This window comes from Deltaproteobacteria bacterium (genome assembly GCA_011375175.1).
GTDB lineage: Bacteria > Desulfobacterota > GWC2-55-46 > GWC2-55-46 > DRME01 > DRME01.
In genome coordinates this window covers 1-48,857 of record DRME01000078.1, presented here as the reverse complement: position 1 = coordinate 48,857, position 48,857 = coordinate 1, and the positions used below count along the sequence as shown (strand labels likewise).

At 64.6% G+C, this 48,857-nt stretch carries 33 protein-coding genes and 2 tRNA genes; 2 read left to right on the top strand and 33 right to left on the bottom strand.

Going from position 1 to position 48,857, the window contains the following annotated elements:
* Positions 1 to 138: 138 nt before the first annotated feature.
* The 30 genes from xerD to ENJ37_06825 all read right to left on the bottom strand — a co-directional run bounded on the left by xerD (position 139) and on the right by ENJ37_06825 (position 41,732).
* Positions 139 to 1,080 carry a site-specific tyrosine recombinase XerD gene (gene xerD / locus ENJ37_06970; protein ID HHL40229.1) on the bottom strand — a complete coding sequence of 314 codons (942 nt, stop codon included), beginning with the start codon at positions 1,078 to 1,080 and terminating at the stop codon, positions 139 to 141.
* On the bottom strand, positions 1,049 to 3,727 hold the full coding sequence (gene glnD, locus ENJ37_06965) for a [protein-PII] uridylyltransferase (protein HHL40228.1): 2,679 nt from the start codon (positions 3,725 to 3,727) through the stop codon (positions 1,049 to 1,051). Before glnD ends, xerD begins: the two co-directional genes overlap by 32 nt.
* Positions 3,708 to 4,919, bottom strand: coding sequence for an N-acetylmuramoyl-L-alanine amidase (locus ENJ37_06960; protein ID HHL40227.1), 1,212 nt, complete (start codon positions 4,917 to 4,919; stop codon positions 3,708 to 3,710). Before ENJ37_06960 ends, glnD begins: the two co-directional genes overlap by 20 nt.
* A 61-nt stretch (positions 4,920 to 4,980) precedes the next feature.
* Positions 4,981 to 7,797: a DNA mismatch repair protein MutS gene (gene mutS / locus ENJ37_06955; protein HHL40226.1), complete on the bottom strand. Its 2,817-nt coding sequence runs from the start codon at positions 7,795 to 7,797 to the stop codon at positions 4,981 to 4,983.
* On the bottom strand, positions 7,680 to 9,908 hold the full coding sequence (locus ENJ37_06950) for a glycoside hydrolase (protein ID HHL40225.1): 2,229 nt from the start codon (positions 9,906 to 9,908) through the stop codon (positions 7,680 to 7,682). Before ENJ37_06950 ends, mutS begins: the two co-directional genes overlap by 118 nt.
* A complete protein-coding gene (locus ENJ37_06945) occupies positions 9,905 to 11,131 on the bottom strand; it encodes a hypothetical protein (GenBank protein HHL40224.1) in 1,227 nt (408 codons plus the stop codon). The genes ENJ37_06950 and ENJ37_06945 overlap by 4 nt, the downstream gene beginning before the upstream one ends.
* Entirely contained in the window at positions 11,097 to 11,750 is a 654-nt protein-coding gene (locus ENJ37_06940) for a histidinol phosphate phosphatase domain-containing protein (protein ID HHL40223.1), read from the bottom strand. The genes ENJ37_06945 and ENJ37_06940 overlap by 35 nt, the downstream gene beginning before the upstream one ends.
* Positions 11,751 to 11,906: 156 nt before the next feature.
* Entirely contained in the window at positions 11,907 to 13,466 is a 1,560-nt protein-coding gene (locus ENJ37_06935; protein ID HHL40222.1) for a DUF4388 domain-containing protein, read from the bottom strand.
* Between the two features lies 1 nt (position 13,467).
* A complete protein-coding gene (locus ENJ37_06930; GenBank protein HHL40221.1) occupies positions 13,468 to 14,439 on the bottom strand; it encodes a hypothetical protein in 972 nt (323 codons plus the stop codon).
* 249 nt (positions 14,440 to 14,688) lie between these two features.
* Positions 14,689 to 15,198, bottom strand: a complete 510-nt coding sequence (locus tag ENJ37_06925; GenBank protein HHL40220.1) for a bifunctional nuclease family protein — start codon at positions 15,196 to 15,198, stop codon at positions 14,689 to 14,691.
* The gene (gene miaB, locus ENJ37_06920; GenBank protein ID HHL40219.1) at positions 15,189 to 16,547 is read right to left on the bottom strand and encodes a tRNA (N6-isopentenyl adenosine(37)-C2)-methylthiotransferase MiaB; all 1,359 of its coding nucleotides are present in this window, start codon (positions 16,545 to 16,547) and stop codon (positions 15,189 to 15,191) included. The genes ENJ37_06925 and miaB overlap by 10 nt, the downstream gene beginning before the upstream one ends.
* Positions 16,548 to 16,779: 232 nt before the next feature.
* On the bottom strand, positions 16,780 to 17,409 hold the full coding sequence (locus ENJ37_06915) for a hypothetical protein (protein ID HHL40218.1): 630 nt from the start codon (positions 17,407 to 17,409) through the stop codon (positions 16,780 to 16,782).
* A 209-nt stretch (positions 17,410 to 17,618) separates the two neighbouring features.
* Complete coding sequence (locus tag ENJ37_06910; GenBank protein ID HHL40217.1) at positions 17,619 to 20,330, bottom strand: CoA-binding protein; 2,712 nt, start codon at positions 20,328 to 20,330, stop codon at positions 17,619 to 17,621.
* A 101-nt stretch (positions 20,331 to 20,431) separates the two neighbouring features.
* Positions 20,432 to 21,703 (bottom strand): carboxylate--amine ligase, encoded by a 1,272-nt coding sequence (locus ENJ37_06905; GenBank protein HHL40216.1) that lies wholly within the window; start codon positions 21,701 to 21,703, stop codon positions 20,432 to 20,434.
* A gap of 107 nt (positions 21,704 to 21,810) precedes the next feature.
* Positions 21,811 to 24,030: an NADP-dependent isocitrate dehydrogenase gene (locus ENJ37_06900; protein ID HHL40215.1), complete on the bottom strand. Its 2,220-nt coding sequence runs from the start codon at positions 24,028 to 24,030 to the stop codon at positions 21,811 to 21,813.
* Positions 24,031 to 24,631: 601 nt separating this feature from the next.
* Complete coding sequence (locus ENJ37_06895; GenBank protein ID HHL40214.1) at positions 24,632 to 25,120, bottom strand: HIT domain-containing protein; 489 nt, start codon at positions 25,118 to 25,120, stop codon at positions 24,632 to 24,634.
* Between the two features lie 120 nt (positions 25,121 to 25,240).
* Positions 25,241 to 25,519 carry an integration host factor subunit beta gene (locus ENJ37_06890; protein HHL40213.1) on the bottom strand — a complete coding sequence of 93 codons (279 nt, stop codon included), beginning with the start codon at positions 25,517 to 25,519 and terminating at the stop codon, positions 25,241 to 25,243.
* Positions 25,520 to 25,751: 232 nt separating this feature from the next.
* Positions 25,752 to 26,657, bottom strand: coding sequence for a signal peptide peptidase SppA (sppA, locus tag ENJ37_06885; protein ID HHL40212.1), 906 nt, complete (start codon positions 26,655 to 26,657; stop codon positions 25,752 to 25,754).
* 51 nt (positions 26,658 to 26,708) lie between these two features.
* Positions 26,709 to 28,364 (bottom strand): 30S ribosomal protein S1, encoded by a 1,656-nt coding sequence (locus tag ENJ37_06880; GenBank protein HHL40211.1) that lies wholly within the window; start codon positions 28,362 to 28,364, stop codon positions 26,709 to 26,711.
* Positions 28,365 to 28,475: 111 nt separating this feature from the next.
* Entirely contained in the window at positions 28,476 to 29,324 is an 849-nt protein-coding gene (locus tag ENJ37_06875) for a 4-hydroxy-3-methylbut-2-enyl diphosphate reductase (protein ID HHL40210.1), read from the bottom strand.
* A complete protein-coding gene (locus ENJ37_06870) occupies positions 29,315 to 30,343 on the bottom strand; it encodes a (d)CMP kinase (GenBank protein HHL40209.1) in 1,029 nt (342 codons plus the stop codon). Before ENJ37_06870 ends, ENJ37_06875 begins: the two co-directional genes overlap by 10 nt.
* Positions 30,004 to 31,329, bottom strand: a complete 1,326-nt coding sequence (gene aroA, locus ENJ37_06865) for a 3-phosphoshikimate 1-carboxyvinyltransferase (protein ID HHL40208.1) — start codon at positions 31,327 to 31,329, stop codon at positions 30,004 to 30,006. Before aroA ends, ENJ37_06870 begins: the two co-directional genes overlap by 340 nt.
* Positions 31,326 to 32,222: a prephenate dehydrogenase/arogenate dehydrogenase family protein gene (locus tag ENJ37_06860; protein ID HHL40207.1), complete on the bottom strand. Its 897-nt coding sequence runs from the start codon at positions 32,220 to 32,222 to the stop codon at positions 31,326 to 31,328. The genes aroA and ENJ37_06860 overlap by 4 nt, the downstream gene beginning before the upstream one ends.
* Before the next feature lie 73 nt (positions 32,223 to 32,295).
* Positions 32,296 to 33,309, bottom strand: a complete 1,014-nt coding sequence (gene aroF, locus ENJ37_06855) for a 3-deoxy-7-phosphoheptulonate synthase (GenBank protein ID HHL40206.1) — start codon at positions 33,307 to 33,309, stop codon at positions 32,296 to 32,298.
* A 536-nt stretch (positions 33,310 to 33,845) separates the two neighbouring features.
* The gene (locus tag ENJ37_06850; protein ID HHL40205.1) at positions 33,846 to 34,949 is read right to left on the bottom strand and encodes a histidinol-phosphate transaminase; all 1,104 of its coding nucleotides are present in this window, start codon (positions 34,947 to 34,949) and stop codon (positions 33,846 to 33,848) included.
* A 183-nt stretch (positions 34,950 to 35,132) separates the two neighbouring features.
* The gene (pheA, locus tag ENJ37_06845; GenBank protein HHL40204.1) at positions 35,133 to 36,203 is read right to left on the bottom strand and encodes a prephenate dehydratase; all 1,071 of its coding nucleotides are present in this window, start codon (positions 36,201 to 36,203) and stop codon (positions 35,133 to 35,135) included.
* A gap of 96 nt (positions 36,204 to 36,299) precedes the next feature.
* On the bottom strand, positions 36,300 to 37,268 hold the full coding sequence (locus ENJ37_06840) for an acetyl-CoA carboxylase carboxyltransferase subunit alpha (GenBank protein HHL40203.1): 969 nt from the start codon (positions 37,266 to 37,268) through the stop codon (positions 36,300 to 36,302).
* A 16-nt stretch (positions 37,269 to 37,284) separates the two neighbouring features.
* A complete protein-coding gene (locus ENJ37_06835) occupies positions 37,285 to 40,770 on the bottom strand; it encodes a DNA polymerase III subunit alpha (GenBank protein ID HHL40202.1) in 3,486 nt (1,161 codons plus the stop codon).
* A gap of 369 nt (positions 40,771 to 41,139) precedes the next feature.
* A complete protein-coding gene (locus ENJ37_06830) occupies positions 41,140 to 41,562 on the bottom strand; it encodes a transcriptional repressor (GenBank protein HHL40201.1) in 423 nt (140 codons plus the stop codon).
* Between the two features lie 94 nt (positions 41,563 to 41,656).
* Positions 41,657 to 41,732, bottom strand: a tRNA-Gly gene (locus tag ENJ37_06825).
* Positions 41,733 to 42,156: 424 nt separating this feature from the next.
* On the opposite strand from ENJ37_06825, the gene ENJ37_06820 reads away from it, so the two are divergent.
* Together ENJ37_06820 and ENJ37_06815 are read left to right on the top strand one after the other, a co-directional pair.
* Positions 42,157 to 42,231: transfer RNA gene (locus tag ENJ37_06820), tRNA-His, on the top strand.
* Between the two features lie 722 nt (positions 42,232 to 42,953).
* Entirely contained in the window at positions 42,954 to 43,568 is a 615-nt protein-coding gene (locus tag ENJ37_06815) for a hypothetical protein (protein ID HHL40200.1), read from the top strand.
* Between the two features lie 6 nt (positions 43,569 to 43,574).
* Here ENJ37_06815 and ENJ37_06810 read toward each other — a convergent pair whose 3' ends face one another.
* From ENJ37_06810 to ENJ37_06800, 3 genes are all read right to left on the bottom strand, one after another.
* Positions 43,575 to 44,225 carry a DtxR family transcriptional regulator gene (locus tag ENJ37_06810; protein ID HHL40199.1) on the bottom strand — a complete coding sequence of 217 codons (651 nt, stop codon included), beginning with the start codon at positions 44,223 to 44,225 and terminating at the stop codon, positions 43,575 to 43,577.
* Positions 44,226 to 44,513: 288 nt separating this feature from the next.
* Positions 44,514 to 46,493 carry a ferrous iron transport protein B gene (gene feoB / locus ENJ37_06805; protein HHL40198.1) on the bottom strand — a complete coding sequence of 660 codons (1,980 nt, stop codon included), beginning with the start codon at positions 46,491 to 46,493 and terminating at the stop codon, positions 44,514 to 44,516.
* 136 nt (positions 46,494 to 46,629) lie between these two features.
* Positions 46,630 to 48,552 (bottom strand): tetratricopeptide repeat protein, encoded by a 1,923-nt coding sequence (locus ENJ37_06800; GenBank protein HHL40197.1) that lies wholly within the window; start codon positions 48,550 to 48,552, stop codon positions 46,630 to 46,632.
* Between the last annotated feature and the right edge of the window lie 305 nt (positions 48,553 to 48,857).

Genomic DNA, 48,857 nt, shown 5'->3' with positions numbered 1-48,857 from the left:
TTTTTCCATCTTTTTCTCGGAGAAATCTCGTTCCGCTTCAACCACAGAGACGAGGACATTTTCCCCTTGATTTACAGGCTGTTAAAGCGTACCGGCTATAACGAAATACAACAACTTTTGGTCCGGAATCGTTAGGTATTACCTTCTTTTTTTCAAAAAAAGAAAGTAGGAGCGGGGGTGATGGCGGCCGTGGATTGATTTGAGCCGCGAGGTTTCGACGTGGGTGTATATCTGGGTGGTGGAGATGTCGCTGTGGCCGAGGAGGGTCTGGACCATGCGCAGGTCGGCGCCGCGGCTTAGCATGTGGGTGGCTATGGAGTGGCGGAGGGCGTGGGGCTTGACCTTGGCGACGTCTATGCCGCAATGGAGGGCGCGGCGCTTGAGGCGCTGCCAGAAGTTCTGGCGCGTCATGGGAGCGGCCCGCCCGGTGACGAAGAGGTAGGGACTCTCCCCTCCCCGCAGAAGCTCCCGGCGGGGGCCCTTGATATAAGTGGTGACGGCGGCCATGGCCTGCTGGCCGATGGGGACGAGGCGCTCGCGGCCGCCCTTGCCGATGGTGCGGACAAGGCCGTTCTGGAGGTCGAGGTCGTTCAGCCGAAGTGAGACGAGCTCGGAGACGCGCAGGCCCGTGGCGTAGAGGAGCTCGACCATGGCGCGGTCGCGCCGGTCGAGCGCGCCGGTCCCTTCGGCCTCGATGAGGCGCTCGGTCTCCGCGAGGGTGAGGACGGCGGGAAGACCGGGCCTTATGCGCGGCATGTCGACGAGCTCACAGGGCGAGGAGTCGAGGCGGCCTTCGGTGACGAGGCGGCGGTAGAAGCCGCGAAGGGCCGAGAGGGTCCGGGCGTAGGAGCGGGGCTTTATGCCCTGCGAGGCCAGGGTCCGGAGGAAGTCTACGACATGGACGGGACGGGCCTTGAGCAGGGATAGCCCCGAGGCGGTGAGGTGGGAGGCGAAGGCTACGAGGTCGCGCCGGTAGGCGGCGGCCGTGTTGAGCGAGAGCCCCCGGCCCGCCACGAGCTCCTCGATGAATTCCTCCACGAGCGCCCGGTCAGCCGGCGACGGCGCTTGTCTCTTCACCATCGGCGCGCCTTTCTATCACGTCGCAGAGGGCGGTCTTGATCTTTTCGAGCCGTTCCTTGAAGTATATCTTCTGGCCGAATATGTCCTTGACGTAGAAGATGTCGGCCGCCTCGTCGCCGCTGGTCGTTATCTTGGCCACGTGGATGAATAGCCCCAGTGTCGTAAGGAGGCTCGTGATGTCGTGGAGGAGTCCGAGCCTGTCCTGTGTGCGGATGTCTATGACGGTGTAGACGTCGGAGACGTCGTTGTCTATGAGCACGCGCGTGGGGACCCTGGGTTTTGTCCTGAGGTCCAGGATGGAGGGCTTGCGCCGGGCCAGGAGCTCTTCCACCCTCGCCCGGCCGGTTATTACCTCCGTCAGCTCGCGTTCGATGCGTTCGAGTCTTGCGGCGTCCTCGATGAGGGTGTCGTAGCTGCTCTTGACCTGGAGGACGTCGATGACCACGCCGTTTCGCAGGGTGTTTATCTGTGCGCCGAGGATGTTGACCGAGTTGGCGGCGAGCACGCCGGCCATCTTGGCGAAGAGGCCGTGGGTGTCGTAGGTGCAGATGGTGAGTTCCGTGTAGGCCCGCTCCTTCACCTGCCGGACCTTCATGACGAGGGGGCGTCCGCCGAGGCTCCTTGCAAGCTCCATGTGGGCGGCCACGGCCTCGGGCGGGGTCGCCAGGAAGTAGCGTTTCGGGAGGAGTCCGAAATACTCTTCCACGTAGGCGGGGTCCACGGCCGTGGCGAGGGCGCGTATCTCGCTCTTGCGGGCGTCGAGCCTCTCCTGAGCGTCCTCGATCTCGAAGGTGCCGCGTTCGATGACGGCCCTGGCCTTGAAGTAGAGTTCCTGGAAGAGCGCCCCTTTCCAGCGGTTCCACACGTCGGGGCCCACGGCCCGCACGTCGGCGAAGGTGAGCAGGTAGAGGAGGTCGAGTCTTTCGGGGCTGCCCACCTTTCGGGCGAAGTCGAGGATGAGCTTGTCGTCGTGGAGGTCGCGGTACTGGGCCGTATCGGCCAGTATGAGGTGGTTTCCCACGAGGAACTTCACGTGGCGGGCCGCCTCTTTCGGCAGGCGGAGCCTGCGGCAGATCTCTACGGTCATCTCGGCGCCCCGCTCGGCGTGGCCCCTGCCTCCGGCCTTGGCGATGTCGTGGAGGAGGACGCCGAGGAAGACGACGGCCCGGTCGGTCACCTCGCCGTAGAGGCGGGCGAGGAGCGGAAAGCGCGAGGCGTACTCGTCCGTAGAGAGCCGTTCGAGCTCGCGCACGGCGAAGAGGGTATGGATGTCCACGGTGTAGATGTGGTAGCGGTCGTGCTGGACCTTGCAGTGGATTTCGCCGAACTCGGGGATGAGCTTGTCGAGCAGCCGGAGGTTGTGCATCTCCCGCAGCGTGTCGAAGACCCGCGGTCCCCGCAGTATGTCGAGGAAGTCGGCCGCCGCCTCGGGCTCTTCCCTCGCCGACTCCATGCGCCGCAGGTTCATGAGGATCACTTCCCTTGCCGGCTGGGAGAGGCCGACGCCGTGCTCCTGCATGCGGCGGAAGGCCCGTATCATGACGGCCGGTCTTTCGGCCACGGCCCTCTCCCTGATGAAGAGCTTGCCGTCGCCGATGGAGAAGTCGTCGTCGATGGGTCTTGGACGCCGTTCTCTCCAGAAGGACCTGCTCTTCTGAGCGTGGATGGTCCGCGAGATGACGAGCCCGGAGATGTGGCTTACCGTCATGGCGTGTCTGTAGTACTGCTCCATGAAGGCCTCGACGGCGAGGCAGTGGGGTTTGTCCCTGAAGCCGAGCAGCCGCGCTATGCGCTCCTGGTGGTCGAAGGTGAGCTGGTCGGTCTTGCGGCCCGTGTCGAAGTGGAGGTCGTTGCGCACCCAGAAGAGGAAGTCCACGGCGTCGCGTATGCGTCGAAGCTCGCTCTCGCTCAGAAGTCCGAGGGCGGCGGGCTCGACCAGCGGGTCCCCTCCCCTGGCCTTGGCTATCCAGCAGGCCGTGTGGAAGTCGCGCAGCCCCCCCTCCCCTTCCTTCACGTTGGGCTCGAGGATGTAGACCGAGCCGCCGTATTTTTCGTGGCGGCGGGCCTGTTCCTCGAGTTTTTCGTTGATGAAGGAGTCTATGCCGCCCCTCTTGAAGAGACGGGCCTTTACGGCCTTGTAGAAGTGGTCGTAGAGCGTGTTGTCGCCCGTTATGAGGCGCTGGTCGAAGAGCGAGGTCAGGGTCTTGAGGTCGGTTCTGGCAAGGGACAGGCACTCGTCTACGGAGCGGATGCTGAAGCCCATGTCCAGGCCCGTGTCCCAGAGGACGTAGAGCATCTTCTCGTTGAGCGCCTCGAGCTCCGGGGTGAGACGCTTTCTGTAGAGGAGCATGAGGTCCACGTCGGAGCGGACGTTGAGCTCGGCGCGGCCGTAGCCGCCGAGGGCCACGAGAGCCGGCTCGTCGCTCACGGGGTTTTCCTCGAGCAGCGAGCGCAGGAGCGCGCGAAGGAGCTCGTCGACGAGGGCCGTCCACGCTGCCGTCACCTCCCTGCCCGATGCTCCGCGGCCGTGGCTGTCGTGGAGGCGGTCCAGTCCCCGGCGCAGATGCCGCTTGAAGAGGGCGGCGCGGTCGGCCGTCTCTGTGAAGGACTCCATGAGGGTCCTGTGGTCAAACATCGTCGGCTTCATCGATATAGCGCAGCACGCCGGCAGCTATGCCCCTGGCGAGCCGTTCAAGGTAGTTTCGGCTGGCCAGGCGCTTTTCCTCGACGGGGTTGCTGATGTACGAGACCTCGACGAGTATGCTCGGCATGGGCGTGTGGGCGAGGACGTAGAAGGGCGCGCCCTTGACGCCGTTGCCCTTGATCCCCTTGTAGCGCGAGGCGAGGTTCCTTATCACCGAGTCCTGGACGAAGGAGGCCATCCGAATGGAGAGGTCCCGGCTCGCCGTCATCTGGAGGTCGAAGAGGATGTACTGGAGGTCGCTCATCTCCTTGACGGTCGTGTTGTTCTCGCGGGCGGCGATCTCCAGGGCCTTGCGGTCGCTCGTCTTGCTCGGAAAGTAGGTCTCTACGCCCGAGGCTCGCCGTCTCGGACTGGCGTTTGCGTGGATGGAGACGAAGAGGTCGGCGTCGTGCTTTATGGCCATGCCCGCCCTCTCCTCGAGGGGGATGAAGACGTCGGACGAGCGCGTGAGGATTACGCGCAGGTCCTTTCTCGTCCGGAGTTCGGCGGCCACGAGCTTTGCAAGCCTGAGCACCACGTCCTTTTCCTTGAGCCCGCGCCTTCCTATGGCGCCGGGGTCCTTGCCGCCGTGTCCCGGGTCGATGAGTACGACCTTGCGGCGGGCGGCCCCGGGGGCCTGGCGCCGTGGGGGAGCTGCCCGGCCGCGCACCTCGCCCTTGCCGCCCCCGCGGCCCGGCCCACCCCCGCCCTTCCCTCTCCTCACGCCCTCCACGTCTATGACGATCCTGTAGGGATTTTTGAGGGCGTAGACGCGGTAGGACTCGATGCTCTCGATGTCGAGCACCACGCGCACCGTGGTCTTCGTGTTCTGGCCGGAGCGCACGCGCAGCAGCAGGCCGTCGTTTATGTCGATTGAGCGGGGCAGGCCGCCGCCGAGCACGGCCGGCCTTATATCGACGTAGAGACGGCGCGGCTTGTTTATGGAGGGGTCCTTTTTGAGGAGGTGGTCCTTGAAGGACGCCTCGGCGTCGAGGCCGATGACGACGCGGGTGTGGCTGGGGTTGGACCAGTGACGTATCTCTTCGACCTTCACCGCCGCGCCGGCGGTCCCGGCGAAGGAGACCGCCGCCGTGAAGGATAGCGACGCCAAAAACAAGGCGGCCCGCCTCGAGGCCGCCTGAAGGAGATGAGTCATTGTACTGTACGCCCCTGTTCTCTTCCCTGTACGGCGCCTCTTCCGGCCGCGCCGGCTCGGCTCACGGCTCGATCAGTTTCTTGAGCCTTGCCAGGTGGTTCAGGGCCTCGATGGGAGTTGTGCGGTCGGGGTCTACGGCGCGAAGCGCCTCGCGCAGGGGGTCGCGGTGTCCGAAGAGCGTGGGCTGGACCGCGCGAACCTCGCCGCTCTCCGTGCCCCCCTCCCGCGCCGCCTCGCCGCCGCTCCCGCACACTGCAACCCTCCGGGCGTCAGCCCCGCTGGCTGCAACCCTGGGGGCGGCAACCCTGCGGGCGGCGACCCTCGGCATCCCCTCTTCGTCGAACTCGCCGCTTTCGAGGTTTCTCAGCAGTTCCCTGGCCCTCTCCACCACCGGACGGGGCAGTCCGGCAAGGCGCGCCACCTGTATGCCGTAGCTTCTGTTGCTGCCGCCGGGCACGACCTTGCGAAGGAAGATGACGCGGTCGTTCCATTCCCTCACCGCCATATTATAATTTTTTGCCCCTTCGTTTGTCAAGGTGATGTCCGTGAGCTCGTGGTAGTGGGTGGCGAAGAGGGTCTTGGCGCCGAGGGTCGAACGGTCGAGGACGTACTCGGCCACGGCCCAGGCGATGCTCAGGCCGTCGAAGGTCGAGGTGCCGCGCCCTATCTCGTCGAGGATGATGAAGCTGCGCGCCGTTGCGTTGTTGAGGATGTTGGCCGTCTCGTTCATCTCCACCATGAAGGTGCTCTGGCCCCTGGCCAGGTCGTCGGAGGCGCCGACCCTGGTGAATATCCTGTCCACCACGCCTATGGAGGCCTCGGCGGCGGGGACGAACGAGCCTGTCTGGGCCATGAGGACGATGAGGGCGTTCTGGCGCAGGTATGTGGACTTGCCCGCCATGTTAGGCCCCGTAAGTATCAGGAGGCGCCGGTCCTCGTCGAGTGTGAGGTCGTTGGGGACGAAGGGATCGGCCGAAGGGTCGTCGCGGAGCATGGCCTCCACCACGGGATGGCGGCCCTCGGTGATGGCGATGGAGTAGCCGTCGTGGACCCTGGGCCTGGTGTAGCCCATGGTCTCGGCCGTGTCGGCCAGCGAGACGAGGGCGTCGAGACTTGCGAGCCTGTCCGCCGTGGCCTGCACCCTGGGCGTGAAGCCCGCCACCGAGCTTCGCAGGGCGGTGAAGAGCTCGTGCTCCAGGGCCTTTATCCTCTCCTCGGCCCCGAGGATCCTCGACTCCCACTCCTTGAGCTCCGGCGTTATGAAGCGCTCGGCGTTGACGAGCGTCTGCTTTCTCGTGTAGTCGTCGGGCACGTTTGCGAGGTTGGCCCTGGTGACCTCTATGTAGTAGCCGAAGACCTTGTTGTAGCGCACCTTGAGGGATGCAATGCCCGTGCGCTCGCGCTCCTTTAGCTCCAGGCGCGCAAGCTCGTCCTTTCCGCCGCTTCCCACGGCCTTGAGCGAGTCGAGCTCGGCGTTGTAGCCCTCCCTGATGACGGGGCCGGAGCCGAGGGCAGGGGCGGGCTCGTCGACGAGGGCCCCGGCTATCAGGGCCGCGGCCTCGGGCACGTCGTCCAGCTCGGAGAGCGAGCGCAGCAGCCCGCAGGAGAAGGCCCCGGAGAGGGTCTTCTTGAGCTCGGCGACCCTTTCGAGGGTCGCGCCCAGCGCGCCCACGTCCCGCGGCGACGCCGTGCCGGCGGCCACGCGCCCCATGATGCGCTCCAGGTCGTAGACGCCGCGGAGAAGCGAGCGCACCGCGGACCTCGTCTCCGGCGCGGCGATAAGCTCCTCGACGGCGTCGAGACGCCCGTTTATGGCCCCCGGATCGACGAGGGGAAAGAGGAGCCAGGAGCGGAGCCTGCGCGCGCCCATGGCCGTGGACGTGCGGTCAAGGAGCGAGACAAGCGTGCCCTCCCTACCGCCGTCGCGCATGTTCTCCGTGATTTCGAGGTTTCGCCGCGTCCGGTGATCGAGGACGAGGAAGTCGTCGGTGAAGTAGGGGGTGAGCCGCCCTATGTGGGAGAGGCCGCCGAGGTGGTTGGCCTTCACATAGGCAAGGAGCGCGCCTGCCGCCGACACGCCGGCGTCGAGACCGGCGCAGCCGAAGCCGTCGAGCGAGGCCACGCCGAAGTGCTCGGTCAGCGTCTTCTCGGCCGTCGCTCTCCCGAAGTCGTAGGCGTCCATGAGGGTCACGTTGTCCACGGGACGGCCTATGGACCTGTCGCGCTCGCTTATGACGAGCTCCTTAGGGGCGACGCGGCCGATCTCGTCGAGGAGGGCCCTGAGCCCGCGGGTCTCGGTGACGCGGAACTCGCCGGTCGTCACGTCCATGTAGGCGAGGCCCGCGGAGTCGCCGGAGACGAAGGCGGCGGCCACGAAGTTGTTGCCCCTCGAGTCGAGGTACTCCTCGTCCATGGCCACGCCGGGCGTTATGATGCGCTCCACGGCCCGCTTCACGATGCCCTTGGACGCCGACGGGTCTTCGACCTGCTCGCAGACGGCCACCTTGCGGCCCGCCCTGAGCAGCCGCTTTATGTACTCCTTGGCCGCGTGGTGGGGCACGCCGCACATGGGCACCTCGCGGTTCTTGTCCCTGGCCGTGAGCGTGAGGCCCAGGACCCTGGAGGCCGCCTTGGCGTCGTCGTAGAACATCTCGTAGAAGTCGCCCATTCGGAAGAAGAGGATCGCGTCGCCGCAGCGCTTCTTGATCTCCATGTACTGGCGCATGGCCGGGGTGAGCTTCTTAGACATGGGACGATACGTCAGACTATCCAGTTTCTGAGCTCGAAGTCCTCGGTCGGGACCTCGACGGAGAGAAAGCCCTTGGCCGGCCAGCGCTCGGCGCCCTTTTCGCCGGCGTCGACGTTGAGGAAGAGCCATATGCGGTCTCCGGGAGCCGCGCCGAGGAGGTCGAAGGGGACGCCCACCTCGACGACGTCGCCCGAGGCGGCGAGCCCGATGGGCTCCGGCTCGCTCCACCGTCCCGCCTCCTCGTTGCGGCGGACGAAGGCGGCCTCAATCTCCGCGCCCCGGACCTCGAGCTTCGCCCTGAGTCTTGCGGGCCTTATGAAGTTGAGCACACAGGACCACTCGATCTCGCGGGGATCGACGTCCTCGCGGTAGTCGAGCCTGAAGTAGAGGACGTCGCGGCTGAAGCCGTAATAGAGGGCTTCGATGAGGCCGCCGCCGTGCGATTCCTTGTGCATGGCGCCGCCGTAGTGGACACGCTCGATCCTGCCGGCGGCGAGCCATTCGTAGTAGTTCGTGATCTCGCCGTCGATGGCGGGCTCTATGAAGGCCGAAGGCTCCTGCGCGGGCGCGAAGGCGTGCTCCCCGGTGCTTATGGGCACCTCCAGCTCCACGGGGGGGTCGACGCCTATGAGCTCGTATATCTTCATGACGTAGCGGCGGAAGAGGAGATCGAAGTCCCGGTCGTTCATCGAAGAGTGGTCGTCGCCGTACCACCAGAACCAGTCGCTCCCCTCGGCGGCGTAGAGTGTTTTCCAGGCCTCCTCGAAGCGCGCCTTCTCCTGCTCGTAGACCCCCCTTTCGCGGGCCTCGCTCTCGGCCCCCACAAGGGCGGCCCTGGCGTCGTGAAGAATGTCCCAGGCCCTGTTGTCCTCGCTGTGGCCTATCCATATCCTGAAGCTGTGGTTGATCCACGACCCCGCGTAAAGGCGCGGCAGGGCCTCGCGGCGCGTCCGGCCCTCGAGGAACTCGCCGAGGGTCACGCAGCGAAGCCCCGGATGGTCGGTGAGCGCCGTGTAGAGGGCCCTGAGGAAGTCGTGGCCGTCGCGCCTGTAGAACTCCCAGGCGTTCTCGCCGTCGAGGATTATGCTCACCACGTGCTCCTCCGGGTCCTCGACGAGGTCGCGGCAGAACTCGAGGCGCGAGACCATGTCGGCCGCCGCCCTCTCGCCGTCCATCTTCGAGTATTCGAAGCCTATGAGGTCGCTGAGCACGCGGTCGCGGAAGACGAAAGAGAGGTCCTTGGCGTCGATGGAGATGTGATAGGGCCTGTAGAGGAAGGGGTCCGTCGTGCGGCCGTCCACGTCGCGGGGCACGGCGCGTCCCAGCGAGTGGGAGAGTATCTCCTCGTCGGTGGCGGTCCACCGGATCCCCTCGTCGATGAGTATCTTCGCCACCTCCATGCTCACCGACCCCTCGGACGGCCACACGCCCGCGGGCCGCCGGCCGAAGGTCTCCTCGTGGAGGGCGATGGCGCGGCGCAGCTGCTCGCGGGCGTCCTCGGGGTGGCGGAAACGGTTGCGGGGAAGCGGCGTGTCGGGCATGGCCTCGAGCGCCGCGTCGCGGTCGCAGAGAAGGGGCATTATGGGGTGGTAGTAGGGCGACGTGGTGAGCTCGACGACGCCGCTTTCGGCCATCTCGCGATACTTGGGGATGATGCGGTTTATTATCTCGATCTGCTTGTCCAGCACAAGGCGCTTGTCCTCTTCCGTGAAGTTGCGGCCCTTTTCCACGAGGCGGCGCAACTGCCCGTCGGCCTCGCGGATCGTCGGGTCGATCCAGACGAGGTTGTAGAGGACCTGGAGGTCGAGGAGGTCGCCTTCGGTGAAGTAGCGGGCCGCCGCGTCGAGCATGGCGTCGTCGCACGAGAAGCCGCGCTTTTCGAGGAGTTCCCAGAACCGCGGAAAGGGTCTTATCATGGTCTCCCAGCTGGCCTGGAAGAAACGCTCCACGATGAAGCGCCGGGCCGCCGGACCGAGCTCCGAGGCCTTCATGGCGCTCACGCTCCGCACCCTGTCGCTCACCCCGCCGGAGCCGTAGTCGCCGAGCTGTTCTATGAGCGAGGGGACGAGGTTGAAGGTCTGGCGGACCTGGGGGAAGTCCTCGAGGATGGCGACCATGTCGTAGTAGTCCTTGGTGCCGTGGAAGAGGACCCAGGGCAGTATGTACTCGCCCGTAAAGGGGTCCTTGTAGACGGGCTGGTGCATGTGCCAGTAGAAGGCTATGTTGAGCCTGCCCCTCATCTCGCCCCCAGGACCTGGAGCGTTCCCCTGTCGGTGAGCAGGGCCACGTGTCCGTCGGAGACGGCGGCGGCCGTCGAGACGGTGGAATCGAGCCTCGTCGTCCAGAGGCTCCGCCCGGACTCGATGCTCAGGGCCTCGACGTAGCCCTCGGTCCAGGCAAGCCGCTTCCAGCCCAGGGGGTAGCGCTCCCTGTTGTAGAGCAGGAAGAGCTTGTCGGCCGTGACAAAGAGCGAGGAGACCCTCATGGGTCCGAGCGGCCTCTTCCAGAAGACGTGTTTCGTCGCGGCGTCCATGGCGAGCGCCGTATCGCCGCCCACTATGAGCAGTGTAGCGCCGGAGAAGAGGAAGTCCCGGACCCCGAGCCCCCCGATGCGGTCGATCTCCTCTCCCGTGGCCGTATCGACGGCTACGAGCGCGCCCCCGCCGTCGACGACGTAGACGGCCCCCTCCCTCACAAGCGGCGTTCTGCGCGCCGGCGGCGCGTGGCGGGGGTCCTCTATGACGCGCCTCGTCCACAACTGCTTGCCGCTCGAAGCGTCGAGCGCGACGAGAAAGCCGTCGGAGAAGAGGACGAAGACCCTCCCGTCGCCGAGGGCCGGGGAGGCGAAGAAGCGGGGGATGAGCGCCGGCTGCACGCCCCGGTCGTAGGTCCAGAGTTTTTCGCCGCTGCCGGCGTCTACGGCGTAGAGCCTGTTGTTCGACGACGTGAAGAAGAGGACGTCCGAGGCGCGCACGGGCGAGGAGATGACCTCGGAGCTCGCCTCGTAGCTGAAGATCTCCCGGCCCGTCTCGGCGTCGAGGCAGCGCATCACGCCGTCGGCCGAGCCGAAGAAGACCCGGCCGCCGTCGACCGTGGGCGGCGACTCCAGCGGGGCCCCGGCCTCGTAGACCCAGAGCAGGTTCCCCGTGGCGGCGTCGAAGCGGTAGAAACGGCCGTCGAGCGAGCCCACGTAGAGCGAGCCGTCCCGAAGCGCCGGGGCCGAGAGCTGGGGACCTCCTCTCTTGTGCAGCACGTCGAAGTACGGCGCCACGTCGCGCCTCCAGAGCGCTCTGAGCGGCACGTCGAGCCGCTGGGCCGAGGCGCTGCGGCGCTCGTAGTCGGCCAGGTAGGTGGGCCACGACTGCCGCCACTCCACGGACTGCGCCGCGCAGCCGCTCACGGCGAGCAGCACGGCGGCGGCGAGGAGCCTACGGGGCGATACGTTCAAGCAGTTTCTCGGCATTTTTTCGTATCCTGTTGAAATCCCTCGATCCGAGGCCGGCGCCCATGACGACGAGCCTGGCCTTCTCCATGTCCATGAGGTCGGCCGGGCCGTGGGCGTCGGTATTGACCACGAGCCGGGCGCCGTGCTTTACGGCCATGCGGGCCACGTGGCCGTTGGCCAGCGAGTGGCCCTTGCGGCTCGTGAGCTCGAGGGCCACGCCCCTGTCGGCCGCCATGGCCGCCGCCCTCTCCGTTATGAGCCCCGGATGGGAGAGGAGGTCCACGCCGGCCTTTATGGCCGCGAGATTCGTACCCGGCGCCACCGGCTCCACCGGCGTCTCGCCGTGGCAGACGACGAACCGCGCGCCCAGCCGCCTGGCCTCCCTCACTGCGGCGGCGATCCTCGACGGCGGGACGTGTGTTATCTCCACGCCGGCCACGACCTTCAGCCTCCCGCGCCCGCGGGCCGCCGCCCCCGTCACCTTCAGGACCCCGCTTATGACGCACTCCATGTTGGATTCGTCCACGTGGTCCGTTATGACGAGCCCCCTGTAACCGGCCACCTCGGCCCGCCTTATGAGCTCCGAGGGTATGAGCTCTCCGTCGCTGAGCATGGAGTGGGTATGAAAGTCTATCACGTTATCCCCCTTTGAGCAAACATCCAGACGTCCCGTCCCGTCGCGCCCCCGCCCCCTCAGTCGGCTTCCCCTTCGCGGCCGTGGCAAAGAGGGGATCACTTCGCTGCAGGGCTCATGGTGCTCCGCCCGCAATGACCCCGTCTCGCTCTCCCCCTCTCAGAAGGCCTCCTCCCTCAGGAGCCTGTCGAAGTAGGCCCGGAAGAGCGGCTGGGCCGGGTTGGCCGCATGGGGGTCGAGGGTGTGGAGCTCTTCTGAGTGCCCGAGGCCCAGTGCGGACCTGAGTTCCTCGGCGGACGCATCTTCGCCGTCGGCCCGGACTATGTGCAGCACCGGCAGCCGCCGCCTCGAAAGGATGTCCCTCCTCATGGCGGCGAGGCCCGCCGCCCCTTGCGCTCCCCCGCCGCCGAGCACGAGGAAGAGCCCCGCCAGGTCGCTTGAGAAGGCGCGCCACAGCGGCCCCATCTGCTCCACCGTGGGGACGAGAAAGAGCACGAGCTCCAGTCCGCATCGCAGCTTTATGCTCCCGGCCTCGCCGACCGCCTCCTCGCCGGGCCGGCACGTGCGGTTATAGCTGCGGAAGAACTCGGGCATGGGCTTGCAGGCGTCGATGAAGCTGTGGAGCACACCGGGGCCAGGGGCGGCCACGAAGAGCTTGGCCTTCACTCCGGCCGTCCTCTCCCGCCCCCGCTGCCTGTAGCGGGGACCCGCGGCCGCCGCCACCTCGCCCGTAAGCTCCGCTATCCGCTCCATCACTCTCGCCTCGTCGGCGGCCTCTATGAGCGCGTCACCGCTCTCGCCGGCCTTCACCTCCTCGAGTATGCCCTTCTTCATGAGCGAGAGCACCGTCTGGTAGACGATGAAGTCCGGGTGGGAGGCGTTCTCCACGATGTCGCTCACCTTGCGGTAGAGGCCAGCAAGGCTGAGCGTCTCGTAGATGACCGGCTGCAGGCCCTCGGGGAGGGTCTTGGGGTCGACCTTGACCTTGACCAGCGAGTTCTCGATGGGAAAGCTCTTCATGAGCTTTGCGAGCTCGTCGATCTGCCTGCTCCCCTCCATCATGAGGCTCTCGGTGGAGCCCCTGAGCCTTCGCCCCTCGGTGACCGGGCGGGAGACGAACTCGAACTTGCCCTCGTGGAGGCCCATGAGGCGGTAGAAGGCCTTTTCACCCGCCGTGTTCCCGTAGGTGGCGTTGTATACGTCGCCGTCCTTTATGGTGACCACGCCGCGGGTGGAACCGTGTTCGATGCGCAGCTCCCCCTCGCGGCGGTTCATCTGGAGCATCTGCAGCAGGTCGGGAAGCGACATGTAGGCGAGGTCGCCCGCTATCTGCGACGAGCCCCGCGAGCGCCTCTCCCCGGCGGAGAGCATCTGCATGAGCCTGCCGTACACCTCGTCGAGGTAGAGCGGCCTGAGAAAGAGGAGATCGCTTGCCTGGTTGAAGCCCTTCAGCTCCACGTGGGTGTCGGCGATGAGGACGAAGTGGACTCCCGATGCATGGGGGCTTGTGCGCAGGAGATGGAAGATGCGCTCGCCGTTTATGGTGGGCATGTTGATGTCCACTATGGCGAGGTCCGGGCCCAGCCGCGTGGCAAGCTCCACGGCCTCGGCCCCGTCGCAGGCCACGATGAGCTCGAAGCCCCTGGCCGAGAGGTAGTCGTAGAAGAGCGACCTCTCGCGCTCGTCGCTCAGTGCCAGTAACGCCTTGACGCGGGCCATCTCAGAACTGCTCCTGGAGGTTGTAGTCGCGCTGGAGCTTGGTGATGAGCCCCTCGACGAGACAGGGATCGGAGGTGTGAAAGCAGGAGTACTGGCCTCCCCAGCTTTCGCTTGCGATGACGGCGTAGGCCGTCTCCTCGCTGAAAAAGAGCGTGAAGAAGGTGTCGCTCAGCCTCAGGTCGCCTATGTGGATGGGCACGGCGCCGGTGATCTCCCAGTCCATCTCCTCCTCCTTGCTCACCACGAATATCCTCGTCGCCGTCTCTCCAACGGACCTCAGGAGCTTGAGTATCGGCTGATCGGGCGTCGTATCGCCGAGACCGAGGTACAGGATGCCCCTTTTGTCGGGACTGCGGATCACCTCCTGGATGACCATCTCGGTGAGCCTCTGGAGAAGGGAGGTGGGGAACTCGAGTCCCTCGCCGGTGTCGAAGCAGGCGTAGTCGAGCCCCTCATTCGTCACGCCCTTGAGCTGCGCCAGTATCTCCCAGAAGAGTTTTCCCTCCAGGCCCATGCGCTCCCAGAGCGAGCGGGAGCGCTGGGCGAGCCGTTTTTCGGCGGCGCCGACGAGCTCCCCGAAGCCCCTTGCGTCCCTGGGGAAGGTGGCGTGCGAGATGTGTATGCGCCTGCAGAGCCCGCCCGCCGCGGCGGCGGCCGCCTTGCGCAGCTTCCTGACCACGTTGAGCGAGTCGAAGTAGTCGGTGTGGGGCAGCACCATCAGCAGCCGCTCCTCGTCTATCATGCCGGCCACGTCGCAGTCCCTCGTAACCGACAGGATGGGAGGCAGCACGCCCTTGAGAAAAGAGGCGAGCTCTCCCGGCTGACCGCCCTCCCCCCTGTCGAAGTGCACCAGCGCCACCGAGAAGCTCGTGCCGAACCGCTCGGCCCGGCAGCTCTCTATCCTGCCGTACTCCTCCACGAAGAGGCCGTCATGGAGTCTGCCTCGGAGTGACTGCTTCGCTCTCTCCTCCACGTAATCGATTCTCCCGACAAAGGCGGCCCTTGTGCGGGCGGGGCTGCGGGCCGGACACGACGGCGGACTGCGCGATGGAAGAGGCGTCCCGGCGGACGTCCGACGGGCGAACGCCCGCCGCCCGGCATACCGGCACGGGGCCGGGGGATGGAACGCCTCCCCGCAGGGGGAAGAAAGGGCGGCGGGACTGCGCAGGCGATCCGGAGCCGCCCCAATGAACGGCCCGGCCGCGCCGGGCCAGGGCGCCTTCTACATCTTGTACTTGCCGAAGTCTTCGGGCGAGAGGGCGTCGAGCATGTCGAGCCACTCCTTCGAGCTCTTCTCCCCGCCGGAGCCGCCGGCGCCGGCATCGCCCGAAAGATCGATCTTGCGCGACTTGTCGAGCACCCTGGTGTCCACGTATATGGGCGACTCGGTCCTGAGCGCAAGCGCTATGGCGTCGCTGGGGCGGGCGTCTATCCTGTGCGTCACCCCGGCGGCGGTCATGTGGATGGTGGCGTAGTAGACGTTGTCCTTTATGTCGTTGACCTCCACCTTGTCGACCGTTGCGTCCACGCACCCCAGGATGTTGCGCATAAGGTCATGGGTCATGGGCCTCGAAAAGGTGATCTTCTCGATCTCGGTCGCTATGGCGCTGGCCTCGAGGATCCCTATCCATATGGGCAGCGCCTTCTTGTTCTCCAGGTCCTTGAGTATGATTATGGGTGCGTTGGTGAACGGGTCGACCGTGAGACCGGAGACCCTCATCCTCACAAACATGACACGCTCCTTTCATTGCAGAACCCCCGCAAGGAGTTCGCATAGGCGTCGGTAATCGTTACGTCCACCAACAGGCCGCGGCGCAGCCCCGGCCCTGGAAAGTTGACCACCCTGTTGCACCCGGTCCTGCCCGTCCACTCCGAGGGGTCCGCCTTGCTCGGTCCCTCGACGAGCACTTCCACGGTACGGCCCACCATGGCCCGGTTCTTCTCCGCCGCGATCTCTCTTTGAAGCTCCTGTAGCTGCGCAAGGCGCGAGGAGCTCACCCCGCCGTCCACGGCGTCGGGAAAGGACGCGGCCGCCGTGCCGGGCCTGGGCGAATACCTGAAGGAGAATATGGAGTCGAATCCCACCTCCTCGACGAGCGTCATGGTGGCGCGGAAGTCCTCGTCGGTCTCGCCGGGGAAGCCTACTATGATGTCCGTGGTGAGGGCCATGTCGGGATAGAGGGCCCTTATGCGCTCCACGGCGGCCATGTAGCGGGCCCTCGTGTATCCCCTCCCCATCCGCTCCAGCACCCGGTCCGATCCCGACTGGACCGGCAGGTGGAGGTGGCGGCAGAGCCTCGGCTCCTCGCCGAAGAGCCCTATCAGCTCCTCGGAGATGTCTTTGGGATGGGACGTGACAAAGCGTATGCGCTCCACGCCCTCCACCGAGGCTACGAGCCTGAGCAGTTGCGGAAAGGTTGTGTCGCCGCCCGAACGCTCGCCGTAGGAGTTTACGTTCTGGCCTATGAGGGTGACCTCGCGCACACCGCCGGCCGCGAGCCTTCGTATCTCGTCGATTATGTGGGCCGATGGCCTGCTCGCCTCGCGGCCCCTCACATAGGGGACGATGCAGTAGGTGCAGAAGTTGTCGCAGCCCCGCATGATGGGCACGAAGGCCCTCACCGCCGACCTCTCGAGCGAGTAGGCGCGGAACTCGTCGTCCTCGATCCCTTCGCTCAGCTCCACGGCCGCCACTCTCTCGCCGCCGCGCACGCGGTCCACGAGCTCACCTATGCGATGGACGTTGTGGGGGCCGAAGACGAGGTCCACGTAGTCCATGCGCCGCAGGGCCTTCTCGCCGAGCTGCTGGGCCACACAGCCTGCAAGCCCTATGACGACTCCCGGCCTGCTGCGCTTGAGCCTCCTGAAGCGGCCCGCCGTGCTGTAGACCTTCTGCTCGGCCTTGTCCCGTATGGAACAGGTGTTTATGAGGATCAGGTCGGCCCGCTCCGGGCCGTCGGCGGCGCGATAGCCCTCGGCCGCCAGATAGCCGAGCATGCGCTCCGAGTCGCTCTCGTTCATCTGACAGCCGAAGGTCTCGATGAAGACGTATCTCTCCCCCTTGCTCTCGGTTCTTTCCATATCGACCACCGGTGTAAGATATCCATGAAAGGGGCTTTTCCCCGAATGGGACTTCGTCCCGAATGGGACTTCGCCCCGAATGGGACTTCGCCCCGAATGGGACTTCGCCCCGCGGTCCCGTCGGGATCCCCGCCGGAGAGCTTCGGCGTCCCCGCGACTCCCGCCCCTGTGGAGGAACGCGGCCGTCAAAGGTCCTGAGGGGTCGGGGAAGTCCTCGTGCACAGAGGCGGGGTCATCCCCCGTGGGCCTTTCTTTCGGACTCGGACGGCTTGACGACCCAGGCGCCGGGCAGTCTGAACTCCTCGGAGAGTCTCTTCCCGGCCTTGGCGGCCTCGTCGCGGGAGGCGAAGAAGCCGACGCGCACCCTGTACCATCTCTGGCCGTCCTTTACGAACTCGGTGACGTAGGCGTTGTGTCCCGCCGCCTTGAGGCTGCTCATCACGTCCATGGCCTCTGGCTTGTAGAGGAAGGAGGCGAGGTTGACGGCGTAGCGCCCCTTGCCCTCGGCCGGGGTCGCGCCGGCCCCGGGCTTCTTCGCGGCCGGCGCCCTGGAGGCGAGCTTCCCGGCGACCTTCCTCTTCGGCGTGACCGCGGGCTCCTTTGCCGGCGCCGGCCTGTAGGCCGGGGCCTTGACGGTCTTTTCGGGCTCGACCTTCTTCTCCGGCTCTTTCACCGGCCGGGCCGGTTCGGGCGGAATGTCAATCTTTATGCGCTTTGATACCGCAAGGGTGCCGCCGCCGGGCTGGGGCTGCCGGGGAGCCGGGCCGGTGAAGACCACGACGGCGACCAGCACCGCCAGCGCCGCCGCGACGGCGAGGACAAAGAGATTCCTGTGCTCCTTGATACTATCAAGCGCGCTCAATTTTCCACCTCCTTGGCGGTTCGGCCGGCAGGCTCACCGGGCCCTTACCTCAATAAGTTATACCATGGCAGGACCCTTGTCAAATGAAAGATTTTACAGCAGGGTGGTCGAAAATTCAAGGGGTTATAGAGGCGGCGCCCCGGCGTGGAAGGCAAAAAAAGGGGAAGACCCCCTGGTCTTCCCCTCGCGCCCGCACAGGCCGGCCCTGCTCAGCCCACGTAGCTGCACCGGGAGGCCGGCGTTCTGGTATCCATGTTGCGTCCCCTGTTTATGTGGTCGTCTATCTCGGCGGCGCAGCCTATCATCCTTCCGAAGAGGAAGGTGGTGAAGGCCGCCGTCTCCACGTCCCCGTCGGCGATCTCGCCGGCCTCGTAGGCCTCCCACACCATCTTGAGGAGCACGACGGCGATGACGGCGTCGACGTTGACGCAGTAGACGTTCCTGGTCACCTTGGCCTCGTAGAGCGACTTCACGAGCGTCTGGTAGAAGTCGAGGAAGACGTTGTATATGCCCTTTTCCTCGAAGAGCTCGCTCACGAAGCGCTCGCGGGGGTCGTAGTTGACGGGCTTGCCCTTGAAGACCGGATGGTTGATGCAGGGGATCTTCATGTAGTTGATGTTGCCCACGGCCTTCTGCTCGGCCTTGTACTGGCTGTACCACCGGGCGTACTCGTCGGCCACGGCCTTGAGGTCCACGCCGTGGGACCTGTCGGAGGGGTCCTTGAGCCCCCTGCCTTTGAAGCGCTCCATGAGGAAGGCGATGGCCTCGTAGCCGTTTCCTCCGTGGGCGAAGCCCGTGTGGGTGAGGAAGCCGGTGAAGGCCTTGTTTATCTGCACCCGCCTCGTGTCCTCGGGGCCGTCGGCGCTAACGGCGCCCTTGCAGCCCTGGGCCGATATGGTGCCGGGGCCGTTGGTGATGATGAGGCCCATGAGGGTGGAGAACTCGAAGATCTCGTTCTCCGCGGGGCGCCTGCCCGTGAGGGCGAAGAAGGCCGTCTCCGTGAAGGTCCAGGAAGCGGCGAGTTCCTCGTCCGACACGCCCATGAAGGTCCCTTCCCCGTGTCTGTCGGCGGGCACGCTGCAGCCGACGATGGTCGAGAAGAGACGCGAGTACCAGGGCAGGGCCGTGAAGGTCGCCGTGCTTATGGCCTTGGCCATGAGCGGCTTCCAGGCAAGGGTGGCCCATATGGCGGCGAGCAGGGCCTGCGAGGCGGGATTGCCCGCCGAGGCCTCCTTCACGAAGTCGATGAAGACCGATCTCACGCCCGAGGCCTCGATGCCCTTGGAGAGCACCTCGGCGCGGCGGCACGGCCCGGAGGCCGTGAGCAGGCGCTTGTGCTCGTCGGTCAGCGAGGAGAGCCGTCCCGAGAAGTCGAAGTCGGCGGAGGGGTCCTTGAGCCCCGAGTGCTGGAAGAGGTCGAGCAGGAGCTCGGAAGCGGCGAGGGCCCCGGCCACCTTGCCCTTGCCCATTATGGAGACGGCCGACGAGATGACCGTGTTGGGCGAGTTCCCGGCCTCGCGCGCGGCGTCGGCCGCCGCGGCCGCGCCGTCGCCGTGGTGGTTCACGTAGGCGTTGAAGGCCGTGTTGGCGAGCTTTCTGCCCCCCTCGTCGGGATAGCCCTTCAGGAGCGAGAGCACCAGGTTCTCCTCGAGCGAGCGCTTGGAGGCGTCCAGTATGGAGACGCCGTGGATCTTGGAGACCTGGGTCTTGGGGTCCATCATGGAGGCGCCGGAGGCGTCCTTCATGGACTGGCGCGGATACTGGGCGCCGATGAGCCTGTTGACGGCCTCGATCTGCTCGTTGTATGGCGCCACGGCCTCGACGGGCTCGACGGCTATCTCCTTCGGGATCGGCAGCCCCGCGTCGCCGGCGAACCAGCACTTGAGCGAGAGGTCGCCCTTGGGCTCGAAGTCGGGCTCCACGCCGTTGAGCTCCATGACCCTGGTGAGGGCCTCGGGTATGTGGGCGATGTTGGTCACGACGGCGCCCCTGGCCGTGAAGACCGGGTTCTCCGGCGTGTAGATGCCGTCCACGCCGAAGTACTCCATGAACCACTTCTCCTTGGCCGCCGCGTCGTCTCCCGAGCCCGCGAGGCTTCCGGCGTGGCCGCAGGCCTTGGTGAGCCTCGCCTTCCAGCGGCCCACGACGCACGCAACGGTGGGCTTGTTTATCTGCAGGCCGTGCTCGTAGTAGCCGCCGGGCTCGACGTATATGACGGCGGCCTTGCTGCGCTCGTCGTTGTCGAGGGCGTTGAAGAACTCGCGGGGGGCGAAGTGTATGTAGACGTCCTTGCCGCTCGATATGGACGTGGTGGTGCCCCATCCCTTGGTGAGCAGATAGACGGCGATGGTGGTGGTGAAGTTGCCGGAGTTGGAGTAGATGGCCACCGAGCCCTTGACCAGCGATTCTTCGGGCTTGCTGCCGCCCAGGGCCCCGCCTATGCGCACGCCGTTCCATGCGTCGGCCACGCCGAGGCAGTTGGCGCCGAAGACGTCGACGCCGTTGGCCTGGCATATGGCCCTGATGGTGCGGGCGTCCTTGACCGAGACCTTCTCGGTGATGATTATCACCTTCTTAAGGTCCGGGTTGTGGCGCACCGCCTCGGCCACACCGTCCTTCACGCCCGCGGGCGGAAGGTATATGACGGCGGTGTTGAAGTTGTGGCCCGCCTTGCGTCCTTCCTTGATGGAGTTGTAGACCGGTATGTCGCCTATGGGGGTCTCGAGCACCTGGCCCGAGCGGCCGGGACTGGTGCCGAATACGACGTTGCCGCCCGAGAAGGCGTGGCTTGTGGGAGTGACCGTGCGGCTCTCGCCGCCGAGTATGTTGAGCACGCATACCCGGTCCTCCCTGGTGGCCACCTCGGCCAGCGAGTTTATGCCCACGTAGTAAGGGAATTTTTCGATGCCTTTCTTATGCATGGTTCTCTCTCGTCCTTTTCTTCGCGTTTGCGTCCGCCCGGCGAGCCGGGGACCCGATGAGCCGGGGACTCGATGAGTCATAGACTCGATGAGCCGTGGACTCAGACCTGCGCCGCCCTCTCCTCGAAGAGCCTGCGGCCCTCGGAGGCCATCCAGTCGTCGACCTTTATGGCGTAGTTCACGACCTCGCTCATTGCGCTGTCGTGACCGAACATCCGGTAGGGCAGCTTCAGGTTGTCGAGCGTGTCGCGCAGATAGGCCATGCCGCGCACCAGGTTCGGTCCTCCGCGGCCCACGACGACGTAGAGCGGCGTGGGGCCGTAGGTGTTGAAGTGCTCGCGCAGGGCGTCGGCCATGGCGCGGAAGGTCTCGTAGATGTCGGTGTTGTTGGCCTTGCCGCCTATGATGAAGAGCACGTTGCTCTGGGCGAGCCAGTACTTGAAGCATATCCGGGCTATCTGCTTCATCTTCTCGTAGGGCGGGTTGCCGCCGAAGTCGGACGATATCGTGGCCCGTTCGCCCAGGAGCTCGGTGACCAGGGCGTTTGCGCCGCCGCCGAAGGTGGGCGCCGTTATGGTGCCGTGGGGGTTCATGACGAAGACGTCGCTCTGCCCCTGGTAGGTGCGGAGCTGGTTTATCTCCTGCTCGAACTCCGAGTAGTCGGAGGCGAAGAGGTGGGCCGGCAGTTCAAGGCGTTTCCAGGCCGGGTCGTCTATGTCGAAGGAGCACTTGAAGTCGCAGGCCACGGGCACGAGCCGTCCCTTATTGTTGGGGCTCATGCGTATGGGGTTGAGCTCTATCATGCTCATGCCGTAGTTGTTGAAGAGGTCCCAGAGCTTGGGAAGGTTCTGCACCAGGGGGCTTATGATCTCCCTGGGCGCGCCCAGCTCCTGGAGGGCGTTGGAGACGTGGAAGCTCTTGAGCCCGGTGAGCGGGTCGAAGGGGACCTGGGCGAGCTTGTCGGCCGGGAGCTCCTCGATGTCCACGCCGCCGTGGTGGGTGATGGTCATGGTCGGGGCCCTGTAGACCGTCGAGTCGGTTATGGAGAAGTAGACCTCGTGGTTTGCCGGCACCCCTCCCTCGAAGGTCACGCCGTCGGCCTTGGCCGTCTGGTTGGCGAAGCGGTGCTCCACGAAGTAGAGGCGCTCCTTTTCCTTGAGGGCCGTGGCGATGTCCTTTGCCCGGCCGATGAGCCCGGACTTGCCCTTCTTGCCCACGCCGCCCTTGAATACGGGCTTTATGAAGACCTCTCCGGCCCGCGCGATGAGGTCCTTGATCTCGTCGACGCTCGCCTCGGGACCGAGCACCTCGGCCGCCGGAAAGTCGACACGGCTTAAGAGCTTGCGGCCCCAAAGTAGACCTGTAAGCTGCATCTTTCAACCTCCCTTGTTCTGCCCGGCGGCGGCTCGGCGGCCGGCCGTGCCGGATACCCCCGCGGTGGCGGGGGACGTTTCAACCGGCGGCCCGGCCGCCGTCGGGACTAAATCGAGTCGATTATGGCGTTGAGAGTGTCGCTCGGGCGCATGGCCTTCGAGGTCTTCTCAGGGTCGGGATGATAGTAGCCGCCTATGTCCTGTGGCTTTCGCTGGGCGCCGACAAGCTCGTCGAGGATCTTCCGCTCGTTGTCGGAGAGCTTGCGGGCGACCTCGGCGAAACACTCCCGGAGCTCGGGGTCGTCGCTCTGGTCGGCCAGGGCCTGGGCCCAGTACAGGGCCAGGTAGAAGTGGCTCCCCCTGTTGTCGAGTTCTCCGAGCTTTCTCGCCGGCGTCCTGTTGTTCTCCAGTATGAGACCGTTGGCCTTGTCGAGCGCCGAGGCCAGCACCTCGGCCTTCTTGTTGTCGAAGGAGCGCGCCAGGTGGTGGAGCGACTCGGCAAGCGCCAGGTACTCGCCCAGCGAGTCCCACCGCAGGTACCCTTCCTGGAGGAACTGCTGGACGTGTTTGGGCGCCGAGCCGCCGGCTCCGGTCTCGAAGAGGCCTCCGCCGTTCATGAGCGGCACGATGGAGAGCATCTTGGCGCTCGTGCCGAGCTCGAGTATGGGGAAGAGGTCGGTCAGGTAGTCACGAAGGACGTTGCCGGTCACCGATATGGTGTCCTTGCCCTCCCTTATGCGCTCCAGCGAGAAACGCATGGCGTCGACGGGAGCCATGATCCTGATGTCGAGCCCCTCGGTGTCGTGGTCCTCGAGATAGCGCTCGACCTTGGCGATGAGCTGCCTGTCGTGGGCCCTCTGCTCGTTTAGCCAGAAGACGGCGGGAGCGCCGGTGGCCCTGGCCCTGGTGACGGCCAGCTTCACCCAGTCGCGTATGGGCGCGTCCTTTGTCTGGCACATGCGGAATATGTCGCCTTCCTCCACCCTCTGTTCGAGGAGCACCTTGCCCGATGGGTCGACGGCGCGGATGACGCCGCTTCCCGGGGCCTGGAAGGTCTTGTCGTGGGAGCCGTACTCCTCGGCCTTCTGGGCCATGAGTCCCACGTTGGGCACGCTCCCCATGGTGGCCGGGTCGAAGGCGCCGTTCTTCTTGCAGTCGTCTATGACGGCCTGGTAGATGCCGGCGTAGCTCCTGTCGGGGATGACGGCCTTGGCGTCGTGGAGCCGGCCGTCGGGCCCCCACATCTTGCCGCCGTCACGGATCATGGGCGGCATGGAGGCGTCTATGATAACGTCGCTCGGCACGTGGAGGTTGGTGATGCCCTTGTCGGAGTTGACCATGGCGATGTCGGGCCCCTTCTCGAGACACGCCTTGATGTCGGCCTCTATCTCGGCCCTCTTGTCTTCGGGCAGCGCCGCTATCTTGGCGTAGAGGTCGCCGAGACCGTTGTTGGGGTTGACGCCGAGCTCGGCGAAGAGGTCGGCGTACTTCTCGAAGACGTCGTTGAAGTAGACCGAGACGGCGTGGCCGAAGATGATGGGGTCGGAGACCTTCATCATCGTAGCCTTGAGGTGTATGGAGAAGAGGACGTCCCGCTGCCTGGCGTCCTCGATCTGCTCGGCGAGGAAGTCCCTCAGCGCCTTGCGGCTCATGACCGAGGCGTCGATGACCTCGCCGGCGAGAAGGGGGGCGCTCTTTCTCAGCTCCGTCGTCCCGCCGTCGTCGGAGACGAACTCTATCCTGAACTCCGTGGCCTCGGGCACGGTCGTGGACTTCTCGCCGCCGAAGAAGTCGCCGCCGCTCATGTGGGCCACGTGGGCCTTGGAGTCGGGGCTCCAGGGGGCCATGCGGTGGGGATTCTTCCTGGCGTAGTCCTTTACGGCCTTTGCGGCCCTGCGGTCCGAGTTCCCCTCCCTGAGCACGGGGTTGACGGCGCTGCCGAGCACCTTGCCGTAGCGGGCCTTGATCTCCCGCTCCTTGTCGTCCCTGGGCTCCTCAGGGTAGTCGGGCACGTTGTAGCCCTGGCTCTGGAGTTCCTTTATGGCCGCCTTGAGCTGGGGCACGGAAGCGCTGATGTTGGGCAGCTTTATGATGTTGGCCTCCGGCTTCTTGACGAGCTCGCCGAGGAGGGCGAGGTCGTCGGGCACCCTCTGTTCCTCGGTGAGGCATTCGGGGAAGTTTGCCAGTATCCTGCCGGCAAGGGAGATGTCCTTTGTCTCGACCTCGATCCCGGCCTTGGCCGCATAGGCCCTTATTATGGGGAGCAGCGAGTGGGTGGCGAGCATGGGAGCCTCGTCCACGGCCGTGTAGATAATCTTTTCAGACATGGGTACAACCTCCTCTTTGCTTACTCGTGAACACGGGCGCCGTCCCGCCTGGCGGGGACTCGGGCGCCGTAGCCCGGCCGACAAAAAAACCGTCCAAGGCGCTAAAAAACAGGATGGGACTGTTTCCGTTGTTAGTGCCCAGACGGTCGGCTCGTTATTACTTCCGCTCCCCGGTGGTGCCCCACCTTATTCCCCGTCAGTCACGGAAGTGGTGTGGTTTGTTTTTGGAGCGTCCCTTTTAATACAAACGCATGGGGTTGTCAAGCAAAAAAGCACTGAGGGAACCTTTTTGTAAAAAGGTTCCCTCAGACTCCCTCCAAAAACTTTTAACGCCCTGCGGATCATCCCGGTTTTGCAAGCAAAATCGGGGTGATCCGCAGGGAACTGAAAGTCTTTGAAGGGGGTGTCTTGCCCGCATCAGCCGCCAGGCGGGGCGGTCCTCCGGAGGTTCGGGCCGCAAAGGCGTAAAAAATCCCGCCTGGCGCGGGCCGAACCTCCGGAGGACCGCCAAGCAGCCGAATGACATACGAGGGCGCCGCGGGGAGAACGTGGGGCCTATGGCCCTTCTGCAGAAAGTCTCCCCCGGCGTGGTTGAGCGGTGTCAGTCGCCGAAGCGCGGTCTGAGCAGGCGGGCCGTCTCCTCGAGGTGCTGGGGGATGACGCGCGTGTCGGCGAGCACGGGCATGAAGTTTGTGTCACCGCCCCAGCGCGGAACGACGTGCACATGGAGGTGGTCCTCGATGCCCGCGCCGGCCGCGTTGCCGAGGTTCATGCCTATGTTGAAGCCGTCGGGGCTGAAGGCCTCCTTGAGCACGGAGACGGACCTCTGGACGAGGCTGAAGAGCGAGGCCGACTCGTCGCCGTCGAGGTCCTCGACGGCGGCCTTGTGGCTTGCGGGGGCGATGAGGATGTGGCCGTTGCTGTAGGGGTATTTGTTGAGCATGACCGTTGCGAGCGCCTCGCGGCGCAGCACCAGTCCGTCGGAACCAGGCGGGCCGGCCGACGCCGCGTCGCAGAATATGCATCGAGGCGGCTGCCTGTCGGCCTCAGCGATGTATTGAAGGCGCCAGGGGGCCCATAACTGCTTCATAGCCTGACACTCGGCCTTCCCGGTAGACACGCCGCATGGGGGCCTCGCAGCGGCAAGAGATTGGTAAAGGGCGAGGACTCTTCCTCCAGGACCCGCGAGCACCACGCGGGGGCGGGGCGTCTACCTGTTGACCCTCTCCTTGAGTTCTTTTCCCGCCTTGAAGAAGGGTACCCGTTTGGATTCTATGTAGATCGATTCGCCGGACTTGGGGTTGCGGCCCACGCGGCCGTCGCGCTCCTTGACCTTGAAGCTGCCGAAGCCCCGTATTTCTATCTTTTCGCCCTTTGCCAGGCTTTCGGTCATGCTCCCGAAGAGCGTGTCCACGATGACCTCGATGTCCTTGCGCGAGAAATTCTCAACCTTGGAGGATACCGCCTCGATAAGTTCGCTTTTGGTCATAAGACCCCTCCTGCTTGATTAAGAACCGTACCTGCCGTGGCGAAGGCGGCTTGCCGGGACCTGCGAAGCCTCGTACGGCTTCTTCCCCCCTCTTCTTCAAGAAGACTCCAAACAAGAACAAGTCGCCCGGCCCTCGAAGTGTGAGAAGATCGTGCTCTCAGGGTCGCTCGCAAGGGATGCGTCCGGCGTCCCCACCGGCGGTGACGGTCGGCCGGTCCCGGGCCGGCGCGGTTCAGCCGACGCCGAAGGAGTTGTGGCGGCCCATGAGGTAGAGGATGCGGAGGCCTCCGCCGCCGAAGCCGAGGTAGCGGGCGAGAGCCGAGGCGCCGTCGCCGAGCAGGGCCCGCCACAGACCGCCGAGACGGCGGTCGGGGTAGATGACGGACGGCTCGCCGGAGATTCCGGCGAGCTCGGAGCCGAGCCTTACGGCGTCGCTCAGGTTTCCGAGCCTGTCCACAAGGCCCAGGGCCTTTGCCTGGAGTCCTGAAAAGATGCGGCCGTCGGCGAGCTTTTCCACCTCGGCCCGCTCAAGTCCCCTGCCCTCGGCCACGGCGTCGACGAACTGGCTATGCACGTCGTCGACCACGGCCTGGAGCAGCCTCTTCTCCTCGTCGGTCATCTCGCGGACCGGCGAGCCCGCGTCCTTGAAGGGGCCGCTCTTGATGACGACCCCCTTGAGGCCGATCCTGGCGAGCAGCTCCCTGGCGTTGACGAACTCGATTATGACGCCGATGCTGCCCGTTATGGTGCCGGGATTGGCGACGATCATGTGGGCCGCCGAGGCGATGTAGTAGCCGCCCGAAGCGGCGAGCGCCCCCATGGAGGCGACGACCTTCTTTTTCTGCTTGAGCTTCTGGACCTCGCGGTGTATCTCCTGTGAGGGGCCCACGCCTCCGCCCGGCGAGTTTATCCTCAGGACCACGGCCTTCACGTCGTCGCGCCTTGCGAGCTCACCGAGGAGCCTCGTCGTCTCCGTAGAGTCGGCTATGAGCCCCTCGATTGTCACGACGGCGACCTTGTCTCCGAAGCCGCCCTCGCCGCCGGTGACGACCGCCACGAGTACGGACAGCACGAGCAGCGCCACGAAGGCGGCGCCCACCGCGGCCAGCAGGTTCTTGACGAATCCGGGCTTTCTCATCGTCGGCTACGCCGGGTCCGCAGCGCAGGTGCGCACCGGGGGACGGCTCCCTTAGGACTCGGCGTCTTCCTCCCCGGCCGCCTCCGTCTCGGCCTCGGCCTGCTCCTGCTCGGGCTCGACGAGCACGTCGCGTATGCTCAGGGCGATCTTCCTGTCCAGCGGGGCCACGTTGAGGACCTCGACCGCCACGTGGTCGCCCACCTTGATGTCGCCGCACTGCTGCCTGCCCCTGTTGAGCTCGGAGACGTGAACGAGCCCCTCGAGGCCGTCCTCGATCTCGACGAAGGCCCCGAAGTCGGCCAGGCCCGTGACTACGCCTTCGACGATCATGCCGGGTCTGTAGCGCTCCTCGACACCTTCCCAGGGATTGGCCTCCACGGCCTTGGTGCTCAGCGAAAAGCGCTCGGCGTCGCGGTCTATGTTGAGCACCATGGCCTCCACCTCCTGGCCCTTGGTGAAGAGCTCCGAGGGGTGCTTGACCTTCTTCCACGAGAGGTCGGAGATGTGGATGAGGCCGTCAATACCCTCCTCCACGCCCACGAAGACGCCGAAATCGGTGATGTTCTTGACCACACCCCTCACTATGGAGCCCTTGGGGTACTTGCGCACGATCTCGTCCCAGGGGTTGGGCTCCACCTGCTTCAGTCCCAGCGATATGCGCCTGTTCGCGGCGTCTATGTTGAGGATCATGACCTCCACGCGGTCCCCGGGTTTGAGTTTCTGCGAGGGATGGCGGATCTTGGTCCACGACATCTCGGAGATGTGGACGAGACCCTCGAGCCCCTCCTCGAGCTCCACGAAGGCGCCGTAGTCGGTGATGTTGACGACCCGTCCCTCCACGCGGTCTCCGACGCTGTACTTTTCGTCGACCGTGAGCCAGGGGTCTGGCATGGTCTGCTTAAGCCCCAGCGATATCTTCTCGTCCTCGCGGTTGAACTTGAGGACCTTCACGTTCACCTCGTCGCCGACGCTCAGTATGTTGGAGGGGTGGGTTATCTTGCCCCACGACATGTCGGTCAGGTGTATGAGGCCGTCTATGCCGCCCAGGTCCACGAAGGCGCCGTAGTCGGTGATGTTCTTGACCACACCCTTCATGATCATGCCCTCCTCGAGCTTCGAGAGCGTTTCGGCGCGCAGCCTCTCGCGCTCCTCCTCGAGTATCTTGCGGCGCGAGACGATGACGTTGTTCTTGCGGCGGCTGTACTTGAGTATCCTGAACTCGAACCTCTTGCCTATGTAGTCGTCGGGGTTTCTGACGGGCTTGAGGTCCACCTGCGAGTTGGGCAGGAAGGCGGTGACGCCGTCGATGTCCACGTAGAAACCGCCCTTTATTTTCTGAGAGATGACGCCCTCTATGTTCTCTCCCTTGTCGAAGCGCTCGACTATCTCGTCCCAGACCTTGAGCTGATCGGCCTTGGTCTTGGAGAGCACGGCGAAACCGTTCTCGTCCTCCCACTTCAGGAGCAGGACCTTGATCTCGTCGCCCTCCTTGATGGTGGGCTTGCCGTCGGGCCCCTTGAACTCGTCGAGACGCACCCGTCCCTCCGACTTGGAGCCGATGTCGACCATGACCGTATCGTCCAATATCTGAATAACCCTTCCGGTTACGACATCGCCGACCTTTATCTCCTGGACGCTGCTCTCGAAGAGCTTTGCAAAATTGGTCTCAAGGCCCTCTCCCTGAGACTTCTCCTCGTCAACCATCATCAAGTCAATCCCCCTGATTTGTTGTTTATATCTGTCACGATACCACAGTAGCAGGCAAAGTGCAAATCAATTAAGAGACTTTTTTTTCAAGGAAAGTAACGGTTTGTACCCTTACCGTCCTCCGGCGCCGATGGAGGCGATCCTGTCGACGACCTCCCTGATTATCCACTGGGGCGTGGAGGCGCCGGCCGTCACCCCCACCTTTCCGGCGCCCTCGATCCAGCGGGGCTCGATCTCGGAGGCGACCTCTATGTGATGGGTGGACGGCCGGATGGAGCGGCACACCTCGGCCAGGCGCCTGGTGTTCGCGCTGTTGCGCCCGCCCACGACGAACATGCAGTCCACCTCACGGGCTATCTCGATGCTCTCGCGCTGGCGCACGCTCGTGGCGTCGCATATGGTGTTGTAGACCTTGATCTCCTGTGCCAGGGCCAGGCACCGGCCCGTCACCTCTACGAGCTTCGTGTGCGGGACCGTGGTCTGGGCCACGATGCCGATCTTCTTTTTCCGCGCCATGCCGTCGAGATCCCCGGCGGAGCCTGCCACCATGATATCGCCGCCGCCGTAGCTGACGAGCCCCTTGACCTCGGGGTGCTCCTTCTCTCCCACTATGACGACGAAGTAGCCCTCCCCCGAGAGCGAGGAGACGAGGGCCTGGGCCTTCTTGACGAAGGGGCAGGTGGCGTCGAGCACCTCGAGCCCCTTGGACGAGGCGGCCTTGAGGTCTTCGTAGGTGACGCCGTGGCTTCTTATTATGACGGTGCCGCCCTCTATCTCGCCGACGCTCGACTTCACGCGCACCCCCATCTCTTCCATCCTCTTCACGACCTGTGGGTTGTGTATTATCGGCCCCAGCGTATATATCTCGCCGTCGCCGAGGGCGGAGCGTTTCTCGGCGAGGTTTATGGCCCGCTTCACGCCGAAGCAGAAGCCCGAGGCCCTTGCCACTATTATCTCCAAGACGGCCGTCCTTTCTCTATAACTTCGATCATCTTCGCCACGACGGCCTCGGCGTCGATGGCGGTGGTGTCCAGGAGCACGGCGTCGTCGGCCTTGAGAAGCGGGGCGTCGGCGCGGGAGGCGTCCCTTGCGTCGCGCTCCATTATGGCGGCCCTCACGCTGTCGAGGTCCGGGGCGGCGTCCTTTCCGGCCATCTCCGCGTGTCTTCTCCTGGCGCGTTCGGCCGGGTCGGCCGTGAGAAAGAACTTGAAGTCCGCGTGGGGCAGCACGACGGTGCCTATGTCGCGTCCCTCCATGACCACCCCGCCGCCGGAGGCGATGCGGCGAAAGAGCGCCGTGAGCATGCGGCGCACGGGCGCCCTGGCCGATGTCTTCGAGGCGAGCTCTCCCACGTGGTGTTCGCGGATCCTGGAGGAGAAGTCCTCGCCGTTTACGAACGTCTTGCCGCTGCGGCCGTCGTAGGTGATGTCGAGGCCTTCACAGAAGGCCTCGAGCGCCGCGTCGTCGTCGATGTCGACGGCCGCATCGGCGGCGGCGACGGCGACGGCCCTGTACATGGCCCCCGTGTCCACGTAGTCGAGGCCGAGGCGCCGGGCAAGGAGCGAACTCGTCGTGCTCTTGCCCACGCCGCTCGGGCCGTCGACGGCTATGACGGGCCTTTTTTTACCGGTCACGTCCGTCAGCCCCCAATCTCTTCGAGCAGGTCGAAGAAGCCCGGGAAGGATACGTCGGCGCAGTCCGCGTCGTCGATTGTCACGCCGCCGGGGCTTGCCAGACCGGCGACGGCCATGGCCATGGCCACGCGGTGGTCGCCGCGGCTGTCGATGCGGGCGTGTCCGAGGGCGCCGCGCCCTGAGCCCACGCCCTCGATCACCAGTCCGTCGCTGCGCTCTTCCACCTTTACGCCGAGGGAGGAGAGCGCCGAGGCCATGACGGCTATCCTGTCGCTCTCCTTCACGCGAAGCTCGGAAGCGCCGCTTATGACGGTCACCCCCTCGGCCAGGGCCGCGGCCACACATATGACGGGGAACTCGTCGATGGCGGGCAGCAGCTCGGCGCCGCCTATGGCGGCGCCGTGAAGCTTCGATGTCCTTGCGCGTATGGAGGCCGAGGGCTCGAAGCCCTCATCGCGCAGCTCCGATGTCTCGATACGGGCTCCCATCTTCCCCAGTATGTCGAGGATGCCGGTGCGCGTGGGGTTTACGCCCACATTCCTTACGAGAAGGTCCGAGCCCGGCGTGATCAGCGCGGCTACGAGCAGGAAGGCGGCCGAGGATATGTCTCCCGGCACCGTCACTTCGCAGCCCGTAAGCTCCCGCCCTCCCCTCACCCTCACGGTGAGGCCGTCGACTTCGATGTCGGCGCCGAAGCGCGCGAGGAAGCGTTCGGTGTGGTCGCGGCTCTTCATGGGCTCGGTTACGGCCGTGACGCCTTCGGCCGTGAGGCCGGCCAGGAGCAGCGAGCTTTTGAGCTGGGCGCTGGCCACGGGTGCGGCGTACTCCATGCCCCTGAGGGGGCGGCCGCTTACGGCCAGGGGCAGCAGCTCCCCTCCCCGCCGTCCCTCTATGGCCGCGCCCATGGAGCGCAGCGGCGTCACCACCCGTCCCATGGGACGGCGCCGGAGCGAGGCGTCGCCCGTGATGACCGAGAAGAAGTGCTGGCCGGCGAGAAGGCCGGTGAGGAGCCGCGCCGTGGTGCCGGAGTTGCCGGCGTCTATGACGTCGCCGGGCTCGGCGAGACCGCGGAGGCCCACGCCCCCGACGGTGAGCCTTCCACCGCCCTCGCGCCTGAAGCGAACGCCCATGGCCTCGAAGGCGCGCAGCGTGCTCATGTTGTCCCGGCCCTCGAGGAAGTTCTCGACGACCGTCTCGCCGGTTGCGATGGAGCCGAGGAGCACGGCCCTGTGGGAGATGGACTTGTCGCCCGGAACGCTCACCTCGCCGCGAAGAGGCCCGGCGGCGGTCACCGTGACTGCGCCGGAGTTCGTACCCGCCCCCTTCGTCATACGGCCCCGGGGCGCTCGCCCCTGACGAGCGAGTCCCTTATGGACTTGGCCCGCTCGAAGTCCTCCCTCAGGGCCTTGAGGTCGCCTTTCTCTATGAGTTCTTCCATGGACTCGATGCGTTTCTTGAAGCTTCCGAGCATGTCGAGTATGAAGTCGCGGTTCATGGCGCATATGTCGCTCCACATCTCCGGGGAGCTCGATGCGATGCGCGTGAAGTCGCGGAATCCGCCGGCCGAGTAGCTTAAGATGTCCTCCTCGTAACGCTCCACGTCGGCCACCGTGTTGACCAGCGAGTACGCGATGATATGGGGCAGGTGGCTTATGGCCGCCAGGGCGCGGTCATGGGTGACGGGGTCCATGATGACCACCACCGAGCCCATCTCGGTCCAGAGGGCCTGTATCTTGCCGAGCGCATGCTGCGAGGTCCTCTCCGTGGGCGTGAGTATGCACTTTCGGTCCTTGAAGAGCTCGGGGAAGGCGGCCCCGACGCCCGAGTGCTCGGTGCCGGCTATGGGGTGGCCCGGCACGAAGTACGTCCCCTCGGGAAGCTCGTCTTCCACGTCGTCGATTATGGCCCGCTTTACGCTGCCCACGTCGGTGACTATGGCGCCGCGCTTGAGCGAGCCTGCAAGGCGCTTGATGACGGGCACGACCTTGAGAACCGGCACGGCCACGACCACGAGGTCCGCGTCCCTGACGCCGTCCTCGATGTTGTGGGTGAAGGTATCGACGGCGCCGAGCTCAACCGCCTTTTCGAGGTTTTCGAGTCCCCGTCCCACACCGACGATGGAGCCGGCCATGCCCTTTTGCTTCATGGCCATGGCCATGGAGCCTCCGATGAGTCCCACGCCGATGATGGTCACCTTTTCGAAGAAGACCTTGCCGTCCGTCATATCAACAAAACCTTTCCGGGTCTTTTTGCGCGCCGGCCGGGCATCTTCCGGCCCCCGGCATCCCCTGAAACAGTCAGATGGTCCTGTCCACGCTTTCGGCGACGCGCCGCAGCTCGCCCACGAGGGCGGCGAACTTCGAGGGCTTGAGCGACTGCGCGCCGTCGCACATGGCCGCCTCCGGCTCCGAGTGCACCTCGATGAGGAGTCCGTCGGCTCCGACGGCCACGGCCGCCCTGGCGAGCGGGGCCACGAGCTCCCACTTTCCCGTGGCGTGGCTCGGGTCGATAAAGACGGGCAGGTGGGTCTCGGCCTTGAGCACGGGCACGGCGCTCAGGTCGAGGGTGTTGCGCGTGGCCGTTTCGAAGGTCCTTATGCCGCGCTCGCAGAGTATGATGTCGCGGTTGCCCTGGGAAGCTATGTATTCGGCCGCCATGAGGAACTCCTTGATGGTGGCCGACAGCCCTCGCTTGAGGAGCACCGGTTTTCCGAGCTTTCCCACCTCGGTGAGGAGCCTGAAATTCTGCATGTTTCGGGCGCCGATCTGCACTATATCGACGTAGCGCTCGAAGAGTCCCGTATCACGCGGGTCGAGGAGCTCGCTCACTATGGGGAGGCCCGTCTCCTTTCTGGCCTCGGCGAGTAGTTCGAGCCCTTCGACACCGAGCCCCTGGAAGTCGTAAGGGGAGGTCCTGGGCTTGAAGGCGCCGCCTCGCAGAAGCCGCGCTCCCGCCTCCTTGACGCCCCGGGCCGTGTCAAGGAGCCTTTCACGGCTTTCCACGCTGCAGGGACCGGCGATGATCTGCACCTGCCGCCCCCCTATGGTGACGCCGTCCACCTCTATGATGGTGGGCTCGCTCTTGAACTCGCGGCTTACGAGCTTGAAGGGTTTCAGTATGGGCATGACCTTCTCAACACCCGGAAAGACCTCCATGGGGAGGTTGGTCAGGGCCGACTCGTCGCCAATGGCGCCTATGATGGTCCGCTCCTTGCCCTTCGACAAGTGAACGGCCAGACCCGCCTCCTTGATCTTCTCGATGATGTGGTCCACCTGTTCCTCGGTCGCGTCTTTCTTCAAGACGATAATCATCTCCACCCCCTGCCCTTATCTCTTCGCCTGCCTGAAACGCCGTAGCGCAGACCCTGGCCGCCGCCCGTTGACGGGTGTTCGGCGCCGGGTCAGCCCCGACAGGTTCAACCGCCCTCTTTCCCCATCTCCTTCAAAATTCAAAAAAAAAGGAACCTGCGTGAGAGGAAGTTGAGGGCCGCTTTGCCTGCCGGCGGCGCAACGACGCCCAACAAGATTCATCGTTTTTTCTTTGCTTACTTTCTTTTTTCAAAAAAAGAAAGTAAGCGGGTGTTCGGCGCCGGGTCGGCCCGCGCCGGACGGGGTTGTTACGCCCTTGCGGCCCGACCCGGCACCAAACACCCCAAAAAACGAGCCCCATCGCCGGAAAAGGACGCCCTCCCACGCGCGACCAACTCACCCCCGACAGATTCAAACGCCCTCTTTTCCCCCTCTCCTTCAAAATCCAAAAAAAGGAACCCGCGTGAGAGGAAGTTGAGGGCCGCTTTGCCTGCCGGCGGCGCAACGACGCCCAACAAGATTCATCGTTTTTTCTTTGCTTACTTTCTTTTTTTCAAAAAAGAAAGTAAGCGGTGGTTTTCGGCTTTTGTGCCGACGTTGACCCTTATGTATTCGCCGAGGCCGTATCCGCCCATGGGTCTCACTATGATACCCTCCCGCAGCAGCTCTTCATAGAGACGCTTGCCGTCGCCGACTTTTATGAGAAAGAAGTTGGCTTCAGTGGGGACCGTTTCAAGGCCGAGCTCGGCGAGTCCCGCAAAGAGGTATTGGAGGCCATCGGCGTTTGCCCGCCGTGAACGCTCGACGAAGTCCCTGTCGTCGAGGGCGGCGCAGGCGGCGGCCTGGGCCACGGAATTCACGTTGAAGGGCTGTCGCACACGCTCGACAAGGGAGACGATCTCCTCGGGCGCGGCCCCGTAGCCGACGCGGAGACCGGCAAGGCCGTATATCTTGGAGAAAGTGCGCAGCACCACGACGGCCCTCTCTTTTATGTAGCGAAGCGAGTCGGGATAGTCCGGGCTTCGCACGTACTCGTAATAGGCCTCGTCGATACAGACCACGACACCGGGGGGCACCCGCTCCATGAAGGCGTCGAGGGCCGCGGCCGTGACGATTGTGCCCGTAGGGTTGTTGGGGTTTGCGATGAAGACGAGCCTCGTGCGGCCGGTCAGGGCGCGGGCCATGGCGTCGAGGTCGATGGTCATCTCCCTCAGCCCCACCCGCACGGCCGCGCCGCCCGCAGCCTGGGTCACCAGCGGGTAGACGGCGAAGCTTGGATCGGCCATGAGGACCTCGTCTCCGGGTCTCACGAAGGTCCTGACGAGCAGCTCTATGATCTCGTTGGAGCCGTTGCCGACCATGATGTTGCCGGTCTCGACGCCGAGGTGGGCGGCGAGCCTGCGCTTGAGATAGAAGCATGAACCGTCGGGATAGCGGTGCGCCTCCCTCACGGCCCGCGCCGCGGCCTCGATGGCCCTGGGCGACGGCCCTAACGGATTCTCGTTGCTCGCAAGCTTGATGGAGCCGCTTATGCCGAGCTCGCGCTCCAGCTCCTCGATGGGCTTCCCCGGCGGATAGGGCACGAGCGAGGCTATGTAGTCGGGCACGGGCAGTTTAAGCCTGTCTTTGGTATCGGTGATCATCATACACCCGCCGCTTGAAATCCGATTAAGGTGCGATTGCTTGCCTGTTCCGTCACCGGGGCCGCGGCGAAGATCAGTATGAGCAGTGGCCGCGAGCCCACGGCCCTGCCGCTCCCGGCAATGACGAATCAGGCGGACATTTCATAAGGTAGTACATCAACAAAGGGCGCCAATACCCTGCTGTCATACGCTTTTCGGGTAGGAGCCGAGATGTTTCAGGAACGAGCACATGCCTTCGAGCTCGCTCACGGCCTCGCTTATGTCCCCGTCGGTTATGTGACCGTCGAGGTCGAGGAAGAATACGTACTGCCAGGACTTGCGTTTCATGGGCCTGGACTCTATCTTCGTCAGGTTTATGCCCCGCGTGGCGAAGGGCTGGAGCATCCTGTAGAGGGCGCCCGGCGTGTCCTTCGTTGCGAACATGAGCGAGGTCTTGTCCATGCCCGTGCGTCTCGGCGAGTCGTTCTTGCCGATGACGAGGAACCGGGTCAGGTTGTCGGCCTGGTCCTCTATGGCGCGCTCGACGATCTTGAGGTCGTAGAGCGCGGCCGCCGCCTCGCTCGCAATGGCCGCCGCCGACTCGTCCTCCGAGGCCAGTTGGGCGGCCATGGCGGTGCTCGACACCTCCGCCACGGCGGCGTCGGCGAGATGCTCCTTGAGCCACTTCCTGCACTGGGCTATGGCGTGCGGGTGGGAGAGGACCTTTGTGATCTCCCCGAGGCGGCCCGACCTGTTCATGAGCGCAAGGGAGACCTCGATGAGTATCTCGGCGCAGATCTTGAGGCTCGAGGTGACGAACATCTCGAGGGTGTGGGTCACCACCCCCTCGGTGGTGTTCTCGATCGGCACCACTCCGTAGTCGGCGCGTCCGCGCTCCACGTCGTCGAAGATGTCGGCGATGTCCTTCTTGGGCACGAACTCGCCCATGAGGCCGAAGTGCTGCATGCAGGCCTGGTGGGTGAACGTGGCGGGCGGGCCGAGAAAGGCCACCTTGAGCTGTTTTTCCAGGGATATGGAGCCGCTTATGATCTCGCGGAAGACGTTGCGAAGCGCCTTGTTGGGAAAGGGCCCCTTGTTGCGCTCCATGAGGCGGCGGTAGATCTCGCGCTCACGGTCGGGGGCGTAGACGTCGCGCTTCTGCTCGTGCTTTATCTTCCCAATCTCTATGGCGCAGGCGGCGCGCCTGTTGAGAAGATCGAGGATCTCGCAGTCTATCCCGTCTATCTCTGTTCTGAGCTCATCGAGCCTGTGGATGCTTTTCACGACGCCGGATTTCACCTTTAACTCTGGAGGGTTATGATATTACTTTTTTCCGTTCAAATCAACACCATTTGTTCGCCGCCGTTTTTTTCAACCCTGCGGCTCGCTGAAGGAACCCATGCGGCGGAATTTTTCGTAGCGCTCTTCGACGAGCCTTGCCGGCTCCAGAGCCCGAAGCTCGTCGAGGCTCTCCATGAGGGCGAGCTTGAGGTTCGCCGCCGCCTCGTCGTGGTCGCGGTGTGCGCCGCCGAGCGGCTCGGCCACTATCCTGTCTATCACCCCGAGTTCCAGGAGGTCTTTGGCCGTGAGCCTCAGGGCCCTGGCGGCCGCCTCGGCCTTGGAGCCGTCCTTCCACAGTATGGCGGCGCACCCCTCGGGCGAGATGACCGAGTAGGTCGAGAACTCGAGCATGAGCACCCTGTCGGCAACGCCTATTGCCAGGGCCCCGCCGCTGCCGCCCTCGCCGATGACGGCGCTCACGACGGGAACCCGCAGGCCGCTCATGGTCAGCAGGTTGGAGGCGATGGCCTCGCTCTGGCCGCGCTCCTCGGCGCCTATGCCGGGGTATGCGCCGGGCGTGTCGATGAAGGTTATGACGGGCCTCGAGAAGCGGTCGGCCAGCTCCATCAGGCGGCGGGCCTTGCGGTAGCCCTCAGGATGGGGCATGCCGAAGTTGCGGTAGACCTTCTCCTTCGTGTTGCGCCCCTTCTGCTCCCCGATGACGACCACCGGGGCGCCGTCGAGCCTTGCAAGCCCCCCCACCACGGCGTGGTCGTCCATGAAGCAGCGGTCGCCGTGGAGCTCCACGAAGTCCTCGAAGATGCGCTCTATGTAGTCGAGGGTGTAGGGCCTCGCCGGGTGGCGGGCCACCTGGGTTATCTGCCAGGGCGTGAGGCTCGAGTACGTATCCTTGAGGAGTTTTCGGTGCTTTTTGACGAGTTTTTTTATCTCGTCGCTGTCGGCCTTGCGGTCCTCGGGACCGAAGTAGCCGAGGGCCTCGAGCCTTTCCTCGATCTCGGCCACGGCCTTCTCGAAATCCAGAACGTGCTTGTAGGTCATTATTGCCCCTCGGCGATCAGGCGAGCTTGACCTCGCTCGCGCCGACCAGCTTTCTTATCTTGGCGAAGGTCTTTTCGACCGGGCTTATGGCGAGGTCCATGGGAAGCCTCAGGACCTGTTCGCGGCGGCCCGGTCCCACCAGGTGGAGGAAGACCGGCGAGCGGCCGGGGTTGGCCTCGATGAGCTCTCTGAGCTTTACGAGCTTTGCGCGGTCGAGCCCCTCGGTAGGCAGGACGATGTGGGTCTTTTTTACCTCAATGTCGGCGGCCCGGTCAAGGGGCGTTATCTCCGCGGCTATCATCTTGACCGACGGCTCCTTGCCGTCGGTCCCCTCGGCGACCTCCACCTTGCCGGTGACCACCACGGGCTCTCCCCCCTCGAGGACCTCCCTGGCTCTTGCGTAGACGTCGGAGAAGACGACGACCTCGCAACTGCCGGCCATGTCGTCTATGGTGACGAAGGCCATGCGGTCGCCCTTCTTGGTGGTGGTCTCGCGCACGGCCGTGACGACACCTCCTATGGTGGCGGCGGCGCCGCCACGCTCCTTTATCGAGCGCGTCGTATCGGTCGTCGCCCTCTTGAGCTCCTCCGTGCGGCTTTCGAGGGGGTGGGACGAGAAGTAGAAGCCCAGCGACTCCTTTTCGTTGGCCAGCAGCTCTTCGAGCGGCCATTCGTCGACCTCCACGGCCCTGAAGGAGCGTTCCGCCGTCGCGGCGGCGCCGCCGAGCATGTCGAATATGGAGCCCTGGCCGGCGGCCCTGTCGCGCTGCACGCCCTGGGCCACCTCCATGGCGGCGTCGAGCGAGGCGGCGAGCGAGGCCCGGTTCGCGCCGAGCCCGTCCATGGCGCCGCACTTCACGAGACTTTCGACGACCTTCTTGTTGACCTTGCGCGTGTCGACGCGGCTGAGGAAGTCCACGAGCGAGGTGAAGGGCCCCTCGCTGCGGGCCCGGACGATCTCCTCGATGGCCCCCCGGCCCACGTTCTTCACGGCGCCGAGGCCGAAACGTATCTTTCCGTCCTCGACGGTGAAGTCGAGCATGCTGCGGTTTATGTCGGGCGCCAGGACCTCGATGCCCGACTCGCGGCACTCGCCCGTGTAGAGGACCACCTTGTCGGTCCTGTCGCGCTCGGAGCTGAGGAGGGCGGCCATGAACTCGACGGGATAGTGGGCTTTGAGCCAGGCCGTCTGGTAGGAGATGAGGGCGTAGGCGGCGCTGTGGCTCTTGTTGAATCCGTAGCCCGCGAAGTGGGCCATGAGATCGAATATCTTCTCGGCGGTGCGCGGGTCGATCCCGTTCTTCTCCGCTCCCTTGAGGAACCTCTCGCGCTCGGCGATCATCACGTGGTCGAGCTTCTTGCCCATGGCCTTTCGCAGCTTGTCGGCATCACCCGGCGTGTAGCCGGCCAGCGTCTTGGCTATCTCCATGACCTGCTCCTGGTAGACCATGACGCCGTAGGTGCTCTCCAGTATGGGTTCGAGCTCGTCGAGTTCGTAGACTATGGGGGTGCGGCCGTGCTTTCGCATGATGAAGTCGTCGACCATGCCGCTCTGGAGCGGCCCGGGCCGGTAGAGCGCCACGGCGGCCGTCAAGTCCTCGAAGCTGCCGGGCCGCATCTTGCGAAGCAGCTCCTTCATGCCCGAGCTCTCGAACTGGAAGACGCCGTTGGTGTTGCCCGATGCCACGAGGGCGTAGGTCCGGGCGTCGTCGAGGGGGAGGTCCTCGAGCGAGAGGTCGACGCCGCGGCTGCGGCGTATCTCCTTTACGGCCCTGTCCATGACGGTGAGTGTTTTGAGCCCCAGGAAGTCGAACTTGACGAGCCCGATGGCCTCCACGTCCTTCATGGCGTACTGGGTGGTCACCACATCGTCCTTCTGCCCCTTGTAGAGCGGGAGGTACTCCACGAGCGGGCGGTTGGATATGACGACACCGGCGGCATGGGTGGAGGCGTGGCGCGGCAGGCCCTCGAGCGCCCTGGCCGCCTCGATGAGCTCGGCCACGCGGGCGTCGGAGTCGATGAGCTCCTTGAGTCTCGGCTCCTCGTCCACGGCCTTGTCGATGGTTATGTCGAGGCGGTCGGGCACGAGTTTCGCTATCCTGTCGACCTCGCCGTAGCTCATGTCCAGCGCCCTGCCCACGTCGCGTATGACGGCCCTGGCCTTCATCTGTCCGAAGGTGATTATCTGTGTTACGTTCTCGGAGCCGTACTTTTCGGTCACGTAGCGGATGACCTCGTCGCGGCGCTCGTAGCAGAAGTCGACGTCTATGTCGGGCATGCTTATGCGGTCGGGGTTGAGAAAGCGCTCGAAGAGGAGGTTGTTTTTTATGGGGTCGAGGCTGGTTATGCCCAGGGCCCAGGCCACGAGGCTCCCGGCCGCCGAGCCGCGGCCCGGCCCAACGGGGATGTCCCTGCTCCTTGCGTACTCGATGAAGTCCCAGACGATGAGGAAGTACCCTGGAAAGCCCATGCCCTTTATGACCTTGAGCTCCTTTTCGAGACGTTCGAGATAGCTCCAGCGCACGCCCTCCACGTCGGCCCCCTTTGCGGCCATGGCCGCGAACCTCGCCTCAAGGCCCTCCCTCGCCTTCTTTTCGAGCAGCGAGTCGAGGGTCTCGCCTTCGGGCACGGCGAAATCGGGGAGGTGGTAGGTGCCGAGCTCGAGCTCCAGCGAGCAGCGCTCGGCGATCTCGACGGTGTTGGCGAGCGCTTCGGGCACATCGGCGAAGAGCCGGCGCATCTCCTCGGGACTCTTGAAGTAGAACTGGTCGGTGGAAAAGCGCATCCTGTCGGGCGAGTTCACGGTCTTGCCGGTCTGGACGCAGAGCAGTATGTCGTGGAAGCGCGACTCCTCGCGCCGCAGGTAATGGCAGTCGTTGGTGGCCACCAGGGGGAGGCCCAGTTCTCCGGCCAGCTCCACGAGCAGGCGGTTGACCTTTTTCTGCTCCTCGATGCCGTTGTCCTGGAGCTCGAGGAAGAAGCGGCGGTCCGGGAATATCTCCATGTAGCTGCGCGCCGCGGCCTTCGCCCGCCCGCGATCCCCCATGGCCGCCCAGTGGGCGACCTCGCCGTGGAGACAGGCGCTGAGCGCGATGAGCCCCTCGCTGTACTCCCTGAGCAGTTCCTTGTCGATGCGCGGTTTGTAGTAGAAGCCCTCGAGGTAGGCGCGGCTTACGAGCTTGCAGAGGTTCCTGTAGCCCGTGAGGTCCTTGACGAGGAGCACCAGGTGGTAGGTCCCCTCGCCGCGGCCGGCCGAAGGCGACCTGTCCCTGCGGGAGCCGGGGGCCACATAGACCTCGCAGCCGATGATGGGCTTTACGCCGGCCTCGAGGGCCTGCCGGTAGAAGTCGACGGCGCCGAACATGTTGCCGTGGTCCGTGACGGCCACGGCCGGCATCTTGAACTCCCGCGCCAGTTCGAAGAGCCGCTCCGGCCTTATGGCCCCGTCGAGCAGGCTGTAATGGGTGTGGAGATGGAGGTGTACGAAGTCGGCGTGCTGCATGGCGGAGAATGATAACACGTCGCGGGCGATTTTGGTAGTCTTCTGTGAGCCGGAAAAAGACCGGGGAAACTCCGGATTCGTATGTTCGGCGGTAGCCGGGAGGTTCGGCCCGCGCCAGGCGGGATCTTTTACGCCTTTGCGGCCCGAACCTCCCGGCCACCGCCCCCATGCGGCGGGCGCGGTCAAGATATCCCCTTCAAAGACTTTTAAGGGAAGCTCTGATCAATTCCCTGCGGATCATCCCGATCTTGCTTGCAAGACCGGGATGATCCGCAGGGCGTTAAAGGTTCCCTCAGTGGAATGAACCGGAAATTCCCTGAAGCGCTGTGTAAGGAAGTGACTTTGAAGGGGTCTGCGGGAGGTTGGATGTTACCGGCCGGCGCTGCAGGCGGGACAGTAGCCGTAGATCTCGAGTTTGTGGTTTATGACCTCGAAGCCCGCGTTGCGTGCGATCTCGTCCTGGATGTCCTCTATCTTCTGGTCGTGGAACTCCACTATCTTGAGGCACTTGACGCATATTATGTGGTCGTGGTGGCCGTCCTTGGGGATGTTCTCGTAGCGCGTCTGGTTGTCGCCGAAGTGCCGGGCGATGGCGAGCCCCGAGTCGACGAGCAGCTTCATGGTCCTGTAGACCGTGGCGTAGCCGATGGACGGGTTCTTGCGCCGCACCTTCTTGAGCAGCTCGTCTATGCTGATGTGGGTGTTGGTCTTGAAGAAGGTCTGAGCGATGAAGTCACGCTGGGAAGTGGATTTGAGTCCCTCTCTCTCAAGGTAGCGCTTGAGGGTCTCCATCTTCTCGGAAGGCGTCAATGTCAACGATCCTGATAGCCCTGATAGCCCGGCAGGGGGAGGAGATTCACGTGCCTGTCACATCCTGTCAACAGAATGGAGCGGGAGACGGGATTCGAACCCGCGACCCCAACCTTGGCAAGGTTGTGCTCTACCAACTGAGCTACTCCCGCACTCTGACTTCAAGGAAGCTGCGATTTACCCCGGGAAATCTTCTTACAAAAAGGTTCCCCCGGTGCAATAAGAGCGTCCCCATCACTGCGTGCGGCCCGAAGGAAAGACCGTACCCAACAGAAAGAAGCCCCTATACAGGCCCCCCCGCACACAAGGAAGCCCATATACAAGGAAGCCCCCCGTACACAAAAGAAGCCCCGGCACCCAAAAGAAGCGCCGGAGAGACAGGGTGGCCCCCCAACACAAGGCCCCCGCGGGAGGGCGTCGAAAGAGGATGATACCATAACCGCCGCCTCTGTCAAGCTATTTTTCAACGGCCGCACGAGGGAACTTACCTGTTGACAGCGCCGAGCGCTTCGTGTTACGTTTTGCAGACCCGCAGCGCGCCGGACCGCGGCGTGCGGCGGACGATAGAGACCAGTGGTGGGCGTAGCTCAAGGGCAGAGCACTGGACTGTGGCTCCAGGGGCTGGGGGTTCGAATCCCCTCGTCCACCCCACACCCCTCCTGAACGGCCGCCACCCATCGAGGAAAGCCCTGTTCCGCAGTCTCCCGGGCAAGGCGCGTCTGGCGGCGCGGATCGGCCGGCTCTCCGGCCCCTCTCTCCCCCCTTTTGTTTGCTCCTCGAGCCGCGTTGGCTTTCATGATCGCCGATGAAACGAGCTCCTTCAGCCCAAGTTAAGGAAACTCTGATTAATTACCTGGGGGAAACTTTCTGTAGAAGGGCCATAGGCCCACGTTTCCCCCAGCCCCCCTTCAAAGACTTTTAATTCCCTGCGGATCATCCCGATTTTGCTCGCAAAATCGGGATGATCCGCAGGGCGTTAAAAGTTTTTGGAAGGAGTCTGAGGGAACCGTGGGTCTGTGACCCTTTACAAAAAGGTTCCCTCAGTGCAATAAATCAGAGTTTCCTCAAGAGTCTTTGAAGGGGGTGTCTTGTCCGCATTAGCTGCCCCGGGGGGGGCGGTCCTCTGGAGGTTCGGGCCGCAAAGGCGTAAAAAATCCCGCCTGGCGCGGGCCGAACCTCCAGAGGACCGCCAAACATCCGAATAACATAGGAGGGGGCTGGGGGAAACGTGAGCCTCTGGCCCTTCTACAGAAAGTTTCCCCCAGGGTAATTCATGGAGGCGCCCGTCTTGCCGCCGGGGGGGGCGAAGGCGAAGGGCGCAAGGAGGCGGAGCCGTGTTGAAGGCTTTAGGTGTTAGTAGGGGGGCGGCCGTCGTGGCCGTACTTTTGTGGATCGGTTCCGCGCAGGCGGCCCGTTCGGACTTTTCGCTGCGTTTCGAGGCGGCCTTCAACGAGGGCGAGGGGTGGCTCATGACCGCGCTGGTCCAGGAGAACCTCCCTGTCGTGGCCGCCGAGGTGGAGGCGCTGGTGGCGGAGGCGCTGGCGCCCGGAACGTCGAGGAGGGATTTCGAGAGGTTCTTTCTCATGGCCGAGCGTATGGCCTCCGAGTTCGCCTACCTCACCGATGACGCCGGGCCACTGGTCAAGGTCCGCACGAGCCGTTTCGACGCCGAGCTCTCCGAGCCGGCAAGGAGCGAGGCCGTCGACGGCGCGCACCTGGTGCGGGCCACCCTGACGGAGAAGGGATTCAAGGTCTTCGCGCCCGACAACATCGTCATCGGGCGGGGAGAGACGGTGCGGTGGGTGAGCGAAGACGGGGCGGAGCACCGGATAGTCTCGGTTCGGACCCACGGCGGCGCGGGAGGGCTCTCGTCGCCGGAGATAGCGCCGGGCGCGGCGTGGGAGCACCGCTTCGACGAGCCCGGCTCCTACTACTACGTCTGCGTCATCCACAGGACGATGTTCGGCAAGGTGACGGTCGAGGAGTAAGGCGGCTCAGGCCTTGCGGACGTATATCTCGGCGGCCATGTCGGGGTCGATGGCCACGGTCGTCTCGTCGACCTGGAGGACGACGGTGGGCTTTTTGCGCAGGAGCTTTATGACGCTGCCCGCCAGTATGCCGATGGAGTTGAGTTTCTTGAACCTGCCCGTGTCGGTGGAGGCGATGAAGACTATCTTGCACCTTGCGCCCACCTCGAAGTCGCTGAGCCTCACCACCAGAGGCGTCATCTCGACGGTGTACTTCTTGCAGCACTCGCCCCGCGGTATGGGCTTTCCGTGCTGGCAGGTGTCGGGGTGGGCGAGGAAGGTGCACACGCTGTCGGTGAGCTCTTCGCTCAGTATGTGTTCGAGCTTGCATGCGTCTTCGTGGGCCACGGGGTCGCGGATGTCGAAGACCTCGGAGAAGAGCCGCTCGGAGAGACGGTGGCGTCTTATGAGTCCGCGGGCCTCGGCCCGGCCCTCGTCGGTGAGCGAGAGCCCGTCGCCGTCGCGCCGGGCGAGGCCGCTGCGCACGACATGGTCGAGCACCTCCCCGGGCTCGGCGTCGTGGGACCTCTCTTCAAAGGCGGCGACGGTGCTCGCGCCGTCCTCGTCGAGTATCCATAGAAGCTGAAGCGCCTCGTCGACCCTCTCCTTGTCGATCATGACCGCCGTTCTCCTTTTCGAAAACCCCGATTCATCCCACCGGCGGAACTGCCGGGTATAAGGTCACCTGCCCCCCGGCCGCCCCGGAATACCCCGTAACGTCAATCAACTCTTGCGGCGCTCTCCGGCAGGCGGCCCGCAAAGGCGTAACAATCCCCGCCTGGCGCGGGCCGCCTGCCGGAGAGCGCCGTTACAGCGAGCCCCCTCCCGAAAGAAGCCCCTACCGAAGCGTTTCAAGGAGCCCCCGATAGGCCCCTGATTCATTGAAGGCGCCTTCCCCCCTCCCCCTCAGACGAGCCCGGGGAAGAGGGCGAGCACCCGGTTCAGCGCCCCGCCGACGAGGAAGGCCAGGGGAAAGACAATGGCAATGATGAGAAGCGCCGTCCTCGTGCCCCTCTCTTTTACTATCATGAAGAAGTTCGCAAGGCAAGGGACGAAGAGCGTTATGGTCACGAGGCTCACCAGGGCCTGTTGCGAGGTCATCTCTCCGTTCTCGAAGAGCATGTAGAGTCCGGCGGCGCCGTAGTCGCGCCTCAGGAATCCCATGATGAAGGCCTCGGTCGCCTTGGCCGGGAGGCCGACGAAGTCGACGACCACGGGCGAGGCGAGTTCTTCTATGATGTCGAGGAGGTTGAGCTTGTCGAGCATGAAGAGTATGAACGTGCCGAGCAGAAACAGCGGCACGGCCTCGCGCAGGTACCATCGCACCCGCCCCAGGGTCTTGAAGAGGACGTTGCGGGCGTTGGGGACCCTTATGGGCGGTATCTCCATGAAGAAGTCGGACCTGTCGCCGGGGATGACCTTTGCGGCGAGGTATCCGGCGACGAACATGACGGCCGCGAGGCTGCCAGCCCAGATGACGGTGGCCGCGAAGGAGAGGCTGCCGAGGATGCCGAGGATGACGCCGAGCTGGGCCGAGCACGGAATGGCCAGGGCCAGCAGGAAGGTCGTTATTATCCTGTCGCGCGGGGACTCGAGTATGCGCGATGTCATGACGGCCATGGTGCCGCAGCCGAAGCCGAGGACCATGGGGAGGACGGCCTTGCCGTTGAGTCCCATGCGGTTGAAGAAGCTGTTGCTCATTATGGCCAGGCGCGGCAGGTAGCCGCTGTCCTCGAGCACGGCGAAGGCGATGAAGAAGGTGGCCGTAATGGGCAGGATGATGGCGATGGCGTAGGTGAGCGCCACGGTGACGAGGCCGTACTCGCCGACGAGCATGTCGCGCAGGAAGGGGACGGGCACGAGCCGGTCGACGACGGCGACGGCCGCCGGGTTCACGTACTCGCCGAATATGGTGGATTCGAAGTAGTCGACGAGCGTGCCGGCGCCGAAGACGCCCACGAACTCGTAGAGGAGGAAGAGGACGGTCAGGAGTATGGGCACCCCCCAGATGTGGTGCATGCAGAGGTCGCCGAAGGCGGCGGCGAGGCCCGACCTGGCGGCCTCTATCCTCTCGGTCACCTCTTCGGCCATGGCCTCGGCGGCCCGTATCCTCGCCTCGCTTATGACGTTTGCCGGCGAAGCCCCGAGCTTCAGGGCGCACTCGTCGCGCAGGGACTCGATGGCGTCGATGACCCTGTCGGCCACGTTGGCCTTGATCCAGGGGCGAAGGGTCCTGTCGCCCGCCAGTATCATGAGGGCGAGGGAGCGGCGCGAGATGGGGGCCCTGGGCAGCAGGGCGGCTATGCGGCCGGCGTACTCCTCGACGAGCGGCGGGTACTTCACCCTCGCCGCGGGACGGCGGGCCGAAGAGACGGCGGCGCGAAGCTCCTTTATGCCCTTGCGCTCCGGGGCGACGGTGGAGACGACGTCGACGCCGAGCAGCTCCGAGAGCCGTTTCTTGTCGACGATTATGCCCTTGTCGCGGGCCTCGTCCTCGATGTTGAGGTCCAGGACCAGGGGCAGCTCCATCTCGGCGAGCTGGAGGGCGAGCAGCAGGGTGCGCTTGACGTTCTTGTAGTCGCCCACCTGGAGCACGCACGAGGGGTTGAGGCTGAGCAGGATGTTGCGCGTGACCTCCTCGTCCTCGCTCATGGGGATGAGACCGTTCACGCCCGGCGTGTCGACGACGAGGTGGCGGGTGCCGCCGAGCGTCATGTTGCCGCGCGAGACCTCGACGGTGGTGCCGGGATAGTTGGAGACGGTGACGTACTTGCCCGTCAGGAGGCCGAAGATGACGCTCTTTCCGACGTTTGCGTTGCCGACGAGTATTACGGTGTCGTCGGCGCCCGTCTCTTCGACGGCGCTATCGGCCGCGTGGCAGTCCATCCTACCTCCATGAAAATGATTCTTTATCTCTCAAAGCTCGTCCAACAGTTTACACCGGCCGAGGGCGCGGGTCAAGAAGAAAATGAAAATTATTTTCAACAAAGGCCCTACGCCGTCCTCCGCGGCGGGTTCTGTTTCAGCCGCCCGGGCTCCCCTCCCCGCCGCTCCCCTCACCCGCCTCGATGCGGTCCTTGAGCATGAGCGCATGGTCCTTTATGCGGTGGTCGCCGGGGTTCAGCCGGAGGTAGCTGACGTACTCGACGAGGGCGTCCTCGAGCTTGCCCTGGAGCTCGAAGGTCCTGGCGAGATACTTCCTCGCCTCCATGCCTATGGGGAAGCGGGTGACGGCCTCGCGCAGATAGCGTTCGCTCTCGGCGAGGTTGCCCTCGCGCAAGCTTATTATGCCGAGGTGGGCGAAGGCCCTGTAGACTATCATGTAGTAGCGGTCGGGCAGCGCGCCGGTGAACTCGCGGGGCGGCGGGAGCTTCTTCCTGTCCGCTATGATGCGGTGGTAAAAACTCCTGGCGGCGCCCAGGTCGCCCGACTCCCTGGCGGCGTCTCCGGCGAGCACCAGCAGCTCGGGGTTGTCCATGTCGCGGGCCAGGGCCGCAAGGAGGTAGTCGAGGGCCTTTTCGTAGTCGCGCTCCTTCATGTACTTTCGCGCCACCTGCAGATAGGTGAAGGAGTCGCTCTCAACGACCTTGCGCACCTCGCCGCCGACCTCGACGTTGGCGAAGACGATGAAGGCAAGGAGCGAAGCCGTCGCCTTGAGCCGGGCCGCCGGTCCCGGAAGCTCCACGAAGCGGGAGATGGCGAAGCCCGAGGTGAGAAAGAGCATGGGAGCCACGGGCAGGCGAAGCCTCGATGAGACGAAGAAGATCACCACCGACACCATGACGGCCAGCGCCGCGGCGGCGATGAAGCGCTCGTCACGGGAGCCGGAGAGCAGTATCCAGGCAAGCCCCATGAGGCCGAGGGGGGCGAGGGCGCCGAAACCCTGGAGCGGGCCGCGCAGCAGGAAGGAGTAGTCGCTGAAGAAGTCGAACTTGTAGATGTTGGTTATCTCGCTGGCGTTCCAGAAGAGGAGTACCTTCCTGGCCAGCAGTTTCAGGGCGTCCGACGGGTTGGAGGCCATGAACTCGAGGGCCCGTCCGGCCCAGTAGTCCGAGGCCTCGGAAGGCAGAAGCTCCCGCCCGGCGGCCTGGGAGGCGAGCCTGCGGGCCGCCGAGTACATGTTGGCGTCGTTGTAGACGGCGAGCTCGGGCGGCAACTGGAAAAGACCGGTGGCCCTGGCGTTGTTGCCGACGTAGAGGTTGAGGCCCGCGGCCGCGCTCACAAGGACCAGGTCCTTGCCGGCCGCGTAGTTGCGCGCCGTGACGGGCGCCACGACGAGCACCACCCCGGCGCACAGGGCGTAGGGCGCCGCCCGCCGCAGAACCGAGGGCCAGCCGTCAGTCAGTATCCAGACGAGATAAAGGGGGGCGAGGATGAGCAGATTGGGCCGCGCAAGGGCCGCGAGGCCGAGAAATACGCCCGCGCCCAGCGCCGAGCGCCAGGACCTCCCCTCTTTGCGGCCCACCATAAGATAGAGCGAGAGGACGAGGAAGAAGACCGACGGCGCTCCCGTCAGCAAAAGCCCCTCGTGGAAGAGGAAGGGCGCGAAGAGCGAGGCCCACAACCCTATGGTTACGGCCACCCACCGGGCATAGAGCCTCTCGGCCGCAAGGTAGATGAAGCCGCAGGCCAGGGCCCCCATGAGGTGCTGGACGAGCTGGACCGCGAGGAAGTTGTCCCTGCCGAAGAGGAGGAAGATAAGCGCCAGGAAATAGTTGTAGAAGGCCCCGCCGCCGAAGGTGAAGACCTCGCGCCCCAGGAAGTCGCCGTCCAGGATCCTGCCGGCCTCGTGGAGATATACGAGCGAATCGCTTATGGGAAAGGAGGTGAAGGGGTTGTCGCCCTGCTGGACCGCGTAAACGCCCCTCACGACGGCGGCGAAGACCGTTATGGACAGAAAGGGCGCAAGCCTCGTCGACAAGAGCTCTCTCAGACTAAAAGTCATCTCGCTGCGGCTCCCCCTCCCACCTCTTCTCCGCGTCGCCTCATCCCTTCGAATGTAGCAAAATCGACCGCCGCGGTCAACGACCTTCAGAAAAGCCCCGAAAAGAGCGGCGCTAAAAAACCTTGACTCACAGCACCTCGATGTTAAAATCTAAGAAAACTCCGATTAATTACGCTGGGGGAAACTTTCTGAAGAAAGTTTCCCCCAGACCCCCTTCAAAGACTTTTAATACGAGTTGGTTTCCCCCTGTTTTGCCAGGCAAAACAGGGGGAAACCAACTCGCGTTAAAAGTTTTTGGAGGGAGT

Coding starts and splice junctions, on each gene's coding strand:
- xerD (HHL40229.1), bottom strand. CDS start 1,080: ATGGTGAAGAGACAAGCGCCGTCGCCGGCTGACCGGGCGCTCGTGGAG.
- glnD (HHL40228.1), bottom strand. CDS start 3,727: ATGAAGCCGACGATGTTTGACCACAGGACCCTCATGGAGTCCTTCACA.
- ENJ37_06960 (HHL40227.1), bottom strand. CDS start 4,919: ATGACTCATCTCCTTCAGGCGGCCTCGAGGCGGGCCGCCTTGTTTTTG.
- mutS (HHL40226.1), bottom strand. CDS start 7,797: ATGGCTCTTCCTCAACGTCGACGCCGGCGAAAAGGGCGCCGAGCGCTG.
- ENJ37_06950 (HHL40225.1), bottom strand. CDS start 9,908: ATGAGGGGCAGGCTCAACATAGCCTTCTACTGGCACATGCACCAGCCC.
- ENJ37_06945 (HHL40224.1), bottom strand. CDS start 11,131: ATGCCGAGAAACTGCTTGAACGTATCGCCCCGTAGGCTCCTCGCCGCC.
- ENJ37_06935 (HHL40222.1), bottom strand. CDS start 13,466: ATGGCCCGCGTCAAGGCGTTACTGGCACTGAGCGACGAGCGCGAGAGG.
- ENJ37_06925 (HHL40220.1), bottom strand. CDS start 15,198: ATGTTTGTGAGGATGAGGGTCTCCGGTCTCACGGTCGACCCGTTCACC.
- miaB (HHL40219.1), bottom strand. CDS start 16,547: ATGGAAAGAACCGAGAGCAAGGGGGAGAGATACGTCTTCATCGAGACC.
- ENJ37_06910 (HHL40217.1), bottom strand. CDS start 20,330: ATGCATAAGAAAGGCATCGAAAAATTCCCTTACTACGTGGGCATAAAC.
- ENJ37_06905 (HHL40216.1), bottom strand. CDS start 21,703: ATGCAGCTTACAGGTCTACTTTGGGGCCGCAAGCTCTTAAGCCGTGTC.
- ENJ37_06900 (HHL40215.1), bottom strand. CDS start 24,030: ATGTCTGAAAAGATTATCTACACGGCCGTGGACGAGGCTCCCATGCTC.
- ENJ37_06895 (HHL40214.1), bottom strand. CDS start 25,120: ATGAAGCAGTTATGGGCCCCCTGGCGCCTTCAATACATCGCTGAGGCC.
- ENJ37_06890 (HHL40213.1), bottom strand. CDS start 25,519: ATGACCAAAAGCGAACTTATCGAGGCGGTATCCTCCAAGGTTGAGAAT.
- sppA (HHL40212.1), bottom strand. CDS start 26,657: ATGAGAAAGCCCGGATTCGTCAAGAACCTGCTGGCCGCGGTGGGCGCC.
- ENJ37_06880 (HHL40211.1), bottom strand. CDS start 28,364: ATGATGGTTGACGAGGAGAAGTCTCAGGGAGAGGGCCTTGAGACCAAT.
- ENJ37_06870 (HHL40209.1), bottom strand. CDS start 30,343: ATGTGTGGCCGCGGCCCTGGCCGAGGGGGTGACCGTCATAAGCGGCGC.
- aroA (HHL40208.1), bottom strand. CDS start 31,329: ATGACGAAGGGGGCGGGTACGAACTCCGGCGCAGTCACGGTGACCGCC.
- ENJ37_06860 (HHL40207.1), bottom strand. CDS start 32,222: ATGACGGACGGCAAGGTCTTCTTCGAAAAGGTGACCATCATCGGCGTG.
- aroF (HHL40206.1), bottom strand. CDS start 33,309: ATGATTATCGTCTTGAAGAAAGACGCGACCGAGGAACAGGTGGACCAC.
- ENJ37_06850 (HHL40205.1), bottom strand. CDS start 34,949: ATGATCACCGATACCAAAGACAGGCTTAAACTGCCCGTGCCCGACTAC.
- ENJ37_06840 (HHL40203.1), bottom strand. CDS start 37,268: ATGACCTACAAGCACGTTCTGGATTTCGAGAAGGCCGTGGCCGAGATC.
- ENJ37_06835 (HHL40202.1), bottom strand. CDS start 40,770: ATGCAGCACGCCGACTTCGTACACCTCCATCTCCACACCCATTACAGC.
- ENJ37_06830 (HHL40201.1), bottom strand. CDS start 41,562: ATGGAGACCCTCAAGCGCTACCTTGAGAGAGAGGGACTCAAATCCACT.
- ENJ37_06810 (HHL40199.1), bottom strand. CDS start 44,225: ATGATCGACAAGGAGAGGGTCGACGAGGCGCTTCAGCTTCTATGGATA.
- feoB (HHL40198.1), bottom strand. CDS start 46,493: ATGGACTGCCACGCGGCCGATAGCGCCGTCGAAGAGACGGGCGCCGAC.
- ENJ37_06800 (HHL40197.1), bottom strand. CDS start 48,552: ATGACTTTTAGTCTGAGAGAGCTCTTGTCGACGAGGCTTGCGCCCTTT.